We start from the raw sequence: 57671 nt of genomic DNA on the forward strand, positions 1-57671 counted from the left end.
TTGCCGCTGAAGCTAATTTATCAACGTTTAAGTTCACTGCCGTATAGGCAGCTTAGAAAGTAGATTCGGAATGCAAGATTTGGACAGTGACGTTCACTGCCGTATAGGCAGCTTAGAAAATTGATGGCTCATGCGGCTTGCCCCACTACCAGTTCACTGCCGTATAGGCAGCTTAGAAAAACAGGGGGCGGTAAATAATGGCCAAAGTTAAGTTCACTGCCATATAGGCAGCTTAGAAAGCGCTATCGATTTTATGTATAAAGATAATCAGGTTTATGACCACAAAGATGGTATTAAAAGAGCATTAGTGAGTGTTTTTTACTGGTCATTCTGTGAAACCCTTCGCAAATTTGGCTTTGGTTGAAAACAAGGACTTGTTTCGTGGGATAAAGCTTATTCTAATAGATTGATTCAAAAATCTTATTATTTAAGGACAGAATCCAACTATTATGGACGATTTTTCACCAAGTGAATTAAAAACTATTTTACATTCGAAACGTGCCAATATGTATTACTTGGAACATTGCCGAGTTATGCAAAAAGACGGCCGTGTTCTTTATTTCACTGAAGCTAAAAACGAAAACCTCTATTTTAATATTCCAATTGCAAATACCACGGTCTTACTTCTGGGCACTGGAACCTCTATTACTCAAGCAGCAATGAGAATGTTATCCCAAGCAGGGGTATTAGTTGGCTTTTGTGGCGGCGGCGGTACACCGCTGTATATGTCTACCGAAGTAGAATGGTTAACGCCACAAGGGGAGTATCGACCAACGGAATACCTGCAAGGGTGGTTATCCTTTTGGTTTGATGATGAAAAACGTTTAGCGACCGCTAAAAAATTACAACAGTCACGCATCAAATACTTACAACAAGTATGGCAAAGTTCCCGTGAGTTACAAAATGAAGGGTTTATTTATAACGACGGTACTATTCAATCGGCGTTAAACACTTTTCACCAGCGCACAGATGCTGCCAAAAACACGCAAGAGCTACTGCTTACGGAAGCTCAACTGACTAAAACCTTATATAAGTATGCTGCGAATAATACAGGGCAAAAAAATTTTACTCGTCAGCACCAATCGACTGACAAAGCGAATGACTTTTTAAATCATGGCAATTATTTGGCCTATGGATTAGCTGCAAGCTGTCTGTGGGTATTAGGGATCCCTCATGGCTTTGCCGTGATGCATGGTAAGACCCGCCGTGGTGCTTTAGTGTTTGATATTGCTGACTTAATTAAAGATGCTATCGTTTTACCATGGGCATTTATTTGTGGTAAAGAAGGTGCCAGTGAGCAAGAATTCCGCCAGCAAATATTACAGTCCTTTGTTGACCATCAGTCCCTTGATTTTATGTTCGATATCGTAAAATCATTGGCATTACCGCCAGTGGAAAACCCGCAACAGGTAACACCGCTATGATGGTTACTTTTGTTTCCCAATGTGAAAAACACGCGTTAAAACGAACTCGACGAGTATTAGATGCTTTTGCTAACCGAATTGGTGATAACACATGGCAAACCTTGATAACTCAAGAAGGTTTGCAAATGGTTCAGAAGTTGTTGCGTCGTAGTGCCAGCCGTAATACTGCGGTAAGTTGCCACTGGATACGCTCTCGTTCGCGTACTCAGCTACTTTGGGTTGTTGGGAACAAAAATAAATTTAATTCACAGGGGCACGTCCCAGTTAATCGCACAGAAAAATCGTTATTGGGTAGTGAGCGTGAAAATAATTGGAAATATCTGCCGTTAATCAATGCATTAACGCGTTTAGCTGCATTACTCCATGACTGGGGAAAAGCCTCACAACTGTTTCAAGCTAAATTAAACCCACATGTTAAAACCCCTTTTAAAGGGGATCCGCTGCGCCACGAATGGGTTTCATCATTATTATTTAGTGCGCTGGTAAAAAGCCAAGTAGAGCCGCAACGGGATGAAAGCTGGCTTGATGCGTTAGTCACACAGCAATGGGATGAAGTGCAGTTACAACAGTGGGCTAAACAAAATCAACAAGCGACATTGCCATTATCAGGGTTACCTGATGCGGCCTCGCTATTGGTTTGGTTGATTGTTTCTCATCATAGATTACCGTTTTTAGCGAATGATAAAGAACGTTTATTCTATGCAGATAAAGCCTGTGATTCGTTAACAAAACTGTTAGAGACAGTGGATAAACAGTGGGGCTACCAAAATTACTATAATGAAGATGAATATTCACAACGCATTCATCAATGCTTTGAATTCCCATATGGCTTATTGAGCGAATCAAAAGTATGGCGACAAACATTAAGTCAGGCGGCAGAGCACCTTAAACACCAGCTCCCTTTGTTAAATGAAGCGTTAGAGAATGGCTGTTGGCGGTTAGTCGTGGAACAGGCACGCTTATGTTTGATGTTAGGGGATCACAATTATTCCTCAAAAGAAGCTGATTCAACATGGGAGTCAGGTATTCCATTATATGCCAATACGCAGCGTTTACATGGGCAAACCGAATACAAGCAACGGCTCGATGAACACTTGGTGAATGTGGCTAGTGTTGCGGCAAATGTCACAGAATATTTACCATTTTTCGCAACAGAACCGCCTGTGGCAAGTGATATTAACAAACTTAAGCACAATAAAAATGCTGCCGGTAAATTTAGCTGGCAGGAAGATGCAGTTAGCACCATTTACCAATATCGAGAAGAACAGCAAGATAAAGTTCAAGGGTATTTTGTTGTTAATATGGCGAGTACTGGCTGCGGTAAAACAGTCGCCAATGCTAAAATTATGCAGGCGCTAGCGGAAGATAAACAAAGTTTACGATTTATTCTAGCGTTAGGGCTTCGTACATTGACGTTACAAACAGGGGATGAATATCGTGACCGGTTAGGCGTCAAAGATGACAACCTTGCCGTATTGATTGGCTCCAAAGCGGTATTAGAGTTGCATCAAGAGTCTCTCGAAGAGCAAAAATCAATCAAAGAAGAACATCAATTAGCGGGGTCGGGCTCTGAGTCCCAAGAGAGCCTTTTTGATGATGAAGGACTAGAATTAAACTGGCAAGGCAGTTTACCGGAGGAAGAACTTTCAACGGTATTGACGAGGCCAAAAGATAGAGCTTTGCTCTATGCTCCGATCCTAGCTTGCACCATTGACCACATGATGGGAGCCACAGAGACTATCCGTGGTGGGCGCTATATTCTCCCTTATTTACGGTTAATGTCATCTGACTTAATCATTGATGAGATTGATGACTTCACGGGGGATGATCCCAAAGCGATTGGGCGTTTAGTCTATTTAGCGGGGGCTTTGGGGCGAAAGGTCATGATTTCTTCTGCAACTATTCCGCCAACGTTGGCACTTTTCTATTTCAAGGCTTACCAATTAGGTTGGCGAATTTATGCACTAAGTCAGCAAAAGTCACTGAAAGTGGGCTGCATTTGGGTGGATGAGGGGCGATATGACGAGAAAAAAGATAAATGTGTTCATTCATGCCAAATTGCCACCATCACAGCGAGAGATGACGCAGCAACGCTTGAACATTACCGTCAATATCATCATGCATTTATTGAAAAACGTATTAAAGTTTTACAATCATTGGTCGCACGTCGAAAAGCATTTATTTTGCCGATGCAAAAAGGGCAGGGAAGTGACCGACAAACGCAATATTTTTCATCTATTCAGCAAGGAATTCTCGGGTTGCACCAAGCCCATTCTTGCACTGAGATGCAAACCCAATTGCAAGTCTCTTTTGGGGTAGTACGTGTTGCCAATATTTCAGTTTGTGTTGCACTAGCCCATTACTTATTAGCAAATGAATGGCCTGAAGAAATAGAAATTCGTGCTATGGCTTACCATAGTCAGCAAGTGCTGCTGCTACGCCATGAACAAGAAAAACACCTTGATGCGGTATTGAAACGTAAAGAAAAAGCAGGGGAACAACCTGAAGCTTTCCAAAACCCCATAATTCGAAAGCATATCGATCAGGTTCACCTGCAAGATAAAGCTAAACACCTTATTTTTATTTTAGTGGCAACGCCTGTGGAGGAAGTGGGGCGAGACCACGATTTTGATTGGGCGGTGATCGAACCGTCATCCTATCGCTCTATAATTCAAATGGCAGGGCGAGTACGTCGGCACCGAGAGGGCGAAATTATCCATCCCAATATTGCGTTATTGCAATATAACTGGAAGGGCTTTATCGAAGAAAAACCTCAGGATGTTTTTTGTAAGCCTGGTTATGAAAATGGCAATTTAAACTTACGCCTATCTACTCATAATTTATGTGACTTGGTGGATGAAGAACAACTGCTGAAATCCGTTGATGCGATCCCTAGAATTCAACCTATTCCTGACTGGAAAAAGCAGCAAACCACCAATTTAGTTTGTCTAGAACATGCATCAATCGAACGATTGATGGGCGATATTACCGATCTTAAACCAAAAACGGCCACTCGTTCACGTCTGTTCTCTCAAATAGTAGAGACTCCGTTAAATAGGCCGACCACGCTTTGGGGATATACCTGCGGTGCTTGGGGGTTAACTGCGCTTTCTCAGCAGTTTTTTTCATTTAGAAAAAGCGAGCCAACAATACGTTTGTCGCTGATCTTATCAGCAAAAAATGAACCTTATTTCTGTGAATATGATAATGACAATGGTTGGGTAAATAAAAATTATGAATATGGGTTAGGTTTTCAGCCACTTGCAGAACAATTAAAAGAGAGGTTATGGTTAGTACGTGATTATCAGCAATCGTTAGAAGGCCGTGAAAATGAATACCAGTCAGTTGAACAACTTTCTCGGCGTTATGGCGAAATTAGTTTTTCACCACGCGAAAAAAGTGGAATTCATTTTTATTATAACGACCAAATGGGACTCAGCACATTTAATGTTTCCGAGTAAAAATTTCAGTCACAAGGACCATTTACTATGTTAGATCCAGCAATAGAGGCCTTTTTTGCTGAGCGCAAAGAGGGATGGCTTAAAGATAAGCTGAAAGCAGGAATGAGAGAAGATGAAATTCAGAAAATACATCAAGAATGTGATAATAAATTTTCTCTTAAGCAATGGTTGCCTGAAGCAGCCGCGAAAGCTGTTAGTAGAGCTTTTACTACGCACCCAAGTAAATTTACTCATCCAGATACAGGTGTGGGAAAGACTAATTTAAAAAATCAAACTTATGTGACACCAGTAGTGTTCAAGGGAAAGAAAAATAATGATGGCTTCTTTCGTTCGGGAAACATTGAAATTACCGAAATAGATTCAGTCGGCGATGCGAGTGGACTAAATGTTGATAAATTTTTACGAGTGAAACTATTTGATGGTCGCTCCGTGTTGGAGCATATTGAGAGTAAAACAGAACAGGTTGAATTATTATTTAACGGGCTTGATGATATTCAATTGAGAAAGCAATTTTTATCAATAAATCTAAAACTAGATGAATTCATTACAAACACAAAAATCAAACAAGTTTATTTCCCTGTTTGGTTAGAGGATTGCGAATATCACTTATTATCCCCACTAACCCCTTCTGGTTTGGTTTTTGAACTTCGTGAACGCATTGATACGATTCGATTTTCTGAACAGACTAAAGCACTGCGAGATTTAAAACGTAAAGGGGAATTTAGCGACATTGGCTATCAAGAAATTTATGGTCTTACTACCATTGGTTACGGGGGAACTAAGCCACAAAATATTTCCGTACTCAATAATCAAAATGCAGGTAAAGCCCATTTATTATCCTCACTTCCTCCAAAAATTACTCAACGAAAACTGCGTTTACCTACTCATGATTTCTTCTCAAATACGCTAAACCCTTGGCAGGTAAAAGAAACGTTAGAGGCATTTCATAGTTTAATTTCATTACCGAAAGAACAGCGTGGTAGTCGTTTTATTGAATATCGTGATAGGCGCATTCAAGAATATCTCGATTACGTTATGTTAACCATGTGGGAAGTGCGGCGTGCATTTGAACAAGATGGCATGCAATTACCAGCGCAACTCGGCAAAGAGCAACAAACATGGTTGTTTCCAGACCAACAGGGGCGTAATAACTCAGATGAATGGTTAGAGGGGGTGATCCTCCTTATTGCCCAGCAATTTATGCGGCATTACAAAAAGGTGCTGGGGAAAAAAGCGATTAGTCTAGGTGATGATGAGTTGGCGGCTATTGCGGACGTTATTGCCATCAATAAGGAGCTATTACGATGAGTTCCACTTATATGCTTAAATTGCCTCATTTAAACATTCACAATGCGAATGCACTCTCTAGCCCTTATACCATTGGTTTTCCAGCTATGACGGCCTGGTTAGGTTTTATGCATGCTCTAGAGCGGAAACTCCGAGTTGCGAGTGAACTAGATATTGTTCTCGACTCTATCGCAGTGGTCAGTCATGACTGTGATTTACAAACCTATCGTGGAGCCAATGATTATGTTAGTTCCATTGTGGGAACAGGCAATCCATTAAATAGTGATGGCTCGCGCTCCGCATTTATCGAAGAAGCCCGTTGCCACTTAGATGTTTCTCTGTTGATTAAATATGGCATTAAAAACAATGAGGTGATTGAAGGGCTACCTGAACATTCCCCCTTACTAGATGTTATCCATGATTTGGTGATGACAATGAAATTGGCTGGTGGCGATATTCTGTCATTAGGGAAACCAGCAGTACATATTCTGCCATCGGAAGATGCGGATGGGAAATATAGACAAAAGTTACTCAATAGCGTCATGCCTGGCTATGGATTGATTGAACGTCGCGACCTGATGATTGAAGCCATGGAAGAAGGGCAAGATGCCATAGATGCCCTGCTGGGTTATCTGGTCGTAGAAAATAACTGTGTTGAAGTGGGAAAGGAAAATGGGAACAAGGCGTCATTTGAATGGCAAGCGCAACGTAAAACGGCAGGCTGGATTGTTCCAATAGCAACTGGATATCAAGGTATTTCCCCGTTAGGGCAAGCAAAAAACCAGCGAGACTCAGAAGTGCCACATCGGTTTGCCGAAAGCGTGGTCACGTTAGGGGAGTTTGTATTAGCAAATCGCGTGAATAACATTCATGAAATTTTATGGGAATTTAATTTTGTTGAGTCCCAAAACCTGTATTTATGCCAACAAGTGGCAGCTAACTTTATTTCGAGTGGAGAGTAACTAATGGCGAAGAATAATGATGTTGCATCGGTTTTAGCATTTGAAAAAAAACTGGTTCCATCGGACGGTTATTTCTATGGCACTTGCTGGGATAATAAATCGCAATTTGCGCCATTATCGTTACAAGAAAAATCGGTAAGAGGCACTATCTCAAATCGCTTAAAAGGCGCTGTAAAAAATGACCCGTTAAAATTAAACTCCGAGGTGGAAAAAGCTAATTTACAAACAGTAGATGCTTGTGCGTTAGGGACTGAACAAGACACCTTAGTGCATCAATTTACCTTGAAAATTCTTGGCGGTGTGGAAACGCCATCGGCTTGTAATAATGCATTATTCAAGCAAAGTTATACCCAAGCGGCAAAAGAATATATCGAACAACAAGGTTTTCAGGAGTTAGCTCGCCGTTACGCCCAAAATATCGCGAATGGGCGTTTTTTATGGCGCAACCGTGTGGGGGCTGAACAAATCGAGGTAGTTGTCAAAGTACTCAACAAAGGGCAGCCACTGGAATGGGTGTTTGATGCCACACAATATAACATTCATCAATTTGATGCTAAAGATGAAAAAATCAACCAATTGGCTGAAAAAATTGCAGCGGCCTTAGCGCAGCCTCAAGGCGCATTATTACTGGAAATCACCACATATTCACAACTAGGTAAAGCCCAAGAGGTGTATCCAAGTGAAGAGTTGGTGATGGATAAAGGCAAGGGAGATAAAAGCAAAATTTTGTACCATGTGAATGGGCACGCTGCGATGCATTCGCAAAAAATTGGTAATGCTTTGCGTTCTATTGATACATGGTACCCCGCGTATGGTACTGAAGGCGGTGCAGGCGCTATCGCGATTGAGCCTTATGGTGCGGTCACTAACCTCGGAACAGCCTATCGTACACCAAAAGATAAACAAGATTTTTATACCCATTTTGATAAATGGGCGCGAGGTGAAAAGCTATCGTGTATTGAAGATGAACACTATGTGATGGCGGTTTTAGTTCGCGGTGGTGTATTTGGCGAAAGTGACAAATAAGGTGGGCTATGAATTATTATCAGGAGGTCACTTTATTGCCGGACTCAACCGTCCCATTGGATTTTCTCTGGCAAAAGGTTTACCAGCAAATTCATATAGCGCTGGCGGATAATAAAACGTCTCAGGGGCATAGTGCGATTGCGGTTGCCTTTCCTGAATACGGCAGCGTTGGCTTTCGCTTAGGTAGAAAAATTCGTTTGCATGCGACAACACAAGGTGAACTTGAGCAGTTAAATTTGCAAAAGTGGTTAGCGCGGTTAATGGATTACGCTCATATTAAATCGATTCAGGCAGTACCAGAGCAGCATGTTCAAGTCAGTTATATTCGAAAGCATGTGAAAGGGCAGAGCCGAATTGACGCTGCTATGCAGCAAAAAGCACGATTGTGGTCTGAAAAATCAGGGCAACCATTGGAACAGTGTTTGAAAACATTGTCTGCGAGTAAGCCAAAAGCGAACAATCGTTTGCCATTTATTTGGGTTGAAAGTTTACATGCCAGAGATAAGCAAGTCGAAAGCCGGCCTTTTCCTTTGTTTATTGAAAGGATAGAAGCTACACAAAAGCAAATTGGGGTGTTTAGTTGCTATGGTCTTAGTCAAGCAACTAGTGGCTCAGTTTGTTTAGCAACGGTTCCCCATTTTTGACCTTTGTTTTTTGCTCTTTTAAAATTAGTCAATAAATCAGTAGGTTATAATCATCAGTAAATAAAAGGGTATTTTCCAATAAATACCCTTAACTGATTGTTATCACTTATTTTTTATTTTAAAGTGCATCGTTCACCGCCACACAGGCGGCTTAGAAAATCTGACCAAAGTGTTTATTCCCGTTTAAACGGTTCACCGCCACACAGGCGGCTTAGAAATGATTCGCAATGACGGTGTGATAAACAGTTTAGTTCACCGCCACACAGGCGGCTTAGAAATGATCCGCAATGACGGTGTGATAAACAGTTTAGTTCACCGCCACACAGGCGGCTTAGAAAGTCAGAATCAAGCAAAAATAATCGTTTTGACCGTTCACCGCCACATAGGCGGCTTAGAAATGTTAAACTGTTAGCCCCTAGCGCATCTGTTGGTTCACTGCCGTACAGGCAGTACAGAGAAACTGATCTATTTACTGCAGTCGGTATGTAGTACAGACGATACAATGGAATGTGATTTGCACTAAAAAGCAATTTGCATTACAGTGCAAATTATGATGAGGGTATATGTATACTGTAAAATATCATTCTGAGGCTGAAAAAGAAGCAAATGCACTGCCTTTAAAAATCAAGGTGAAATATGACCGCCTCATTAAAAAATTAGAGTTATCAGCTAATTATTTAAGAGAACCAGATACTAAATCATTGGGCGATGGATTGTTTGAGATAAGAACTATGGGAAGTGAAATAGCTAGGGGGTTATGGGTTTACCACAAAGATAAAACAATTTTTATGCTCAGGATCTTTATCAAAAAGTCACAAAGAACCCCAAAGTCTGAGTTTTATTTAGCGAGAAAACGTTTATTGGAGCTATTAAACGATGAAAACACATAAAGAGCTACATGATGAATGGATGAAAGATCCAGAATACCAAGCTGCTTATGAAGAAGAAATAAGAACTGAAAAATTGCAGGCTATGCTTAAGGAGTGGAGAGAGTCTGCTGGGTTAACGAAAGTTCAAATAGCTGAAATTATAGGAGTTAATCCATCAACTATCACAAGGTTGGAGAGTAATGTGAATAATGCGAGCATTAAAAGCATTGTAAAGTATGCTGCTGCATGTGGAATTAAAAACCCAATAATTGCCCTTTAAGATTATTTATTTTTGTCGTAATTACTGCACTGCCAGCTTAGAAATTTGGTTAAATAACATAAATAGCAGTGAAGGGGCTCTACTACACGGGGCGTTTTTACATGATTAAATTGAAAAAATATGACCTCAAGGTCGTTTTTACGTGATTTTACCATCTTTTACCTAAGTTAAATTTAGTGTTAGATGTATTCGTAACTATCACTTGTTTTGATAGCTTAGAAATGAAATAAATAATGGGTATCGTTACCGCCATATAGGCGGCTCCCTTTCTTTAAATTAACACCTGAAAGAAATAATGGGTTATATGTTTAAAATTAGGAGTAAACAATGAATTTTGAATTAGAAATAAGCTTTTATAGATTTACCTTAATAATTAGAGTTACCAAATGGTTTTACTAACTAATTAATTGATTAAGTATCGATACTCAAACAAACAAATTAAACATCAACGATAACTGCTCGAAAGCTTGGTGGATCAAACGCTCGGTATAGCGCGGGAGGATAGAAATAATCAGCCCTAACATACTAATTCCAATGGTAAGTGTTAAAGGAAAACCGACCACAAATACCGATAGCTGCGGGGTCATGCGGTTTAGAATACCCAAAGCAAGGTTTAGAATTAAAAATAAGGTGATAAACGGTAAAGCCAACATTAACCCATTAATAAATATGGTGTTAGCGAATTGGACAAATACCCAAAAACCATCGCGATTTAATGGCGCAGTTTGAATTGGGAGCAGTTCAAATGAATTGACTACAATATAAATAAGCCACAAGTGCCCATCGAAAGCGAGAAACAATAAAATCGTAATCACGTTAAATATGCGACCTAAAATTGGCATATTAGGCCCGCCAGTTGGGTCAAAAAAGGTGGCGAAAGATAACCCCATTTGCAAACCAATCACTTCCCCCGCATGACGCACGGCAGCAAATGCCATTTGCATTGTTAACCCCATTGCAATACCAATCACCATTTGCTGCACGATAACCCATAACCCCATGGCAGAAAATAGGGGAATATTCACGACAGGAAGTTGTGGGGAAACAATCAACACAACAAAAAAGGCCAGAGCGACACGAACTTTGGTAATTGCCTGTTTTTCATTAAAAAAGGGCGCTGTACCAAGCAGCGCCAAAAGGCGTATGAAAGGGTAGAAACCTTGGCTTAGCCACAGTGTGAGTGTTTCACTGGTAATGGTTAGCATTGTTAGCCAATAATAAACGGTAAGTTGCTAAGCAATGACCGCATATAGTCGGTAAGCAGATTCAGCATCCAAGGCCCTGCAATAATAATCACAGAAATAACCGACAAAATTTTAGGGATAAAAGATAGCGTCATTTCATTCACTTGCGTGGCGGCTTGCAGTAAGCTGATAATTAAACCCGCCGCCAAAGCGGCTAATAACAAAGGGGCAGCTAGCATCAGCGCAATTTTCATCGCTTCAGTTCCCATCGCCATTACTGATTCAGGTGTCATAACTACTCCGAGTAAAATAATCCTAATTAAAAAAGCTTTGCGATAATGAGCCAAGCAATAGTTGCCAACCATCAACTAATACAAACAACATTAATTTAAATGGCAAGGAAACTGTTGCAGGTGGAACCATCATCATCCCTAATGCCATTAAGACACTGGCAACCACTAAGTCAATGATTAAAAACGGAATAAAAATAGTAAAGCCAATTTGAAATGCGGTTTTTAGTTCGCTGGTAATAAAGGCTGGGACTAAAATACGTAATGGAACATCTTTCGCTTCTTGAATTTCACCCACTTTGGCTATTCTTGCGAATAGGGCTAAGTCGGATTCGCGTGTTTGCCCTAACATAAAGGTTCTTAACGGTGCTGTTCCTTTCTCTAAAGCGGTTTCGAGGCTAATTTTGTCTTCGCTAAAAGGCTGGTAGGCTTCGCGGTAAACTTGGTCTGCAACGGGTGACATCACGAAAAAGGTCAAAAACAGTGCTAAACCTAATAAGACTTGATTCGGGGGAGCGGAGGGCGTTCCGAGCGCGTTACGCAATAAACCTAAAACAATAATGATGCGAGTAAAACTGGTCATCATTAATAATAAGGCGGGAATAAAGCCCAATAAGGTCAAAAATAAAAGCGTTTGAACGGGTAAAGACCAAGTTTGTCCGCCATCAGCCATTGAATGGCTAATCACGGCAGGTAGTGCCGCAGAAGCGGAGTTTGGCAATAAAAACAAGAGGGCAGTAATCGTGAGTAAAGATTTTAGAGGTAACATGAGCGCTTCCGATTACTTATGCATAAGTGTAACTGAAGCCGCACATTTTGCAGCCTCTTGTTTTTTCTTTAATAAAGACTGAAAGGTGAGCGGTTCAGTCGGCAATGCCTCAGCGGCTTCAGGTGCAGCCGGGTATTGGTGTAAGAGGCTGATATTTTGTGTCGTAACACCTAATACCAAACACTCATTATTCACCTCAATAACCACAACGCGTTCTTTATTACCTAATGAGCAACGGCTTTTGACTTTTACGATTTGCTCTTTGCCCATTTTTTGGGGAGCAAATCCTAATTTTTTCACCAACCAAGCACCTGCTAATATCAATAAAATGATCCCCCCTAAAGCCCCCGATATCTGCGTTAAGCTATCATTGTGGTCAATAGCAGGAGTATTAGGTTCACCAGAGGAAACGGTTGTTGATAAAAAAGGCACAGATATCGGTGCCTGCTCAGTTTGATTGGGTATTGCCATTATCAGCGACTCACGAAGTTAATTAACGACTTAAACGGCGCATACGTTCGGAAGGCGTAATGATGTCAGTAATACGAATACCGTAATTATCTGAAACCACGACCACTTCTCCCTGCGCAATTAAATAGCCATTGATTAAAATATCCAGTGGCTCACCCGCTAAGCCATCCAGTGAAACCACAGAGCCTTGGGATAAGCTCAGTAGTTTTTTAATGGTCATTTTAGTGCGCCCCAATTCAACTGAAAGACGGACAGGAATGTCCATGATCATATCGATATCAGACAGTTGATTTAGCGGGTTTTGTCCATCAAAGTTGTCGAAAGCCTGTGCACCAGCTGAGGCGGATTCCGCTTTTTTTTGCTGTTCCAGCGCTTCAGCCCACAGGTCTTCACTGTCGTGATTGGTTGATGCATCAGGAGAGTTCTTCGCCTCACTCATTGGTACTTTCCTCATCTAGAGTGTTTAATACAGGGTTAATCAAATGTTCTACACGCAATGCATACTGGCCATTTTGAGTACCGTATTGACTGGTTAATACGGGAACGCCATCAACATTAACGATGAGGCGGTCAGGTTTCTCAATTGGGATCACATCCCCTTTTTGCAGTTGCAGTAAGCGAGAAATTCGCATTGGAATGTCAACAAAGTTGGCAACCAACTCAAGTTCAGAACGTTTCACTTGGGTGACAAGGTTGGTGACCCAAGTTTCATTTTCTTGGTGGCCTTGTTCCATTGGTGGGTTTATTAAACGTTCACGTAATGGCTCAATCATGGCGATCGGAATACAAATACTGAATTCACCAACGGTATTGCCTATCTCCACTAAAAACGGTGTGGTAACGACAATGTCATTAGGGGAGGTGGTGATATTAGTGAATTTGACTTGGATTTCAGAACGTACATATTCCACTTCAATATCAGCGATTGGCTTCCAAGCATCGCGATAAGCCCCTAAGGCTAACTTGAGCATGCGATTGATAATGCGTTGTTCAGTATTGGTAAACTCTTTACCTTCTTGCCGTACAGGAAAGCGGCCGTCTCCACCAAACAGATTATCGACAGCGATGTAAACTAATGCGGGCTCAAAGGTAAACAGTGCCGTACCCCGTAAAGGCGGCATATGGATTAAGTTTAAGTTAGTTGGTACGGGTAAATTACGCGCAAACTCATGGTAAGGTTCAATTTTAATACCGCCCACCGTAATATCTGGGCTGCGACGTAACATATTGAACAAACCCATACGGAACTGGCGAGCAAAACGTTCATTAATGATTTCGAGAGACTGCATTCGCTCCCTAATAACTCGACGTTGAGTATTCGGGTCGTAAGGGCGAACATTATCTTTCCCTTGAGTCTCTGGCACAGGCGTATTGCTTGATGGTGCATCATCATTAAGCAGCGCATCAATTTCGGCCTGAGATAAAATATTATCGCTCATGAATATTACCGCAGAATAAAAGTAGTAAATAACACATCAGAAATATCCTGATCGGTATCACCTGGGATCAGGGTAGGGGTGAGCGTTTGCTTGATATCTTTCATTAACTGCAACTTACCTTCATGCGTCCCAATATTTTTTGCTTTTTGCTCTGAAAGTAGCAGTAACAAACGGCTACGCACTTCAGGGAGGTATTCATGAAGTTGTTTGCGCGATTTTTCGTTCGCAAGTCGCAAAGTCACATGGATATAAAGCACACGATCAGGTACATTAGCTGCACCTGCCAAATTGACGGTAAATGGCTCTAACTCCATAAAAATGGGTTGTGGCATGTTTGGGCGCTTTTCTTCCTCACTCGCCGTTTGCGTGCCTTGTTGTGTCGTCCACCAGGTATAACCCCCAAACCCTGCGCCAGCAAGGGCAAGAAGGGCAAATAGAATAAGCAACCCTTTGTTGGAACTTTTTGATTTTTTGCTCGACGACATTTAGCTGAATTCCTGTTTCTTGGATGCTAAACCCAAATGGGTTTTTACGTTATGATCTCTAGCATTATGGCTTGGTTGCCAAGAGTTAAAGGAGTGAAAAACGAAACAAAAAGGCGGTAACTCGGCGCTTTAGCTAGGAAATTACCGCGATTCGTTTGTTTTTTATGCAAAAGTGTTAATGCCACCTTGTCTTGATGCTACATTTTTAGGTGAAACAGTGGCATTTGCTTCGCTGATACCAACAGCACCAACGGATGGATGTGTCGTTTGAATTTGGCCATCGTTTTGGTGCGCATTTTGCTGCGAGCTATCGGATTGCTGGTTCAAGTTATCTTGGCCAACAGAGCCTTGAGCAAGATGAATACCACTTTCTTGTAGCGCACTGCGTAGCACTGGCATCATGGATTCCATGGCAGCACGTACATGACTATGTGGAGAGACAAAATGCATTACTGCTTGGTTATCTTCGATGCGTAAATGCACATTTAGTGAACCTAACTCTTCAGGGTGCAAACGAATTTGTGCTTGAGACACCCCTTGGCGAGAGAAAAATAACATATGTTGGCTTAATTGCTGCTGCCACGCTTCGCTACCTAATTGGCTGGCTAAATGCATGGTTGGAGCTGCTGTTGGCGCATTTATGGTTGCCGCTTGGGCTGTTGATGTCGTTGGCATCATGCTAACTGGCGCGGTCGTTGTATGCTGTGAGGATGTGGTGGTAAAAGCACCAGTCTCAGTTTGTAGTGTAAATGCGCCTTTCGCGGTTTGGTTCAGGGCTTCACTTGAAACATTTTGTAGGTTTAATACTGGGTCTTTATCACTCACTTTTTTATTCAATGGAATGAAATCAGCAGTTAAATTTTTACTGCGTATATCTCGTGGGTTATCAAAGGGAAAAAGAGGTTGGTCACGACGTTCTTCTTTTTCATTCTTAATAAATACCCCAAGTTCTGGGCCATCTTCTTCGCCTGCGATTTGTTGCTGTGAACCTTCCAGATGTTTGCCATCATCTTCATTAATGATGCCATCTGCATTATCCGTTAGGTGCTGCATTTTTTGGGTAAATGCGCCTAAAACCGGGTGTGCTTCTGTTTTAATAGTTGTATTTGCCGTTGCTTGTACTTGGCCAGTTAATGACTGTTTTAGGCTATTTAACCACGCTTGCTCGTTGGCATCTTTGTCTGTTAGTAGCTCAGTGTTAAGTGCAGTTTGCACGCTATCAGCACGCAAGTTACGGCTAAAGTTCAGTTGCTCAATGGCATTTTCAGCCGTTTTTTGCCCAACCTTCGTTTGTTCAATCGTTTCTTTACTCGCTATTGCCAGTTTGTTATCAACAATGTCTTTGTTAAGCGCTTCTTCATTGATCGGTTGATTAGTGACATTTTGTTTTTCAATCGGTTGCTGGTTATCAAGCATGGCTTGAAAGGGGAGTGCAGGGGCTTGATTTTCATCAGCGCGCGATTCATTTTGTTGTATATTGCCATTTTTAGTCGATGATGCGGTTGGCACATTCAGGGCGTTGATGTCCATTTATTGAGGTCTCCGTAAAGTCGCTCGTTGAGCAAATTCATCCATTTGCTTTTGTTCTAAGCGGTTTTGACGTTGGTATTCAGTATGTTCAGCACGTTGAATTAACGTATCGAACGCGTTGACACGCTGTTGTTTTTCTTGCCAATGGCGGTTAGCTTCGTTAACGCGTTGCTCCCATAAATTCAGTTGTTGCTGCTGTTGCTCAATGGTCAGTTCCAATGTGACCAAAAATTGCTGATAATTCTGCCACTTATCCGATTCCATCCCCGTATGCAAGGTTTGGTTGAGTTTTTGACGATATTCGGATTGGTAGTTTTCCAACATATTTAGTTGCTGCGCCATTTGGGTGTGGGTTTGGCGTACTTGAGCTAACACTTTCGCTGCTTCTTCCGAGGCTTCAACAGCTAAGGTGAGTAATGTTGTTAAGGCATTATTTTTGGCCATTTATCCCCTCGTTATTCGTTGGGAACCACTTGTGTCAACTGTTCGCATGCGGTTTGATAATCACATCGCTCATCAATATCTTGCTGCAAAAACTTCGACATACGTGGGTAATATTGAATTGCCGTATCCAACATGGGGTCACTGCCCATGGCGTACGCACCGACGTTAATTAAATCTCGGTTGCGTTGGTAACTAGACGTTAACTGCTTGAAACGTTGAATTTTTCGGTAATGTTCTTTAGGAATGAGCTCGGTCATGGCACGGCTGATAGATGCCTCGATATCTATTGCAGGGTAGTGCCCTGACTCTGCCAGTGAACGTGAAAGTACAATATGGCCATCCAAAATGGCGCGAGCCGAGTCAGCAATTGGGTCTTGTTGGTCATCCCCTTCCGTTAAAACGGTATAGAAAGCGGTAATTGACCCACCATTTTTCCCATTCCCTGCACGCTCAACTAATGCTGGTAATTTGGCAAATACAGAAGGTGGATAGCCTTTCGTTGCTGGTGGTTCACCCACGGCTAACGCAATTTCCCGTTGTGCCATGCTGTAGCGAGTGAGTGAGTCCATAATCAACAGCACACTTAAACCTTTATCGCGAAAATACTCAGCGATACGAGTGGCATAAGAGGCGCCTTGCATGCGCAATAGAGGAGACACATCGGCTGGCGCTGCAACGACAACGGCACGTTTTAAGCCATCAGCCCCTAAGATATTTTCAATGAAATCTTTGACTTCACGACCACGTTCACCAATCAACCCGACTACGATAATATCGGCTTGTGTAAAGCGTGCCATCATGCCAAGTAATACGCTTTTACCCACACCAGAGCCAGCAAATAGCCCCATACGTTGGCCGCGACCGACGGTTAATAATGCATTGATTGCACGAACACCGACATCCAATACATTACTAATAGGCGTTCGTTCTAATGGGTTAATTGGTGGGGTAATTAATGGCGCGCGTGTTTTTACCTCTAAGGGGCCTTTTCCATCTAATGGATTACCTTGGGCATCAAGTACTCTGCCTAATAATTCATTACCAATAGGGAGTAAGCGGCTAGTTTGTCCGTCATCACCGGTTGATTGTGCATAAACACGGGCACCCGGGGCGATCCCCTCGAGGTCGGCTAATGGCATCAATAACATTCTTGGGCCGTTAAAACCGACGACTTCACACACCACTTCATCTGAGCCGCCATTAATTGAGCGTTCAATAAAGCAGGTTGCCCCCAAAGGCATTTTAATGCCTTCGGCTTCCATCACTAAGCCAGTGATTTTTGTGAGGCGGCCATAACGACGCACCATCGGGATCCCTTTCATCCGCGATTCTAAATCGTCCAACGAAGCAATCCAGCGTCCCAATCGTGCCGTCATGAAAAGCTCTCCGGTGCATATAAACGACACAATTCTTGCCAACGTGTCGCCACAGTCATATCAATTTCACCGTCTTCAGCGACGACTCGGCAGCCACCGATATGCAGTTTAGGATCAGCGACTAAGCGCCAGCCGTTCAAGTTGAGTAGGGAACCTAGGTGCTGTTCAATCAATTCAAAATGATTTGGGTTGACGTGTAGTTCAGGCTGCCCAGCAAAAATCGGTTTTTGTTGGAGTAACTGGCTGATTTCCTCCAACAATGCGGTGCCATCACAAACGGTGGATTGTCCTAAAACTTGCTTAGCCGCAGTCAACGCTATCTGCAACAGTTTAGTGGTCACCACCGTATCAAAGGTATCGAGAGAATAATTGAATTCAGACAGCAGTTTTTGCCATGTTTCAATCACAGGTTGTTGCAAAGCAAGTGCCTGCTCACGCCCTTGTTCTTCTCCAGCTCGTAAGCCTTGCTCAAAACCAGCTTGGTAACCTTCTTGCTGGCCTTTTTCATGCCCTTGTTGGTAACCCGTCCGCTGTGCATCTTCCTTGATGTTATCGAGCAAATTAATTTGCTCTAACACTTCTTTTGGTTCAAGGCACGGGACTTTTGGCGCGTCAGGCTCAGGAACATCACTTAATGCAGGAATGCCTGAGTTGAGATCCCATTGATTAAGCTCACGAAGCTGCCAAGGCTGCCATTGGTCATTTGGAATTGTTGACTTAGACATAGACGTCGTCTCCACCACCTATAGCGATTTCGCCTTTTTCGACTAAACGACGAACGATAAGCAAAATGGCTTTTTGTTCGTTTTCCACTTGAGACATACGCACAGGAGAACGTGATTCCAAATCGTCGCGCACAATTTCTGCAGCGCGAGCGGCCATATTGTTGAGGAAGTGGTCGCGTAGTGCTTGGTTGCTGCCTTTGAGGGCAATAACCAGCGAGTCTGTCGAAACATCCTGCAAAATACGTTGAATGCTGCGGTTGTCCACCTCGATAAGGTTTTCGAATAGGAACATTTCGTCAATAATACGTTGAGCAAGTTCACCATCGTAATCACGCATTGCATCGATAACGCTTTCTTCTTGCTGGCTTTTCATCAGGTTGATGATTTCTGCCGCAGTTCTCACGCCACCCATTTTGCTGCGTTTGAGGTTTTGGCCATCCAGTAAGTTGTTCAATACTTCGGTCAATTCCGCCAATGCAGCAGGTTGGACACCACCAAAGGTGGCGATACGTAGCATAATATCGTTGCGTTGGCGCTCTTCGAATAATTCGAGGACATCCGCTGCAAGATTGCGTTTTAAGTGAACCAAAATAGTCGCGATAATTTGCGGATGTTCATCACGGATAATATCGGCAACGGTTTGGGGTTCCATATAGTTGAGGCTTTCGATCCCTGACGTGGTTTCTTGTTTTTCAAAGATGTCCTCAAGTAAGCTTGCGGCGCGTTCTTCGCCAAGTGCTTTCACCAATACAGAACGCAGATAGTCATTCGTGTTGATATTGAGTGCCGCGAATTGAATCGCTGACTCTTCAAATTCAGTTAATACTTCTGCCAATTCATTATTTGAGATTTGGCGCATGTTTGACACGGCCATACTCAATTGCTGAACTTCTTTAGGATTCAGGTGCTTAAATACTTCCGCAGCCTGGTCTTCACCGAGCGTCATTAACATCACGGCACTTTTTTCTGTTCCACTTAAACTCATTGGGATTTTCCTAACCACTGACGGATAACCATTGCCACGATTTGTGGGTCTTTTTCTGCCATTTCACGGATACGTTGGCTTTGGATCTCAGCACTAACACGTTGACGAGTCAGGCGACGGCGTGTTTGCTCATCCATTTCTTCATCAATCGCTTCATCAACCACGAGCGGGGTTTTCAGTTGTGTGGCAACAAAAACTTCAGCTTCGGCTTGGGCTTGCTGTGTCTTACGGTATTTAACCCATTGTGGTTTGATACCGAAACGCCACATAAACCAAGCAATAATGGCAATAAGCAGTATTTTTCCGTAATCCAGTAACTGAGCAATAAATTGTGGGCTTTCAAGTAACGAAGGTGTTTCTTCAACCGGAGCCTCATTGGTAAACAATGAATTAGTAATGTTGAGAGAATCCCCACGTGCAGTAGAAAAGCCCATTGCTTCGCGTGTCAATGCTTCAATTTGTTGCAGCATCTCTGGTGGCAATGGCTTCATTTCAGGACCATTTTCACCATCTTGTGAATGGTAATTGACAATAACTGCGACCGAGAGCCTATCGACGACACCAATTTGCCGTTGAGTGTGACTAATTTTGCGATCTACTTCGTAATTTGTGGTTTCATCGCTTTGCGAGTTCGAGACACTATTACGGTTATTCGCCGTTTGAGCGCCATCTTTATTGTCTTTATTGGTTTCAATAGGTGCACTTGGTGCACTAACGGGTTGATTTGAAAGCGCACCTGGCACTCCACCGGTTCCGCCATTGTTATTTTGCATACTTTGGCTGTTTTGGCGAGAACGAATAGCCGCACTATCTGGCGTTTGGTTGGGCTTATATTCCTCTGAAGTTTGTTCGACTTTCGAGAAATCCATTTGCGCGGTGACTTGGGCATGAATATTGGCACGACCGACTAACGGCGACAGAATATCTTCTATGCGCTGTTTGAGATGGGACTCCATCTCTTTAGTCATTTTGATTTGTGCGCTGTTTGCCGATTGCTGGCTATTATCGTTATTGGTGAGTAAGCGACCCGTTTGGTCAACAATAATGACATTACTCGCGGTTAGGCCTGTTACGCTACTTGATACCATATGGACAATGGCGCTGATTTGCCCTTCATCAAGCATTCTTCCCGGTAGTAAACCGACCGTCACAGAAGCCGTTGGTAGCTTTTGCTCACGCACAAATAAGGTGGGTTTAGGAATTGCTAAATGCACCCGAGCACTTTGTACTGGGCTTAGGGACTCAATAGTACGAGAGAGTTCACCCTCTAATGCACGTTGGTAATTGATTTGCTCACTAAATTGGCTGATACCGAATTGTTCTTTATCTAATAATTCAAAACCAGTATTGCCACCTTTAGGTAAACCTGATTGAGCGAGCTTTAAACGTAATTCATGCACTTTATCTGCAGGAACTAAAATAGCGCTACCATTATCAGCAATTTGATATGGCACATTCATCTGAGTTAGCTGGCCAACAATATCGCCACCATCTTTAGCACTTAAATTGCTAAGAAGTACACGGTAGTCAGGGCTGCGTAGCCAGAGGAGAAGGGCGACAATAATTGAAACAGCCGCAGCCGCCGCAATCATTAACGGTATTTTAGGATCAGCTTTAATCCTTTCAACTATAGAGGCAAAACCCTTTTTGGCCTCCCCCGTGTCTTTAGATGCGGCACTCATAAATATTCCCTGCTTGGCAGACTACTAGACGGATGAAAATACTTTTGGTGAAACAATGTTATTTCCCTCTTCGTAACGTCACTTTTTCACTTTGCTATTATTTCTTGTTTTAAGGGGTTCTAATGACGGAATCAGCCTATAAAATTGGTGTTATTTATCGGCTTCAAGTTAAAAAGGGTGTGATAGGGTAAGCTAGCCAATATAGGTTAGTGAAAAATTCACATTAATTTAATAAGAAGAGAATCGAATGACAGTTCAAGCGATTGAAGGGGTTATTTCACAATTAAATGTCGTGGCAACCCAAGCCACTAACCCAATTAAACCCGTAATAGAGCCTGTTGGATTTGCTGATCACCTAGTTGCTTCCGTAAATCAAATTAATAAATCACGTAATGATTCAGCTAAGCAAGTTGAAAACTTCACGTTAGGAAAGCAAGATATTTCCTTAAATGACGTGATGGTTGATATGCAAAAAGCAAGTTTAAGTTTACAAATGGGAATTCAAGTACGTAATAAGCTAGTGGCGGCGTATCAAGAAATTATGTCTATGCCAGTGTGATTTTACTATTTATTTGAATGTAATAAATTAATTGATCTTTTAGTACTCTGTTGGGAAAGTAATGGGGTAATTTTTTATTGCCAATAATAATCGGTTCGCATATTTTAATTCGATGATCAAGCATAGGAATAACAGTATGAAACGATTTATTGATAAGTGTTTTGTTATGGTTTCGTTCGTTATTGTTGGGTTATCATTTGTCTTTGCTGGTGGGCTTCCGTTTGACCCAACTGAAAAAAGTAGTCAATCATAACTGTAATGCATTACAAGATTTAAAAGCTGCGTGATGCGGCTTTTTTGTTATCTTAAATCCTACTTTATATATTGTTATTGTGAATTATCAATGGTCATTTTACCAAAGTAGTATCCAAATAATGATTTAGATAAATGATAAATATTGGTATCATGATTAAGTGTTTTTACCTAATCGCTGTATTGGAAAAATAAAAGCCATTATGAAAGTAATATCTTCGCTATTTTGTCTATTTTTAATTACGGGTTGTACATTTACGCCTTCTTTCGAGCCTGATAAACCAACATGGCCAAAGCCGCATAAAGACGCCCGTTCATCCGAACAAAAAAGAGCCGATAGAGAAGCGGTACATGAGCAACAGCGAGCGGTGATGAGGGGCGAAAGGCCTGATTATGGTGTTTTTGATAGGTATTAAACCTGAAGATGTTTTCTTTTAGGTTCGGATAAATAGCAAACTATTTGTTTCTTGAATTGATGTGAAAATAAAATTTGCCATTTGGTTATAAGTGTGGCTTAATATGCTCACTGGTTTGGAAGTACAGGCCTATTTATGTTAGTCAGTTTTAAGATGTTCACCATTAAGCGTTATCTCAGATACCACTTCATTGCGAATTCCTTCTAATTAATTCCCATAAGTACCACAAGAACAAACCGCAACATGCCTTATGGCAATTTTAAAAAATTAAAGGAAATTCTATGTCTAATACAATGACTGGTACAGTAAAATGGTTTAACGATGATAAAGGTTTTGGTTTTATCACTCCTGCAGACGGCAGCAAAGATGTATTTGTTCACTTTTCTGCAATTCAAAGTGATAACTTCAAATCATTAGCAGAAGGCCAACAAGTTTCATTCACCATTGAAAATGGTGCTAAAGGCCCAGCAGCAGCTAACGTTATCGCTAAATAACGATAAACGAATCGCTAAGCATTCAAAAACCTCGCTAAATGCGAGGTTTTTTCGTTTTATCGTCTGTTATCTTCAATAAATATAGAGTTAATATTATAAAAGTTGTTTGATAAAATAATTCGCACCATCACGAATTGCTTCATCTGATATTTGCATCATGCGAGAGTAATGTAAGAAAGCATGCAAAGTTCCTGGGTACATTTTATATTCACAAGATATATTGTTAGCGTCGAGTGTTCGGAATAAAGCCAAGCTATCATCTAATAGCGGGTCAAATTCTGCACTAGCAATAAAGCAAGGTGGAATATCATTGGTTAAGTCATTATTGAATAAGCAGTAATAAGGGGCTTCTCTATCACCATTTTCCCCGAGATAGGCATTATCATAATTTTCTAAGTCTTCTTTTTGTAACCCATCCCATTCCCCACCATATAGCCGCCGACTGATTGAATCCTGTAAGCCATAAAGCCCATACCACAATAAAACGGATTTAATATTGGCACTTTCTATAGTGTTATCACGCAACCAAAGTATAGAAGCAAGAGATAACATTGCGCCAGCTGAGTCACCTGCAAAGCCAGCTTGTTGCATATTGATATTATGCTCTGCGGCATTTTGTTGATAATACTGGTAAACGGTGGATATTTCTTCAATGGCTTGGGGGTAACGAGCTTCAGGGGATAACGAATAATCTATTCCAATAACGGTACAGCCTGAATAACAGGCTAGTAACCGCATTATGCGGTCATGAGTTTGTAAATTACCTAAAATAAACCCGCCTCCGTGAATATAAAATAAAGTTGCTGGTGGTGACTTCAGGGGTTGAAATAGACGAGTCAAAATATTGCCATATTGAGTTGGTACTTGAATATCGTAAATATTGTGCATCATTGGGGCTTCTGCATTCCAATATTTTCTATCTTCAATATACGCTTGTCGCATTCCGTAATAGCTGGTGTCAATAGGGGAAGGGGATGGGTTTTCTGCATAAAATTGCATTACAGATTGCATTTCAGGTGAAATGTGGTCTAACACATTAATTTTATTTTTCGGGTTCATTATGCTCTCCTAGCTGGATGGCTTCCATTGTAAAAGAGAGGCATAATTAAATTGTGATCCTGTTAGCCAATATTAAAATGTTCTGTATTTCAATAGAGTAAGGTTTAGGAATTTATAGGCTCTTTAATTTATATACCAAACGGCGAAACTGTCACCGTTTGGTATATATGTCAGTTCTAGTCGAGGTAGCTAATATTTAAGGATGATGGTTGTTAGCCATCATTTAGCTGCTCTTTGTATGGCTTCGCCACCTGCTTCTATATCTTCACCAACACCTTTGGTGGTGTTGCATGCGCTTAAAGAGAATACGACAGCTAATGAACAGGCTAAAAAGCAAATTTTTTTAATCATATCTTCTTCCTTTCGTTACATTCAGTTATAGGTCTTAAGATATTCTTATTCAAGTATAGCAGAGGAATGAAAGTGTGTTTTTCAAACGATTCTGATTTTACGTTCTAGCCATGTAAATTTAATTGGTTTATTACGCTTTTATTTCACTTTTGATTGGTTTAATAGTCTAAGTTATCAATTAATAAAAGAAAAACATATTGGTACTTAGAAAAGGTTTTACTTTTTTATTGATAATATAAGGATGCAGAAAAATCTGAATTTCACTATATGATTATATTAAAAAGAATTAATTCGACTGATGTTTGACCAGTTGTATAAGCTTTATTAATCTAAATTGGAATTTCAAGTCCGAATTTTATCATTTTATTAACAAACTTATCATTATTATATTTGTGGGTATAAGTAAGGGTACTTAGTTTAATGTTTGATTAATTACTAGTTAAATCAAAATGTTATGTATTGCTGTTAGACAATTTTAATGTAATATCGAATCTGTTTGAAATTCCCTTGGTTTCATTGATTTATTTAAACCGCCATATTGGCGGTTTTTTTTAGTTTTTATCCGATAAGTACTTTTTAAATAACCAAAGCCCACTTTTTTTCATTGCAAAGCCAAATAGCACACCGATTAATAGTGATTGAATCGTTACCAACCAAGCACTTTCAGCCGCAAAAATAGTACAGGTACCCACAAACGTGCCTGGTATATAAGAAAGCCACTGTTTTTTAGCTTGCATACACATCAAAAAGGCAACAATACCCGTAACAAAGTACCCAACAAAATGAGGTAAGTGTTGCAGGTAGTCACCGCTATGCAGGATCACCAACCCCCAAACTACACCGCTACTGACGGTTAGTGCAGTAATACCTAATCCTTTAAGCCCATCTTTGGGGTAAGCAAAATACGCAGTACAGCCTAAAAAGCCGGCCCAGCCGATTAACCCTAAGCTATCTGCAACCCAAGCCCATATACCGGAGAGAATGGCGGTTGTTAAAGAAAGAGAGAATAATAATTTCACAATTTGTACTTTACGTTATGGTTATTTGTTAACAATGAGATTGGTGAATGTTTGTTAGTCCACCAGTTAGTTACAGAATCCACTCGTTACAAAAGCAATTAATTATAAAGCTAAGTTGTAACGATTCAGCTATCTTGTTATTCAAGAACCATCTAGAGAGTTTCAAGTATTGCTAGAGGGGTAACTGACTAATAATATGATAGTTATCTGTATTGCAGTGGTACTGGGATCCTGTAAAGCGGAGCATTGTATAGACCCAAAGTAAATCTGGCAATCTGTATACGATGATTTATCTGTATTAACTTTATCTTTTTGATAATAATTAATTGTATGTAAATTCAGTGTTAAATAAATAACTTAAAATATAAATATTAATGTTGATTGAGTTAATAGCTGATGACTTTTTTACTTCAATTTAGCCTCCTCACCCTGTAGCATGAGATAAATTGACTAGTGAGGTGAGAGTATGAAATGGATGGTAGGTGGGGTTGCTGCGTTGTTATTAGTAGGGTGTGATACCACATCGACTGCACCATTTGGCCTAAACTGGGGGCAAAGTATGGATAGCATCAGTTTTATTAAGGCGGGGAAATGCCAAACAAATGGCAGTAAAACAGTTTGTACTTTTGGGCAGCAAAAACCTTTTAATGATTGGAGCTATGAAAACCAACTAACTTTTGATGATGGCGCACTCATTCAAGTTGCCACTACACTTGTTGGGGTTGAAGATTATACCTCGCCAAAACCAGATTTTGCGGACTTCCAACAAAAGTTAGAAAATGAAATGAGTTATTTGACAAAGCAAGGGCTTAGCCAGCAAGTCGCCAGTGAATTTCTCTCGAAATGCCAATCTGAAACCAGTTGTAATAAAGTAAGTGAGTCATCGCTAACTCATGTCGGTATGTCTAATCTTTGGGTTACCATTAACCCAACACCAATTGCGATTGTGACTTATCACCAAGATTAATTACAACGCAGAGCTAGTTAATTTAGATATTGGCCGATTAGGGCGATTAAAAATAGTACCAATGTATCATTGGTACTATGGTTAATGTTTATAAATAATTTATAAAGGTTATATGAAAAATAGGGGTTAGATAATTACCAACCGAAGGCGACACCCGCTCCGATAACGGCAGAATCAGAGTTATTCCAAGAAACAGAACTGCGTAAGTTGATATTTTCTTTTAGTTGATATTGAGCCCCAGCAGCGATCGCAGAACCATTTTTGTAATTACCTACGCCAACCCCGGCACTAAAACGGGTATTTGTTGCATAAGGGATATTGCTCATTGCAGCAACGGAGGCAATACCCGCATTGGCTTCTTGGGCACGTTTATCTATTTTGCTATCAAGCTGGCTGACCCCATGGTCAAATTTATTTTCTAATTTTGTGAATTTAACTTCGTTCGCTTTTTGTGTTTTGGCCGCATCACTTTTTAGAGTCTTTATTGACGAGGTATTTCCAATGACTTTTTTATCTAGATTCTGAATATTGGTATTCAATTGTTCGGTGACTTGGTCGGCTGCATTTACACCAATTAATGCACCTTGTACATATAATTCAACTTCTTTTAATTTTGAGTCAAACGCATGGTGTTCTGTTTCATTATCTTTGTTTATTGATGTGATTTGGTCATTAATTAAATCAGTGTTGTTTTGTATTTTTTCGGCGTTTATGTTGTAAGAAGTGAGTATAGAGCTGTCTACGGTACTTTGTAACTCCACTAACTCATTTCGTATACCCCTAGTTTCTAATTTAAGATTAAGATGCCTTATATTTAATTTATCAATATCACTACTGAAATTTGAGTTCATCTGGTTAATTTCGCTATCTATCTCATCGATTTTTTTATTGATATGAATGATTCTTATAGTGTTATTATGAACACCTTTAGTATTATTATTAATCCCTTGTGCATTGATATCACTTAATATTGGTGCGGGCTTTGAATGTGTAGTGTTGGCTACTGCAGTGAAAGACAAACCGCTGAGTAATATAACAGCTAAATAACGAGCTAATGCTTTCTTTTCCATGTGTTAATTTCCGTATTATTTAAAATATTATCTAAAGAAGAATGAAGAGGGGATTTGTTTTTCTCAACTTATTTATAATAGGGTCATTTTTCTGGCGGGTAAAATCGATTTTTTAAATTATAATTATTCGGGATATTCGTGTTTGATTGGAATAAAGACGGTGAAATTTTTATTATAAATATATCTGAATTTTTAAATTAATTAAATTATAAGATACTCTGCTTATTATTTGTTGTATATTAATTTGAAAATAATTTGAATGTGGCCCAACTGTATTTTTATGATGAAAAAACATAAAATTAAATATCCATAGGCAAATAACTGCGACTAGCCGATAAAAATAAAAACAGTTGGAAACCTACAAAGGAGCACCATTTTTCTATTTTAGATGTTTTTTTCCAAATAACGTGTTATTTTTCTGTGAAATTTTATGTACCTTGTGTGGCATAAGGGTTTAAACTAAACAGCTTAGTGATAATTTATTGATGTTTAAAGTGAAAATTTCTTTCTGATTAACAATGCCATTTTTTGCATGTTGTTGATGAAATAGAAAGACGATAATATTTTATCTGTTCGTCATACTTCACTGGCAGAGTTGTGATGGCAGTTAGCGGCTATCGAATATCGCTACTGCCGCTTAAAATATTTTGAATTATTGATATTTGAATAAAAGTAATCGAATTTATAGGGTTTAAATTATGGCAGTAAGAGAAATTATTGAAATTCCAGATGAACGACTGCGCATTAAATGCAGCCCAGTGACAGATTTCGCTGCAGTACAAACCTTAATCGACGATTTGTTAGATACCATGTACAGCACCGATAACGGCATTGGCCTCGCTGCTACGCAAATTGCTGAAACTAAATCCATTATGGTGATTGATATTTCAGAAAACCGTGATGAGCCCATGGTTTTTGTTAACCCTGAGATTGTCGAAAGTGAAGGGGAAACTAGCTACCAAGAAGGGTGCTTGTCAGTGCCGGAGATCTACGCGGATGTAGAGCGTTTCCTGCGCGTTAAAGTGAAAGCGTTCGATAGGCACGGTAAAGCGTTTGAAGTGGATAGCGAAGAGTTCTTAGCGATTGTCATGCAACATGAAATCGACCACCTACACGGTAAAGTGTTTCTTGACCATTTGTCTCCGTTAAAACGCAATATGCTGTTGAAAAAACTGAAAAAGCAGCAACGTTTAAAGCAGCAACAGTAGGCTGTAATCTGAAAGGAAGAGGGTGTCAGGCTTGTTGGCCTGACACTTAAATTCATTCCATGGGGCGAACGACTAACGGGGTGTCAGGCTCATCAAATTGGCCATAGCTATTATTGAGTACCCGTTTTTGGTCTAATTGCTTAATTTCTTTGCTTAAAAAGTTTAAATGCTGTTGTAAATATTCTTTAGTAACACGTTCATTTTCGATAATTTTATGCAGTAACTGAATAAACTCTTCAGAGATGGGCTGCTGTTGTTCGAACGCTTGCGTTAACTTGGTGAGGTTTTCCACCGCAAGGACATATTCTGTCTCTCGGGAGACCAACGTCTCCCATTCCCCGGATTGCGCTAAGGCAACTAAATTTTCACTTAATACTAAGACATTACGGTATATTTCTTGTAAATCGATAGGATTTTTATTGTCCACCTGATTATCTTTCATCCACATTTGCACCGATTTGTTGCCACGCAGAGGCGATATCGGAGAGTAATTGGTAAACTTCTTGGACATAAGCCACGTTGTTTTCGAGGTTGGCGCGAAGTAACTGCATTGTCATGTACTCATACAAACTCGCTAAATTTTCTGCAAGTTCGCCGCCAGCTTCATAATTTAACGACTGCTTTAACCCTGTGTCAATGATGTCGATAGCTTTTGAGATTTCTTTACCTTTTTCAGCCACCTTACCCTGCTGCATAAAAATTTCCCCACGTTTTAGGGCACTTAGAGCCCCTTTAAACAGGATTTGGATCAGTTGGTATGGGGTCGCATTGGTGATTTCACTTTCCAAATCGACCTGCTGATAGGCTTGCTGTGCGTGTCGTTGATACATATTTTTAACCTAAAAGTATTAGCCTAATAATCGGCCTAAAGAATTACTGGTGCTATTCAGTGACGTCATCATTTTATCGAGGTTTTGGAATTGACGACGGTACATGTCCATGGTGTTTTCGATTTGCTTATTGGTTTGCTCAATACGTTTGTCTAGGCTTTTCTTTTTCTTTTGGATGCCATCGGTGGCATTGTGCAGCGTGCCTTCTTTGCTGTCTAAGGTGTCTTTTAAGTAGTTAAAGTTTTCAGTACCAAAACCGGTTTCTTTACCGTCACCGGCAAAAAATACTTTGGCACTCGATGGGTTTTCTTTGAGGACTTTATCCAGCACTTTATTATCAATTTCTAAGGTGCCATCCAGTTTTTGCTTAATCCCCATTTTGCTCAGAGTATCAATTTCTCCACTGGCTTGTGGCATACGAACTTGCGTGCGTAAGGTGCTTTGGATCATGCGTAAAGTGGAATCACCAATCAGTGGGCCATTAGTTTTATCCGGCGCAGTGCCTTTTTCCGTTGGGGTATATTTGGTGAGTTCTTTGGCTAAGGTTTGGAATTCATTATAGGCATCGACCCACGCTTTAATTTTACCTTTGGCGGGTTCGATATCTTCAGAAACAATTAGGTGGTCAGCTTTACCGTCTTCGCTTTCTTTTTTCAGCGTTAAGGTTAAACCGGGAAACAGGTCTTTGGCTTCATTGGTTTGCGACTCTAATTTAAAACCATCAATTTCTAGTAAGGCGGTTTGTGGAGCCACTTTTTGCACCATACCACTGGTGTCGGCATTTTTTAAGGTAACCTTACCATCTGCATCAATTTCAGACTCAACATTAAGAATAGCGGCAAGTTTGTCATCACCTTCCACATTGATGCTAATACGGTTTTCACTACCTTCTTTTTTAGAAGTGACAACAAGATGGTAAATATTGTCTTTGTCTTTAATGACCGATGCGGAAACGCCTTTATCGGTTTTATTGATGGCATCTGCAATTTCAATCAATGAAGTGTGTTCGTTATCCAGTTTGATAACGATTTTGTCTTTATCTTCTTTTTGTGACGGCTGTGTGATGGTAATGGTTCGTTCAGGTGCACCATTGCCCAGTAATTCTTTGTTGCTATTGTTAGGTGTGCCTTTGGTGGCGATAGTTTGTGCTTTTGCTAACTGAGTGACTATCACATCATGTACACCCGCTACCGCTTTGCCGTCAGTTTTCACGTCAAAGGCTTTGTATTCGCCATTCACTTTGGTGGTGCTGATATCGCCGTATTTTTTTAAGTCCTCGGCGGCTTTTTTTAGTTTTTCTAAGGACGACTGCATTTTGCCAAAGGCGCTAATTTGTGCATCATAGCTGGCTTTTTGTGTGGTCAGTGGCTCTAAGCGACGGCGCTCCATCGCTTCTAATTGGTCCATTTGTACGTTTAAATCTAAGTTTGACCCGATACCGAGTGTGGATATTCCTGCCATGTTTTCTCCTATTCTATGTCTGTGACATAAACTCTGAAATAAAATTTATTTAGAGTCTTATCGGCAAAACGGAGCAAAATTTTAGACTATTCTGAAAAAGAGTGATGGCGAGAGCTGATAAGAGAAAAGTAGGTAATTATCCCTATTGAAAATAAATAATAAGATAATTAATAAAAATAAATGGATGTGTTAAAAATGAAAGTGTTAAAAATAATGGCATTAAAAGCGGGCTGTAAAGCCATTTCCAACCTTACAGATAAAAATTTTCATCAAAAAGCCTAAAGGGGACTTTTTTGTAGCCGATAACCTAGTTGCTGACGAAATTCATCAAGTTAAGCATTTTGGCTTAACGCATTAATTTGAATAATAAGGATCACATCATGGCACAAGTTATCAACACTAACATTTTGTCTCTGACCACTCAGAACAACTTAAACCGTTCACAAGGCGTACTGGGTACTGCAATTGAGCGTTTATCATCTGGTTCACGTATCAATAGCGCAAAAGACGATGCGGCAGGCCAAGCAATTGCTAACCGTTTCACAGCTAACGTTAAAGGTTTAACTCAAGCTGCGCGTAATGCCAACGACGGTATCTCTATCGCACAAACTGCGGAAGGCGCGGTTAACGAAATTAACGATAACTTACAACGCGTTCGTGAACTGACTGTCCAAGCACAAAACGGCACTAACTCTAAGAGCGACATCGAGTCTATCAATAAAGAAGTTAAAGCACGTTTGGATGAAATCAATCGAATTTCTGAACAAACTCAGTTTAACGGTGTAAAAGTGCTGAGCCAAGATACTTCAATGAAGATTCAAGTTGGTACAAATGATAAAGAAGCTATCGCTATCGATCTGAAAAAAATTGATACTGAAGTTTTAGGTGTTAAAGATTTTGATGCTAGCTCAGGTAATTCTTTCGGCAAAGAAATGGATTACAGTGCTTTAAAATATAGTAAAGGTAAGCCAGTTGATTCAACAGCTGCACAGACAGAAGCCAACAAATTACAGGTTGGTGGTAAGCCTATTACTGATGCTAAAATCTATCAAAAATTAGATTCAGAAGGTAAAGCGAGCGAAACAGAAGTTTATGTTGTTGGTAAAAATGATAAAGGTGAAGAAGTTACCTTAACCGCGACACAAAAAATTACAGAGGGCGCAACCGCTGCTGATAATGCAACGGTTGCATTTACGATTGGCAAAGTTCTTGATGAAAAAGATCTTAATGCTATGAAACCACTGGATACTTTAGACAAAGCATTAGCAACTGTTGACAGCTTGCGTTCAGACTTAGGTGCTATCCAAAACCGTATGCAGTCTACTATCAATAACCTGAACAACTCTGTTAACAACCTGAGCGCAGCACGTAGCCGTATTCAAGATGCTGACTTCGCAACAGAAGTTTCTAACATGAGCCGTGGTCAAATTCTGCAACAAGCAGGTACTGCTGTGTTAGCACAAGCTAACCAGGTTCCACAAGGTGTTTTAAGTCTGTTACGTTAATTTAGACTTGTATTCCTGATTAAAGGCCAGCATTGCTGGCCTTTTCTTTGCCCGTCATACTTCGCGCCGCAGCGTTGTTGACTTCAGTCGCTCACCCGAATCACGTACCTATGTACGCTCATCGGGATAATCTCCTTCGTCGCCTAGCCGCACCACGAATTATTTAGGGCTCGCTTAAGCATTTTCAGACAAGTTCTGTATGGCTTTTAGCGCTGGTTTTGGCACAGCTGTAAATTAATATATTTGATAACAGAATAAATATAATAATAACCAAAGGATAATTAACCAGAAAACCAGACTCATAAACATAGGGTAGGGCAATTCCACCAAAGATATCCCCTGTCAAAAATGCGGTTTGTATTAAACCAAAAATATGTTCGGCATTCCCTTTGCGGGCGATCTCCATCTCAACCAAATTAATTAATAGTGAGCAAACGGTTCTAAACATATACATGGCAATAACCGAGATGGCGAAAACAATCGGGGAGCTAAATTTTATTGACCAAAACATGCCATAGAGCATCAGCATGCATAAAACAGAAAAAACAAGTAATGAGATAGGTTTATCTTTGTCAGAAAAAATAAACATAAAAAGGTTTTTGAGTACTAGCCCAGAAATAATGCCTAATGACATCACAAGGCCAACATTCGCATCTGAAAAATGCATGTTTTTTAAATACACTGGGATAATGGGTAAGATCAACGCCCAACTGGTGCCACTGATAATAAATGCAATAAATAAAACTAAATCTGCTTTATTGAGAAAATGAAAAAATGAAGTGCCTTTTTGGGAGCCTTTTTTTACTAATGGTTTCTCAGTTTTTGGTATTTTTAATGAAGGAATGGCTACAATGGCGATTAATACCATGACCCCGCTAATCAATAAGGCGGAACGATATGGAGTTTGATCGATAATTGATAAAATCGTCACTAGCCCTCCTGCAATAAAAGCCCCAAGGCTTTGTGCAATTGTGCTTAAATTATCGGTGTGTAGCAGGACTTTATTTTGTTCCTGTTTATCAATATTAAAAATCAGTGATTTAAGTGCAATAGCGATAATACTCGCACCCATCCCTGCCATCAAACCTGACGTGACAGCGATAGCCATGCCTGTGGGATAGGCTCTAAGAACAAGGCCGCCTCCATATAGAAAAAAGCCCACCATTAACCCATGCTTAGTGCCAATTTGGGACAGTCCTTTGGCATAAAGTAGTGAGCAGGCCCCCGCAATTGCCATCATTACGTACGAAATTGAAAATAACGTTAATTGCGCCTGCTGTTCCCAGTAGATAGGCTGCAATGTTTTGGATATCCACATTGGGAAAAGATAGAAAAAATAAAAGAAATATATTTTGTATATCATTTTTCTTCTTAATTATTTAAGTTTAAATTAAAAGATAATAACCTCAAAATATCTATATGTTATTTTACTTTTTAATTAAACTAATATGCTATTACATTAGTGAATGTAAAAATACATTATATAAGTTAAATCTGTCAAATAATAAGTTGTTTACCTTGTTAGTCCGAATTAACTTAATGTTTAATTAATATTAATTGTATTTAATAATGATATTATTTATATATAATCCATTAATCTGATTATTTTCTTTGTCATTATTTTCCATATCTAGTGCTATGTTTACTTTGGTTCTCATGCTTAGTGTTAAGCTAGCTTGCTGCTTACCGATAACTTTACTTGCTTTAAGAAGGCTAATTTAGTCAATAACAAAGTCTAAAGCCCAAATCTGCAATTTAATGACAAAATCACATCTCAACAAAACAACTACTCCCTCTTGTATTACCAGTAAAATTCCCTAAAAATTGTGTTAAAACAATCGTTAACATTGCAATCATTCAAATTTTACCTATTTAGGATAAGGCAAATAAAGCCACATTTAGTGCCTTACTCTACGGATTGAATTCAAAACCAACACAGATAATGAATAACTTTTATAGAGCTTGAAGGGTGATTCAGGTTGTGAGTGATTTGTATACTGCCGAAGGTGTGATTAATAAAAATAGCCTATGGGAGCGTTATTACCCTCTAATACGCCATGAAGCCCTGAAACTGCAAGTCAGACTACCCGCCAGTGTTGATATCGACGACTTAATTCAAGCGGGGGGCATCGGTTTACTACATGCATTGGAACGTTTCGATGTCACCCAAGGGGCGTCATTTGCCACTTATGCGGTGCAAAGAATTAGGGGTTCGATGCTAGATGAACTGCGTAGTCGTGACTGGGTGCCGCGCAGTGTGCGCCGCCAAGCGCGTGAAATGACCAAAGCCATTGGTGCGCTGGAACAATCGTTAGGGCGAAGTGCGACTGAGCCGGAAATCGCCAAAGCGCTGGATATTGACCTTGCGGAGTATCGCCAAGCGCTACTAGACACCAATAATAGCCAACTGTTTTCCTATGATGAGTGGCATGAAATTCACGGGGAAAGCTGTGAGCCACAAATGGATGAAGATGACGGCGGTAACCCGTTGAGCTTGTTGCTGGACTCCAGCTTGCGTGACCAAATTGCGGCGGCGATTGAGCAGCTGCCTGAGCGCGAGAAAATGGTGCTGACGCTGTATTACCAAGAAGAGCTGAATTTGAAGGAGATTGGCGCGGTGTTGGAGGTGGGGGAGTCAAGGGTGAGTCAGCTGCATAGTCAGGCTGTAAAACGCCTCCGCGGCAAATTGAAGTGATGCTCGTCATACTTCGCACCACAGCGTTGTTGGCTTCACTAGTTCACCCTAGTCACATACTGATGTATGCTCCTAGGGCTAAACTAGCTAGCCGCCTAGCTGTAGCACGAATTATTTAGAGCATCCGCATTAGGGGAGTTTTTAATAAAACCTAAATTGAAACCGTTTTTGAGATATTCCCCGTGTTTTCCATACTTGTGTATGCTCCTAGGGCTAAACTAGCTTGCCGCCTAGCTGTAGCACAAATTATTTAGAGCATCAGTATCGAGATATTTTAATGCTCATTTAAATTAAATTTGTTTTTATGTGTCTATGTCAGTCTTTTACTAACGGGATGAGTTGCTTATCACTCTATCATTTTCTACGTTTTTAGTAATTTTACTTTCTATTATTCATCCAGCTCTGCCGATCTAACCAAAAAATTCTCTGCCGTGGTGTGCCATGCTCTTGGGGATTGGGTGAACCCCAGTTTTAAGTATTCGGTGAGGTTGCTGTCGGTGGAGAAAAATAAAATCTGGCAGTCGGCGGGGAGTTCTTCAGCGACGAGGCGCATTAATTGGCGGTCGATACCGTGTTTTTGATAATGCATATCAACGGCCAGTTCGCAGATATAACAGCAAGAACTAAAATCCGTCACCGTGCGGACAAAACCGACCACCTGTTCCTCATCCCATGCACTAACCAATAAATCCGCGTTATTCAACATTGCATCTAATTGAGTGAGATTATCGGTTGGCACCATTTCTTTAAATGGTGACTGGCGAATTAATCGAATAAAATCCTCAATAGATATGGCAAAATTGACTTTATAGTTCAGGCGATTGGCAAGCGCATCCATAGAGTTCCCCTATTAATCAAACGGCACTCTTATAGGTTTAGCCTGAAATAGCGTAAATTTCCTGTTTTTTGTGGAATTTTATCATGGCCTAGCTATTCCAATTACTGCGTAAATGTCCTAAGTTAAATTCAAGGTCGTTGTGATGTTTAACCCAATTGGGTAAATACCATAAGAATTCTATTCAACAGATAAGTGAACGAGATATGACTATGGAACTAAAGGATTATTACAGCATCATGGGTGTTAAGCGCACCGATGATTTAAAAACCATTAAGACCGCGTATCGCCGTTTAGCGCGAAAATATCACCCCGATGTCAGTAAAGAGCCAAATGCAGAAGCGCGATTTAAAGAAATTGCAGAGGCGTGGGCGGTACTCAGCGACAAAGAAAAACGCGCGGAATACGATGAAATGTGGGAGCACAGAAATGATCCCTATTTTAACCAAGCCAACCAAGGTCAACAAAGCCACACATATTCTCAGCAAGGGTTTGATGCGGGTGGTTTTGATGACATTTTTTCATCAATGTTTTCCCAACGTGCACGTGGTGGCTCAAGGCAAGCACATAGTCACCGCGGGCAGGACTTAGAAGTTGAACTGGCTGTTTTCCTTGAAGAAACCCAAGAACCACATAAACGTACCATTAGCTATAACTTACCCGTCTATAACGCTTTTGGTTTTATCGAAAATGAAGTTCCCAAAACACTTAATGTGACTATCCCGGCAGGGGTGATTGATGGGCAACGTATTCGCTTAAAAGGGCAAGGCACAGCGGGTGAAAATGGCGGTGAAAATGGCGATCTATGGATAACCATCCGCATTGCACCACATCCATTATTTGATATCAAAGGCCACGATTTAGAAGTGGTCGTGCCGCTTGCGCCATGGGAGGCAGCCCTCGGAACTAAAGTCACCATTCCAACATTAAAAGACCCGATTGTGATCACCGTTCCTGCTAATAGCCAAGCTGGCCAAAAATTACGCCTTAAAGGTAAAGGGCTGAAACATAAAGGCACAGCTGGGGATCTGTATGCGATTATAAAAATCGTGATGCCAAATAGCAGTAATGCAGAGTCGGATGCGCTATGGCAGAAGTTGGCTGAGAGCCATACGCACTTTGACCCGCGTAAAAATTGGGGAGGAAAATAATGGAACAGTTAACCACATTAACCGTTATTGATTTTTGCGTTCATACCGGTATTGCTGAAGATGAATTACAGGAAATTGTCGGCCTTGGGATAATTCAACCTATTGAAACTACTAATGAATGGTTGTTTGACGACCAAGCGGTAGTCATTGTGAGAAGAGCCGTGCGTCTTTACCATGAATTAGAAATTGACTGGCCGGGCATCGCAATGGCTATGAGCCTAATGGATCAAAATGAAATACTCCGACGCGAAAATGAGATGTTGCGTTTACAGTTAAAACGTTTTATTGGTTAGTTAGCCAATAATTTAATTATTCACCACCACAAGCCTTAATAAGTAAATTAGGTTTGTGGTGGTTATAGTTGCTATTTGTTTTTTAAACTAATCATGTTTTTAATTTTTATAAGACATATAATAAATTTGATGCTTGCTTGATATATTTATCATCGTTATTTTTTATGCTAGGTCATATAGGGACATATACATGAAAAATACTATTATCATTTTTATGAAAATAATAAGCTTGATATTCACTTTTAATAAATATGCTTATTCTTTTTTGACGTCACTATCAATTTTCAGGGATATCCATGCTCAAGATAAAAATCCAAGATTGATATCAGAATTAAATCAAAGAAAAGAATTATAAAACCAGCCGTTAAAAAAGAAGGAAGAAATGAAAATAGTATTAAAAAAATGGAATTAAACTCATCATATGTTTTAGTTAATGAAGTTAGAACACAAAGAATTCTAGCACTCCCTTGTATTATCCATCGAAATTAAAGGTAAATAATTGGTCATTACATTGGAATATTCAAGTTAACTCATAATCTATGTAGGAGAAGTTTATGGTTGAACATAAAATACCACGTTTGAAGCGTTTTATTATCTACTATCTGATGTGTTTATTTATATTATTTCCGATTAATCCATCTTGGGGTAGTAATGTTTTAATTTCAGGGAATGACTCTTCAGTTTATCAAAAAAACAGCACCACTATTGTTAATATAGCTACTCCAAATGAAAATGGTATTTCGCATAATAAATACCAACAATTTAATATCCTTGAAAAAGGTATTATATTAAATAATTCAAAGAATACAGTAAAAACTCAACTCGCAGGGGACATAAATGGAAACAATAGGTTAAGAGAAATTAATGCAGAACTGATTATTAATGAAGTTGTAGGAAATAGTCAGTCCCAGTTACTTGGAAAATTGGAAGTGGCGGGAAAATCTGCGAATGTGATTATAGCAAACCCAAATGGAATAACGTGCAATGGATGTAGCTTTATCAATGTTCCCGCGCTCACCCTAACAACAGGAAAACCATTTCTTGGTAGCGACGGTCAATTATCTGCTATTGAAGTAAAAAAAGGGACGATCACCATTGGCAATAAAGGAATGAATGCCGAAACCCCAAATTATACGGATATTATTAGCCAAGCAATGGTTCTTAATGGACAAATTAAAGGGAAAAATGTCTCATTGATGCATGGGAATAATCGTATTGATTTCCAAAAAGGAACTGTAACATCAATTAATGGCGAAATACAAAGCCCTATTATTGCTATTGATACAAAAGCACTTGGAGGCATGTATGCTGGCCAAATAAAATTAACGAGTACAGCATCAGGTATAGGAGTCAATTTAAATAACATTTACACCACTCAAGGGAGCTTAATACTAACTGCTGATGGGAAAATTACAACAAATGGTAATATTCAATCAAAAAATGAAATTAATGTTAGTGGTAAAGAACTCTATATTAAGAAAAATGCAAAATTAAATGCGGAAAATGATATTACCCTTGCGACAAATTCTTTAATCAATGAAGGCGAGATTATAGCAGGTAAGGACATGCGTATTTTTTCTAATACAATTAAAAATACGGGTGAAAAAGCACTTGTTCAAGCGAAAGAAAATTTGTGGATACAGAAAAATGCAATTGGAGATTTAAGTCAATCTATCGTAAACAAGTCCGCAACGATTAAAACAGAAAAGGGAGACTTGGTTGTTAGAGCGAAAGAGGTTGCAAATAACCGAAGCTTAGAGGGACTATATTTTACCGCTCAAGGTAGTGATGATAAAAAATCTGTTTTTTCCAATGATGCAGTGGGTAAGGAATTTAAAAATCCCATTATTTTAAACCCGATAAAAGAAGGAATAACAGATGATGGAGTTCTTTATTTTCTGACACATAATTATGATGTGCCCGCCTATGATTTTAGAGACTGGCAAAATAGTTATTTTGTCAATTCTGGGATTAGTGACCCAAAAAGAAACTTGGAGTTTTTAAATAGATTGCTTGGTGGTACAGTTCCCATTTCTTCCCTACCTGTTATTAACCTAGGAAATTATAAATATGCCTATAAAACCATTGGTAAAACAGGTGATATCTTGGCTGGTAAGAACTTATATATATCCGCTAATGAATTATTAAACTATGGTAGTAATATAAAATCAAAAGAAAATATGATATTGACAGGGAGGAGCTTCATAAATAGTAGTTTATTAGTTCAAAACGAACATGAGCGTTATTATAGGTTTACACCAAATGCCATGCGGAATGAATTAACATTCACAGATAGCCCTGCCATTAGCAATCAATTTATAGATTATAGTATTACTGGGTATAGACTACCTGATGAGACTTTTGCATTACGCCAAATAGACTACCCTATTTATGCTCCTGCCAGTATTTTCGCAGGTAATAATTTTATGAGTGATTTCTTAGAGGATGTGGATTTTAGATATACATCCAATGATAGAATATCACTAGGTAATGGCTTTGTTAAAGGCATTATTAATAAACCTGATTATGGCAACTCAAAAGCAAGTAAGCTATATCCATCTAATCGCTATTCTCACCTTGATTATTATGATGATAAACCTTTCATCGTTCTACCAAAAGATAAAGAAATCATTCAGGATGTAACTAATATTGTTACTGCTAAAAATGTTTTTATCAAGGGGGGTAATGTTAAAATTAATCATGGGTTAAAATCCGAACAGGATGTATACATATTTTCTAATACAAATATTGATTTAGAAAATGCAGAAATAGATACAAAGCATGATTTTATTCTTTCAGCTGATAAAAATATAGAAGTAAGGAAAAATAGTCAAGTAAATGCAAATAATGCGTTTATAAAATCTTTACAAGGCAGTGTGTTGATTTCAAATGACACGCCTGAAAGATATTACAATAAAAATGGGAAAGCATATGAAGGAAATATTTCAGTTAAAAATGATATCTTAGTGCAAGCAAAAGGAAATGTAATTTTCCTCGATTCAGTGATAAAACCTCTAAATAATTTCTCTGTAAATGCAGGTGAAAATATATTGTTTTTGGAAAACGATATAAATACCCCTAAGATACGAGTTAAAGAGTTATGGGATAGTGAAAAATATAAAACTAATTTTAATAACTTTCTTAACAATAGAGGGAAAATACAAACAAATAAAGACTTATTGCTTCAAGCGGGTGGTAATTTATTTTCATCAGGTTATGGTTTTTATTCTAATAATAACATTAATTTTATAAATGGCTCTGAGCTTTCAATTAGACCTCGATTCTCGTCTGGTGAATATGATGCTGTTCTTACGGACACACTAGATGCATATTTTTTACCAGAAAAAGCGAATGAATTAACGCGAGTATTATCTCATTCACAAATACAGAAACTAATTGCTCCCATTTCCGCTAAAAAAGATCTCACTATGATGAGTGGTGAAGATATGGGGATTATTTCAGCTAACCTTTCGAGTGGGGGAAACATCACACTATCAGCGGGCAAACAACTTACTCTTGATTCTACATCATATTCCTTGACTGACTTTCCAACTAGGAATTTTTATGAAAGGAAAAATTTAGTCACTTCAATAGAGAGTGGTAAAGATATTGTTTTAAGTTCTGCTGGAGATTTTGTTAGTCGAGGCGCTAAGTTAGAAGCAGGTAAAAATATCACAATTACAAGTGATAACAATATCAAGTTTGAAGCATTAACAGAGGAAAGTCGAAAAAATAATACAGATAAAAGGGAACAACGTAGATCAGAAATTCATAGCGGGAAAAATATCACTTTATTGTCAAATGGTAGTACATTATTTCAAGCAACAAAACTTGCAGCGAAAGGCTTTATTGATATTGCAGCTAAGGGGGGGATCCTTTACGCACAATCTATGATTGAAACGACTAAGTGGGAGGAAGAGCGCAAATATTGCAATCGTTTTTTAGGTATAAAATCATGCTTCTGGGGTTCGACCCATGAAATAAAAAACTTTCAATCTGCTACGAATAAAGTCTCTGAATTTGTCGCAAATAAAGATATCAACTTATTTGCCAAAGACGATATCACATTAGAAGCTACAAAACTCAACACCAGACAAAATGCAAAGATAACGAGCCAGACTGGTAAGGTGAATTTTAAAGCAGTTAAAAATAGTAAGTTTGAGCAAGTCATTTCTAATTCAACTGGCTTTTATATTACTCACCGGGATAAGGGATATAAAGAGGACTCATGGGTATTACCCTCATTACATATTGGTGGTGCGTTGACTGTTGGTGCCGCGAATGGTGTGAGTGCAGATGTTAAAGCTAAAAATGCTCAAAATTTAGAAAGTGTCCTTAATGAATTAGGGAAAAGGGATGAAACTAAATGGCTAGCCAGTTTAAAAGATCGTAAAGATATCCAATGGGATATTGTTAAAGATGCTTATGAGCAATGGGATTATGAAAGTCAGCATTTAAACCCTGTAGTGTCAGCATTGATTATGATTTCAGTTGCAGCAATGACTCACGGAACGGCAACCGAGTTTGCAGCTTGGGCATCATCCGGATCTAGTGGTGTGACAGGAGGTGCAATATCCGGAGCGGCTTATAGTGGCGTGATGGCTTTATCAGCTCAAACAGCTAATGCATTGGTTGAAAATAAAGGAGATTTAACAAAAACATTTAATACATTAGGCCGGAGCGAAACGGTTAAATCGATTATTACCCAGATGGCTGTTTCCGGCGCACTCAGTGGTTTAGATGTTCATATGGAGTGGGGAGCAGGAACTGGGGCTGAAGCGAAGCTACCTTTATTGAGTGATGGTGATTGGAGTAATGTGGCACAACGTGTTGCGGCACAATCTGTTGTTAGTTCAAGCATTAATACATCAATTCAAGGTGGCAGTTTTACTCAAAATTTAAAAAATGCATTTTTAGGTAATGTCGCTAATCAACTGAATGCAGAGGGTGCTAGGCTAATTGGCGATAATGGGCAAATTTTAGGTCAATCAGGGAAAATGCTCAGTCACGCTGCTGTGAGCGGGCTTGCTGCTGAGCTTTCAGGTAAAAATACAAAAGGTGCTGTTGTTGGTGCTCTCGCTGCGGAATTTGCAGCGATTGCTCTAGATGATAATTTAATTCAGGCGCATGAATGGAAAAAGAAAGCAGAACAAAAAGCTCAAATGGCGAAAGCTTTTGGCGGATTTGCAGGTGCGATATTTACTGGCGAACCCGGAGGGGTTTATAGCGCAGCAAATAGTGCTGAGAATACTTTTCGTTATAACTATTTATCTCACAAGCAACGTGAGTTAATGGAAAAAGAGCTAGCTGCTGAGCCTAATCTTTTTAAGCGTGCTGGGATCCATATCAAATGGGGATTAGCCAGTAGTCATCAGGATGGTATTTTTGCTGCCGGTTTCGTTGCGGGAGTTCCTGCAGAGTTATGGGATACATTAAAAGATGTTGTAAATGGAACAATAAATTATGAAGAAACATGGGATGGGATACGTGCTTTATTAACAAGTGAAACAATGTTCAGTGATATAGCTGAGGGTGAAAAACAAGATATTCTAAATCGAATTAATAAAATTGAAATCGAATATCAGAAAGCTGGAGCTGATGGTGCGTTTAATGCGGGTTTAGAAACTGGTCAACTATTTACTAAGGTAGCAGGATATATTGTTACTGTTAAAAGTGCTGCTAGCATATCAGCGAATTCAGGCCGATATGTTGATGCGCTATTGAATGGTAAAAAATCTTGGCCTATTATAGATATCAAAGAAATATATAGAATTGAGCCGGACGGTAGAAAAACCTATATGGCTTTTGGAGAAGGCGTTTACAAGCAAGGCTATCCATTTGAAGATTATATTGGTAAATCTAGAAAACTAGCGGATAGTGAAAGGTTACCTGCGGGGACGGAAACATTTGACTATTTTACAAAAAATAAAGAAGCGATAAGTGTAAAAACATTAGATACGGGAGCTAAAACATATCAAAACCCAGTTAAGATCAGTTCAAAAATAAACGGATATATAAATGATGTGGTTAATTTCAAAGGAATAAACAGCATTAAATTTAAGCTTGAAAAGTCAAGTGTAAAAAATAAAACGATAGAGTTAGCTATACCGTAGTAAAACTACTCCAGCACAATGGATTGAAATTAATAAATCAATAATTTACGCTAATGATAAAAACATAAAACTTAATATAACGGTTGTTAAGTAAGGAACAATATATGCTTGATTATGATTCTGGGGATAATGTATCAATCCGAGTTAACGAACGATTTTATTTTATATTTGTTCTTTCGGGATATCATTTTTTTGTTAGAGATAATGAGACGCCCGTTTATTGTTTGGAAAAAGATACTGCTGAAGAAAAGTTAGGTGAAATGTTAAAGTTAGCATTAAGTCAGTGTCGAATTATAGATCCGTATGAAAATTCTGATTTTTTTGATAGGAAGAGGATTGATGAAGACTATAAAGAGTGGGTTGGTGATGTGTTAATTAAATGTAAGTTTAAAAGTATAAAATCACTTTTTTTAAATATGATGTCATGCAGTATTAAACGAATTAATGGTAACATTATATTGCAACCTAGTTTGCATAAAAAACTAAAAGATTGGACGAGAGATGGATATAGTGATGATGATGATATTATTTTACCGGATACAGTAACAAACGCAGAATTAGGTAAAGCCATAAAGGAAGTGCTTTCTCGTTGCCGAAGTGTGGTCAAGTAAAATGTCTAGGCTGTAGTGAAGGCGTTTACAAGCAAGGCTATCCATTTGAAGATTATATTGGTAAATCTAGAAAACTAGCGGATAGTGAAAGGTTACCTGCGGGGACGGAAACATTTGACTATTTCACAAAAAATAAAGAAGCGATAAGTGTAAAAACATTAGATACGGGAGCTAAAACATATCAAAACCCAGTTAAGATCAGTTCAAAAATAAACGGATATATAAATGATGTGGTTAATTTTAAAGGGATAGACCAATCAAGGCTCACACTATTAAATTCAGATATCAAACTAAGGACTATAGAAATAGCAATCCCAAGTAAAACAACTTCAGCTCAATGGGTGGAAATTAATAAATCCATAGCTTATTCTATAGAGAATAATATTAATATGAAAATTACAGTAGTAAAATAGGGGGGAGAGATGGAAAACAATGACTCTGGAAATAATATATCCATTCGAGTAAATGATTTTTTTTATTTTATTATGGTTTTGTCAGGGTATCATTTATTTGTAGTAGATGATACGGTTCCTATAGTATCAGTTAATAAAAAAGTCACAAATAGTGAGCTAGGTAAATTATCTAAAGTTGCTCTAAAAAAATGTAGAGTTATAGATCCTCATGTAGATAGCTTTTTTTTTAATAGAGATCGCCTTGCAGAGTGTGAAAAAAAATGGCTCAGTGAAAACTTATCTTCTCTTGGTTTCAAAAATAAAAAAAACTTTTATCAATCAATGATGTTATGCAATATTAAAGAGAAAAATGGTTTTTTAACATTAAGGCCAACACTCCATAAAAAATTAGAAACATGGACGGGGGATGGGTTTACTGAGGATGACTATATTGTTTTGCCGGATAGTGTTTCTGATGAAGAACTCGGTGAAGCCATAAAGGAAGTACTTTCTCGTTGCCGAAGTGTTATTTGAAATTTATATTATTAGATAGTTAATAAGATTTTTAATGGGGTATATAAGTAGTATTAATAAAATAAACTTTATTGGTTTTCTTCTGCGAAAATAAAATGTATGCAGTTTCATTCAACTCTTATTTATTTATAAATTATTTAAGTAAATCTATAATCTAAATTATTAGTAAATTGTATTATATTCTTTGACTAATTTGATAAAGCTAATAATTAAACAATATTTTAATGAACACGAACAACAAAAAAGCCCTTACCATCCAGTAAGGGCACAATAACGACAACGAGATTTTTATTGTTAATTAAATAGTTGCGGCTTCGGCAATGAGTTTGCCGAGCTCTTGCCAGTTTTCACTGTCAATTAATTCATTCGGTACCATCCATGAACCGCCGCACACTAATACAGACGGTAATGCGGTGTATTCTTTTATATTTTTCACACCAATACCGCCAGTTGGCATAAATTTAACCGGGTAAACGGCGCTGAGTGCTTTGAGCATGGCAACCCCGCCAGAGGCTTCGGCTGGGAAGAATTTCAACGTGGTGAGATTAAATTCAAGGGCTTGCTCCACTAAGCTTGGGTTATTCACCCCAGGAATAATAATCACGTTCTTTTGTTGGCAATAAGCCACAATTTTTGGGTTAAAACCCGGGCTGACGATAAAATCTACACCCGCTTCAATGGCTTGGTCAACTTGCTCTGTGGTTAATACCGTACCTGCGGCAATCAGTAATTCAGGGTAAGCAGCACGCATATTTTTAATCGCTTGTACCGCGGCAGGGGTGCGGAAGGTGACCTCTGCACATGGCAGGCCATTTTCCACTAAAGCTTTTGCTAATGGCGCACCATGCTCTGCATTATTAATGGTGATAACAGGAACAACATTGAGTTTCTTAATTCTTTCAAGTAATTGATTCATGGTTAAAGCCTCTTAACATGTTTCTAAAGCAGTGGTTGGCATGGCTTCGGATGGAATAATCGCTCCCCGGTGTTGGATGACGGTTCCAGCCAGTAAATGACCTGTTTTTGCCGCTTCGCATGGGTTGCCACCTAAAATACGGCAAGCAAGGTAGCCGGCACTGAAAGAATCCCCTGCTGCAGTGGTATCAACCACGTGGTTGATTTTATTCGCAGGGACTTCAATACGTTCGTTATCGATAATCACAAAGCAGGCATCAGCACCGCGCTTGATCACTATTTCGTTCACACCATATTGTTGGGTACGTGCAATTGCATCAGTTTCATCAATATCATCGTGAAGCAGTTGTTCGTCATCAAAGGTCAGAAAAGCGATATCGGTTAAGCTTAAAATTTGCTGATAAGCCTGTTGTGCCGCTTGTTTGGAAGACCAAAGTGCGGGGCGATAGTTATTATCAAACACAATTTGGGCACCATGCTGTTTAGCTTGCTGTAACATTTCAAATAACAACTGGCGTGAAGCGCTAGGTAAAATGGCTAGGCTGATGCCACTTAAATAGATAAATTGTTGCGAATTTAGGATTTGCTGTGTGTGGGCTTTGCTGTTGTGGTCAAGACAAACGGCATCAAGCCAAAATTTTGCCGCGGCATTATCGCGCCAATAGAAAAAGCGGCGTTCGCCATCAGCAGAAGTTTCGATTAAATACATCCCAGGCAAATGTTTGTCCGAAATAAAGACCTCTTCAGTATTGATGCCTTCTTGTTGCCAACTGCTTAGCATTTGCTGGCTGAATGGATCCTGACCTAAACCGGTGATGTAACGGGTTGTCACACCGTGATCTTTAGTTAAACGAGACAGGTATAGCGCGGTATTGAGTGTATCCCCACCAAATGTTTGTCTATAAAGTTCACCCGATTTTTGCAACTCAACCATGCATTCGCCAATAACGGCAACTTGCGGATGTGTATTCATTTTCACCACCTGCGCGATTACGACTTAGTAAACTATTGCTACTTAATGATGCTATTAAAACCCATTTTAAATAGAACTTCAATAAAAATGAAACGCCGTTTTAAAAATATCGAATCGCCGTTCTTGTTTTTATCATGATAGCCACTTATGCTATTAGTTAGGGTGTAATGTCGATATCAATTTATAGGATTATAGGATGATGGAAAAATAATGGATAAAACGACTCAAACGGATGCTGTTTCAGCAGTGGTTAAGGTATTTAGCATTCTTAGCGCCCTTGGTGAGCAAAAAGAGATTGGTGTGTCTGAGCTTTCACAGCGTTTATTGATGTCAAAAGCCACGACATTTCGTTTTCTGCAAACGATGAAACAGTTAGGATATGTGGATCAAGAAGGTGAAGCAGATAAGTATTCACTGACCTTAAAACTCTTCGAATTAGGGGCAAAATCCCTCGAGTATGTTGACCTGATAGAAATTGCAGATAAAGAAATGCGCCGTATTGGCCAATTAACCCATGAAGCGGTGCATTTGGGTGCATTAGATGAAGATGCCATTATTTATATCCATAAAATCGACTCGAGTTATAATTTACGCATGTATTCACGGGTTGGGCGTCGTAACCCATTGTATTGCACCGCAATCGGTAAGATTTTACTCGCTTGGCAAGATGAAGAATCCATTCGTTTGGCATTGAAAGATGAAACTTTTAGTCAAAAAACGGCAACAACAATTTTAACGATAGAAGACCTGCTGGCGGAATTAGCCACAGTTCGTGAATGCCATTATGCACAAGACAGAGAAGAGCAAGAGTTAGGCCTGCGCTGTATTGCTGTACCAGTGTATGACCGCTTAGGTCATGTGGTTGCAGGGCTATCGATTTCGTTCCCAACGATTCGTTTTGATGAGCAGCGTATTGATGACTATGTCCAATTACTGAAAACGGCGGGGCGTAATATTTCAGAGAAAATGGGCTATCACCAATATCCATCATAGGGTTGATATAATAAGACTAAGCCAATTTCAATGATGTATCAATCAATTGATTTAATAACCTATGTAAATTATTTATTTGAATATTAAGGATTTTATAAATTTCACTTATTATTATTCAACACCATGCGTTTCTGCTGACATATAATATTTACTTATGGATACAGCAGGAAATTGATATGTCTAAAAAGGTTATTATTGCTATTTTTCTTTGTTTTACTTCTTATGGCTTTGCCAGCGACTTTACATTTAAAGAAAAGTCACCCGCTGATCGCGAGTTTAATCAAGACTACCAAGGAATTAAAAAATTACAAACACAACAAAAGTTTGTCTTTGATCCCAAAAAGAAACTTCCACAAGAAGAACAAAGTTATCAAGCTTTGTTAGAGCAGCGAAATGCAGATGAAAATGCGTTTTCAAAACATTTTAATGTGTGTGATGTTAACCCGACGGGAGCAGGGTGCCCTAATTCAATGGCTTGGATGAATGATCGCCAGCAAATGAAAAAAATGCTAGAGCAAGCGGGCCGCCCTTATTGATAAGTTGTTCATTTGTTGACTCTAAGGGAGCATCGCCCCCTTAGAGGTCAAATTATACAGATTCAGGGAATGTTAAGGTTGCACCGGGAGCTTCACGGCTTAAATGAATGAAATTCATATGTTTTTCATATTGGTCTAGAATATCGCTAATCACTTGTTCTTTGGTGTAATCCATTAAATCATTCCCTTGTGAGCCTTCCCATAAGAAGGTTTCTAAGCGGTAATAATGGGATTTCCCTGAACGTGCGCGATAGGTAAAACCGGGAACGGAATAGCGCTGTGGCCACACTTGGTAAATAAAGCTTTGTTCTTCACCAAGGTCAACAGTTAACTCTAAATGGTCTAAGCGCTCATCAGCAATGGGTGGCAAGGTGTTAAATTCCACTTTCGCTCCCCTTAAACTGAGCTCTTTTGCCACTTCTTGCATAGCAGGAATGCACACCAAATCAAGCATCCGCTGGGTATAAGTCGTTCCCGGGAAATTCATCACTCGTCCCAAACGCTGTTTCCAATTGAGTGTTCCATTGCCATACAGCGGTGCAGGCGCATTGGTATTTAGCGAACTAACGCGTCTAAAGTCCTCAACTTTTAATGATTTATATAGCCCAGCCATAATAAAGAAGATCACAAAACTAAATGGTAAGCCCATGATCACCGTTGTATTTTGTAAAGCAGCGACGCCATCTGTCATTAACATCCCTAAGGTGAGTAAACCAATTGCGACAGACCAAAAAATTCGCAACCAATTAGGAGCATCGTTGTTAATATCACTGAGTTTTGAGGTGAAATTACCTAATACTAATGAGCCGGAATCAGCAGAGGTGACATAGAACAACAGCCCAGTAATGGTTGCAACAGAAGCGGTTAGGCCAAAGCCAGGGTAAAGCTCAAGTAGTGAATAGAAGCCTTTTTCGGGGGCGTCGAGGACGGTTTTGGCAAGTTCGCTATTGCCGTGAATGATTTCATACAATGCACTATTACCAAAAATAGATAACCACAATAGTGTGAAAACAAACGGAATAATTAAAGTACCGATCACAAACTGTCTAATGGTCCGACCACGAGAAATACGAGCGAGGAATAACCCAACAAATGGCGACCATGCTACCCACCACGCCCAGAAAAACAGCGTCCAGCTATTCATCCAATCCGTTGGGCGGTCAAAGGCAAAGCTATTGAGGGTCATACCCATAAAGCGGTTGATATAATCCCCCACATTCAGTACTAAGGCATTGAGTAAGAACTCGGTATCGCCGACAAATAAGATAAATAAAATCAAGCCAAATGCCAAAAGCACATTGAGCTCGGATAACACCCGAATACCTTTATTTACCCCAGATGTGGCAGAAATCACGGCCATAATCACTGATAGCAGAATTAACCCACTTTGCACGGGGAGCCCTTGAGGTAAGTCGAATAATACTTTGAGGCCATAATTCAGCTGAACAACCCCGATCCCAAGAGTTGTTGCAATACCGAAAATCGTCCCTAGTACTGCCGCAATATCTACTGTATGGCCAATTGGGCCGTCAATCCGTTTACCAAAAATAGGATAGAGTGCGGAGCGAATGGTTAGCGGTAAGTTATAACGATAACTGAAGTAACCCAGTGCAATCCCCATTAAGGCATACATAGACCAGCCCGTTAGGCCATAGTGGAACAGTGTCCACACCATCGCCTGACGAGCTGCTTCTAAGGTTTCGCCTTCGCCCGTTGGCGGCAGCATATATTGGGTGACCGGCTCAGCGACGGAGAAAAACATTAAATCGATACCAATTCCTGCCGCGAATAGCATCGCAGACCAGCTGAGCACGCTAAATTCAGGTTTAGATTGTTCAGGGCCGAGTTTGATATTACCAAAGCGTGAGGTAGCAACGAAAATGACAAAAACAATATAAAGCGTTGCTGCTAGCAGGTAATACCAACCAAAGGTTTTAGATACCCACCCAAGCGCGGCAACGATCCACTGATTTGCTGTTTCAGTCATCAAGATGGTGAAAAAAGAAAACGCCAGAATAAGACCGGCGGAAGTAAAAAAAACCACAGAATTCAATTTATCCTTCTGCTTATTTTTTGGGCTATTTTGAGTTGTCATTGGACATTCCACATTTTTATTTATTTAACAGGTTAAAATTACTTTCTAAGCTAATCTATTGATTTATCAGCCAAGATTTGGTTTTTGTTATCTTCTCTCTTATGTTAATTGTGAATGAATTGTTGTAAACAATAGTTAATATTGATTGAACATTCAATCAAAAAAACGTTTAATAAAAGGGATCAATGTATTTTTTAGGTTCAAATACCATGCCGAAGATAGGAATGCAGTCGATACGTAAACAACAGTTAATTCAAGCCACATTGGATGTGATTAATGAAGTTGGAATGCAGGAAGCCAGTTTTGTGTTAATTGCCCGTAAAGCCGGGGTTTCTACAGGGATCATCAGCCATTATTTTCGTGATAAAAATGGCTTGCTTGAAGCCACTATGCGCCATATTCAATACCAGTTGGGTTTTGCGGTGGCAATGCGTTTACGCATGTTAACAGGGGCGGAGGCAAAACTACGAATTCAGGCGATTGTTGAAGGCAACTTCGATCCAACGCAAACCAGTGAGGCCGCGATGAAAACGTGGCTAGCCTTTTGGGCTAGCAGTATGCATCAACCGAATTTAAACCGCTTACAACAGGTTAATGACCGGCGTTTGTATTCAAACTTAAGCTATGAGTTTGGGCGGGTATTAAACAAGGCAGATGCGCGGATGGCAGCAAAGGGGCTGGCTGCTTTAATTGATGGCCTATGGCTACGTAGTGCTTTGAGTAATGAACAATTTCCTGTTAAGGATGCACTCAAAATCACTAACGAATACATCGATATGCAACTACAACGTGCTGAGGTTTTAGGAACCTAATAACCAATTCAGAGGAGATAATATGCAACATCCACCGATACATAAGCTTTATATTCATGGTGGTTATGTCGACAGTTCACAACCTGAATGCGGGCGATTTCCTGCAATCAACCCTGCCAATGGGGAAACTATCGCGGATCTGCAATCTGCGACCCTTGAAGATATCCAATGGGCGGTAGAAAGCGCTAAACAAGGCCAGAAAGTCTGGGCGGCAATGACTGCGATGGAACGCTCACGTATTTTACGCCGTGCGGTGGATATTTTACGAGAACGTAACGACGAATTGGCTTACCTCGAAACCCTTGATACGGGCAAACCGCTTTCTGAAACTCGTTATGTGGATATCGTTACAGGGGCGGATGTTCTTGAATACTATGCAGGTTTAATTCCGATGCTGGAGGGGCAGCAAATCCCTTTGCGTGATAGCTCGTTTGCTTATACTCGTCGTGAACCTCTGGGAGTCGTGGCAGGCATTGGGGCATGGAATTATCCTATCCAAATTGCGTTATGGAAATCAGCTCCTGCACTAGCAGCAGGTAATGCCATGGTGTTCAAACCCAGTGAAGTCACTTCGTTAACAGCGTTAAAGTTGGCTGAAATATACACTGAAGCGGGCGTGCCAGCAGGGGTATTTAACGTAGTGACAGGCCAAGGCGGTGAAGTGGGGCAATGGTTAACGGAGCACCCTGATATTGCCAAAGTTTCATTCACAGGGGGGATCGCAACCGGTAAAAAAGTGATGGCGAATGCATCAGCTTCTTCTTTAAAAGAGGTGACGATGGAACTAGGCGGTAAATCGCCTCTAATTATTTTTGATGATGCAGACTTAGATAAAGCTGCGGATATTGCCATGATGGCGAATTTTTATAGTTCAGGCCAAGTGTGTACCAATGGAACACGGGTTTTTGTGCCTGAATCGCTTAAATCACAGTTTGAGGACAAGATCACTGAACGTGTGGCTCGCATTAAAATAGGTTCACCGGTTGACGAAAACACCAACTTTGGGCCATTAGTCAGTTTTGCTCATATGGAAAACGTGTTGCGTTATATTGCGTTAGGCAAACAACAAGGCGCGAGATTATTGTGCGGTGGTGAACGCTTAATGGATGGCGATTTTGCACAGGGAGCTTATGTTGCACCAACCGTATTCACCGATTGCCACGATGAAATGCAAATCACACAGGAAGAAATTTTTGGCCCTGTTATGAGTATTTTGAGTTATCAATCGGAAGACGAAGTGATTGCTCGTGCGAACAATAGTGTGTACGGGTTAGCAGCAGGATTGGTGACACAAGATTTAACACGTGCACACCGTGTTATTCATCAATTAGAGGCTGGGATTTGTTGGATTAATACATGGGGGGAATCACCCGCACAAATGCCCGTGGGTGGATATAAGCATTCCGGCGTTGGCCGCGAAAATGGCGTTATGACACTGCAAAATTATACACAAGTAAAATCTATTCAAGTGGAACTGGGGGAATTTGCATCCGTTTTTTAATCACATCATTTTAATTTGACTGAAACAGAGGAGATAACAATGGTCTATGACTATATTATTATCGGTGCTGGTTCAGCCGGTAACGTTCTTGCTACCCGCCTGACAGAAGATCCTGATGTTACTGTGCTGCTCCTTGAAGCAGGAGGACCGGATTACCGGTTCGACTTTCGCACACAAATGCCAGCGGCATTAGCGTACCCATTACAAGGGCGACGTTATAATTGGGCTTATGAAACTGACCCTGAACCGCATATGAACCACCGCCGTATGGAGTGTGGTCGTGGAAAGGGGCTTGGTGGCTCATCATTAATTAATGGGATGTGTTACATCCGAGGGAATGCTCTAGACTTTGATGGTTGGGCGGAAGCGCCTGGGTTAGAAGACTGGCGTTACCTTGATTGTTTACCTTATTTTAGAAAAGCGGAAACACGTGATATTGGCCCAAATGATTATCACGGCGGAGATGGCCCCGTCAGTGTGACAACACCGAAAAATGGCAATAATGTGCTATTTCATGCGATGGTGGAAGCAGGCGTACAAGCAGGGTACCCGCAAACAGATGATTTAAATGGGGTTCAACAAGAGGGTTTTGGCCCAATGGACCGTACAGTTACACCGCAAGGGCGACGAGCAAGTACAGCAAGAGGGTATTTAGACCAAGCGAAAAAGCGTAATAACCTGACTATTCTTACCCATGCCACGACAGATACCATTGAGTTTGAAGGGAAAAAAGCGGTTGGTGTTAAATATTATCAAGGTAATAGCACTACACCTACGGTAGTGAAGGCGAGTAAAGAGGTTCTTTTATGTGCAGGTGCGATCGCCTCACCGCAAATTTTGCAGCGTTCTGGAGTTGGGCCTGAGGATGTTTTGGCTGAGTTCAATATTCCAGCTGTGCACGTTTTACCTGGTGTTGGGCAAAACTTGCAAGATCACCTTGAAATGTATTTGCAATATGAATGCAAACAACCAGTTTCATTATATCCAGCCTTAAAATGGATAAACCAACCTAAAATAGGCGCTGAGTGGCTATTTAAAGGGACTGGAGTTGGCGCAAGTAATCAATTTGAAGCAGGTGGGTTTATCCGCACTAGCGAAAAATTCGCATGGCCAAATATTCAATTCCACTTTTTGCCTGTGGCGATTAACTATAATGGTAGTAATGCAGTCAATCAGCATGGTTTTCAAGCCCATGTAGGCTCAATGCGATCGCCTAGTCGAGGGCGTGTTCGCTTGAAATCCCTAGACCCAAAGCAACATCCAAGTATTTTGTTTAATTACATGTCATCGGAGCAAGATTGGGAAGAGTTTCGTGCCGCCATTCGTATTACTCGTGAAATTATGGCTCAGCCAGCACTTGACCCATATCGTGGGGATGAAATAAGCCCTGGCAAACAGATTAGCACTGATGAAGAGCTAGATGCATTTGTGCGCGAGAGAGCAGAAACCGCTTTTCATCCGTGTGGAACCTGTAAAATGGGTTACGATGATATGGCAGTCGTGGATGGTGCAGGGCGAGTTCACGGTATTGAAAATCTACGGGTTATCGATGCATCGATTATGCCGTTGATCATTACAGGGAATTTAAATGCAACGACCATCATGATTGCAGAGAAAATTGCCGATAAAATTCGAAACCGTCCTTCGTTACCCACAAGCAATGCAGATTATTATGTAGCAGGTGATAGGCAAGTGAGAAACCCGCCATTACGAGACTAGCTTATTCAGGCTATTTTTTATACACAAAGCGATTGATATTAATATCAGTCGCTTTTTTCTTTAAGGAGAATGCCGATAATAATAATAGCTGTCTAACCATGTAATGCCAAAGGGGCGAATAAATCGGACTTTTAGCAGGTTGAAGGAATATACGCTAGTCAATTTTAGACAAAAAAAACCTCCAAATATTAAGGAGGGAAAATAAATATAAAGCGAGCTTATTTATATAGCACTAATTTACGGTAAACCATAGCCGACCAGTTGAATTAATTTATACAAAAATGATATTAGCTCACAATTTATAACGCTATAGTTATTAAATTCAGATTAATACCTATTATTTGACAGAGTTAATCAGCCATTGCAGATAATTGTCTTCAACTTGGCTTGGGTCTAAGCGAATGAGTTCTGGGGTTTCATATGGGTGTATTTCTTTTATTGCATTAAATAGATTAAGTTGGTTTCCTTGGGTCGTTTTGATCAAGAGTAAAACCTCCTTATCTTGCGTGATATTACCATGCCATAGATAAACAGATGTTATTTCAGGCAGTAGGGAAACACATGCTGCTAAGCGATTAGCGAGTAAGTGTTGGGTAATTTTAATTGCACTTTCATGGCTATTGGTTGTACATAATACAATACATGGTTGTTGAGAGTTTGTGATGTAAATGTTATCAGTGGGCATTTCGTTTCCTTATTAGTCATATTTTGATAAGTTTGATTACTCACATTTAGATTAGAGATAAAAATGGTATTGAGAACAGAGCATAATCACTATAAGTGTTTTTTTAAATTATCAGATAAGATAATAACTAATGTTAATTAAGCAGAGGTATTAATTTAATAGTAATATGCGTGTTTTTTAATCAATGTTGTCATTGTTATAATTTTTTATATATTCAATATAATTTTGAATATTTCTTGGTTTTATTTTATTAATTCGATTCAGCAATCATAAATTGAGGATGAACTATAAAAAAAATTGAAATTTTAGTATATTACTAACCAAATTTGATTATGTGACAAATGTGATTGTGTGCTGTTAACCTAGTAACAGAGCAAATAATAATCCCAGTTTTATTCTTACTCTTATTAATGTAAGTGTAGGCTTATCTTTTTGTGCAAGAAATATGGAACGATTGATATCTGAAATAATATATTACACATCGTTACAAACTGGCTTAAAATTTATCATAAAAGAATTCACGTACTGATAAATATCAAGGTTTTTGAGCTATATATTGTTAATCTAAAGATAAAATTAGAATATATAACTGAAATTACTCTGTATTTCCATCTTTATACGTGTATGGATAACCTTATGAATAAACTAACACCTTTAAAACCTGTACCAACTCTAATCGCAGTTGCAATAACATTAATTATTTGGTTCTTAATTCCTGTTCCCGAAGGTGTTAATCCAAATGCGTGGCATCTTTTAGCATTATTTGTAGGTACAATCGCTGCTATTATTGGTAAAGCTTTACCAATAGGAGGTGTATCTATTGTCGCTATTTCATTAGTTGCAGTAACCGGGGTCACTAACCCTGAATCAACTAAAGGGGCAATTGCGGATGCTTTAAGTGGCTTTTCTAATGATCTAATTTGGCTAATTGGTATTTCTATCATGGTTTCCATGAGCTTGAATAAAACAGGCCTGGGGGCAAGGATAGGTTATTATGTCATTTCTTTATTCGGTAAAAAAACATTGGGTATTGCTTATTCATTGGCAATAGCAGAAACAATATTGGCACCTGTGACACCAAGTAACACGGCTCGAGGTGGGGGAATTATTCACCCAATTATGCGTTCGATCTCGGATAGTTTTGGGTCAAAGGCTGATGATGGAACCGCAGGTAAGATAGGGCGTTATTTATCGCTCGTTAACTACAATATTAACCCAATCACTTCTGCAATGTTTATTACGGCGACAGCGCCAAACCCATTAATTGTCAGTTTGATTATTAGTGAAACAAGCCAAGAAAATGAATTAACTTGGGGTATGTGGGCGATTGCGGCGTTTGTTCCTGCCATCGTGTCATTAATATTAATGCCTTTGGTGATCTATTTGATGTATAAGCCGGAAATTACTTCAACACCGGATGCGCCAAATTTTGCCAAAGAACGTTTACAACAATTAGGCCCAGTTTCATTACCTGAAAAAATAACTCTCGGTGTTTTTGGGTTGTTACTTTTGTTGTGGGCTGGTGTTCCTGCCATGATTTTTGGGCCTGCATATAGTGTTAATGCAACCACCGCGGCGTTTATTGGGTTGAGTGTTCTATTAGCGACAGGGGTTATTAATTGGGATGATGTTCTGAAAAACAAAGGGGCATGGGATACTGTCGTTTGGTTCTCTGCCTTAGTCATGATGGCGAGTTTTTTAGGTAAGCTCGGTCTCATAAAGTGGATGTCATTAACCGTCGGTGCAACTATTGATGGATTAGGCATTAGCTGGGTATGGGGAATGCTAATTCTTGTTTTAATTTATGTGTATTCTCACTATTTCTTTGCGAGTACAACCGCGCATATTACGGCGATGTATGCAGCATTTTTCTCGGCAGGTTTAGCCCTTGGCGCTCCACCAATGTTATTAGCTTTAACATTAGCATTCTCATCGTCACTAATGATGTCATTGACACACTATGGTACGGGTACTGCACCTATTATTTTTGGTTCGGGTTATGCAACCCTTGCGGAATGGTGGAAAACAGGTTTCGTGATGAGCGTAGTTAACTTAGCCATTTGGTTCTTTATTGGTAGCGTTTGGTGGAAATTCTTAGGTTACTGGTAATTAGTTGAATTAGCTATTTTAGCTATATCAAAGAAAGTTAATAGAAATCGGGCGATAGGCTCGATTTCTTCTTTTTTTTAAAAGCTCATCCTACAAATAAGTGGCTATTGTGATAACAAGACCACTAATGATAGAAATTAGCATCACTTTTCCCCAACTGAAGACTGACGATGATTTTAAAGCGT

Annotated in this window: 54 protein-coding genes and 1 CRISPR repeat array (1 of these 55 running past the window's edge); of the genes, 27 read left to right on the forward strand and 27 right to left on the reverse strand. The window is 39.7% G+C overall.

The window, feature by feature from the left end; genetic code table 11:
- Positions 1-449 precede the first annotated feature (449 nt).
- The 8 genes from cas1f (at position 450) to PSF31_RS05680 (ending at position 9953) form a co-directional block, all read left to right on the forward strand.
- Positions 450-1424 carry a type I-F CRISPR-associated endonuclease Cas1f gene (gene cas1f / locus PSF31_RS05645; RefSeq protein ID WP_096864716.1) on the forward strand — a complete coding sequence of 325 codons (975 nt, stop codon included), beginning with the start codon at positions 450-452 and terminating at the stop codon, positions 1422-1424.
- The gene (cas3f, locus tag PSF31_RS05650) at positions 1421-4885 is read left to right on the forward strand and encodes a type I-F CRISPR-associated helicase Cas3f (RefSeq protein ID WP_096864717.1); all 3465 of its coding nucleotides are present in this window, start codon (positions 1421-1423) and stop codon (positions 4883-4885) included. Before cas1f ends, cas3f begins: the two co-directional genes overlap by 4 nt.
- A gap of 27 nt (positions 4886-4912) precedes the next feature.
- Entirely contained in the window at positions 4913-6193 is a 1281-nt protein-coding gene (locus PSF31_RS05655) for a type I-F CRISPR-associated protein Csy1 (protein ID WP_096864718.1), read from the forward strand.
- Positions 6190-7134 carry a type I-F CRISPR-associated protein Csy2 gene (gene csy2, locus PSF31_RS05660; RefSeq protein WP_096864719.1) on the forward strand — a complete coding sequence of 315 codons (945 nt, stop codon included), beginning with the start codon at positions 6190-6192 and terminating at the stop codon, positions 7132-7134. Before PSF31_RS05655 ends, csy2 begins: the two co-directional genes overlap by 4 nt.
- Positions 7135-7137: 3 nt before the next feature.
- On the forward strand, positions 7138-8160 hold the full coding sequence (csy3, locus tag PSF31_RS05665; protein ID WP_096864720.1) for a type I-F CRISPR-associated protein Csy3: 1023 nt from the start codon (positions 7138-7140) through the stop codon (positions 8158-8160).
- An 8-nt stretch (positions 8161-8168) separates the two neighbouring features.
- A complete protein-coding gene (cas6f, locus tag PSF31_RS05670; RefSeq protein WP_096864721.1) occupies positions 8169-8804 on the forward strand; it encodes a type I-F CRISPR-associated endoribonuclease Cas6/Csy4 in 636 nt (211 codons plus the stop codon).
- Positions 8805-8934: 130 nt separating this feature from the next.
- Positions 8935-9202: a CRISPR direct-repeat array (repeat unit 28 nt; unit sequence GTTCACCGCCACACAGGCGGCTTAGAAA).
- Between the two features lie 165 nt (positions 9203-9367).
- Positions 9368-9694, forward strand: coding sequence for a type II toxin-antitoxin system RelE/ParE family toxin (locus PSF31_RS05675; protein ID WP_096864722.1), 327 nt, complete (start codon positions 9368-9370; stop codon positions 9692-9694).
- Entirely contained in the window at positions 9681-9953 is a 273-nt protein-coding gene (locus PSF31_RS05680) for a helix-turn-helix domain-containing protein (RefSeq protein ID WP_096864723.1), read from the forward strand. Before PSF31_RS05675 ends, PSF31_RS05680 begins: the two co-directional genes overlap by 14 nt.
- A gap of 425 nt (positions 9954-10378) precedes the next feature.
- On the opposite strand, the gene fliR is transcribed toward PSF31_RS05680, so the two are convergent.
- From fliR to fliF, 13 genes are all read right to left on the reverse strand, one after another.
- Positions 10379-11158: a flagellar biosynthetic protein FliR gene (gene fliR / locus PSF31_RS05685; RefSeq protein ID WP_096864724.1), complete on the reverse strand. Its 780-nt coding sequence runs from the start codon at positions 11156-11158 to the stop codon at positions 10379-10381.
- Between the two features lie 2 nt (positions 11159-11160).
- Entirely contained in the window at positions 11161-11430 is a 270-nt protein-coding gene (gene fliQ / locus PSF31_RS05690; protein WP_004255630.1) for a flagellar biosynthesis protein FliQ, read from the reverse strand.
- 22 nt (positions 11431-11452) lie between these two features.
- Positions 11453-12196 (reverse strand): flagellar type III secretion system pore protein FliP, encoded by a 744-nt coding sequence (gene fliP, locus PSF31_RS05695; RefSeq protein WP_096864725.1) that lies wholly within the window; start codon positions 12194-12196, stop codon positions 11453-11455.
- A gap of 12 nt (positions 12197-12208) precedes the next feature.
- A complete protein-coding gene (gene fliO / locus PSF31_RS05700; protein WP_176489319.1) occupies positions 12209-12667 on the reverse strand; it encodes a flagellar biosynthetic protein FliO in 459 nt (152 codons plus the stop codon).
- Between the two features lie 22 nt (positions 12668-12689).
- Positions 12690-13106 (reverse strand): flagellar motor switch protein FliN, encoded by a 417-nt coding sequence (gene fliN / locus PSF31_RS05705; RefSeq protein ID WP_004255621.1) that lies wholly within the window; start codon positions 13104-13106, stop codon positions 12690-12692.
- Entirely contained in the window at positions 13099-14106 is a 1008-nt protein-coding gene (fliM, locus tag PSF31_RS05710; RefSeq protein WP_004255619.1) for a flagellar motor switch protein FliM, read from the reverse strand. The genes fliN and fliM overlap by 8 nt, the downstream gene beginning before the upstream one ends.
- Positions 14107-14111: 5 nt before the next feature.
- Positions 14112-14591 (reverse strand): flagellar basal body-associated protein FliL, encoded by a 480-nt coding sequence (gene fliL, locus PSF31_RS05715; RefSeq protein ID WP_096864726.1) that lies wholly within the window; start codon positions 14589-14591, stop codon positions 14112-14114.
- A 162-nt stretch (positions 14592-14753) separates the two neighbouring features.
- Complete coding sequence (locus tag PSF31_RS05720; RefSeq protein WP_096864727.1) at positions 14754-16121, reverse strand: flagellar hook-length control protein FliK; 1368 nt, start codon at positions 16119-16121, stop codon at positions 14754-14756.
- Complete coding sequence (gene fliJ / locus PSF31_RS05725) at positions 16122-16565, reverse strand: flagellar export protein FliJ (protein WP_094961182.1); 444 nt, start codon at positions 16563-16565, stop codon at positions 16122-16124.
- A gap of 11 nt (positions 16566-16576) precedes the next feature.
- Positions 16577-17941, reverse strand: a complete 1365-nt coding sequence (gene fliI / locus PSF31_RS05730) for a flagellar protein export ATPase FliI (protein ID WP_094961183.1) — start codon at positions 17939-17941, stop codon at positions 16577-16579.
- A complete protein-coding gene (gene fliH / locus PSF31_RS05735; RefSeq protein ID WP_004255603.1) occupies positions 17938-18666 on the reverse strand; it encodes a flagellar assembly protein FliH in 729 nt (242 codons plus the stop codon). Before fliH ends, fliI begins: the two co-directional genes overlap by 4 nt.
- Positions 18659-19651 (reverse strand): flagellar motor switch protein FliG, encoded by a 993-nt coding sequence (fliG, locus tag PSF31_RS05740; RefSeq protein ID WP_004255600.1) that lies wholly within the window; start codon positions 19649-19651, stop codon positions 18659-18661. Before fliG ends, fliH begins: the two co-directional genes overlap by 8 nt.
- Complete coding sequence (gene fliF, locus PSF31_RS05745; protein WP_096864728.1) at positions 19648-21333, reverse strand: flagellar basal-body MS-ring/collar protein FliF; 1686 nt, start codon at positions 21331-21333, stop codon at positions 19648-19650. Before fliF ends, fliG begins: the two co-directional genes overlap by 4 nt.
- 247 nt (positions 21334-21580) lie before the next feature.
- Here fliF and fliE point away from each other — a divergent pair, with 247 nt between their 5' ends.
- The 3 genes from fliE (at position 21581) to cspE (ending at position 23054) form a co-directional block, all read left to right on the forward strand.
- Positions 21581-21892, forward strand: a complete 312-nt coding sequence (fliE, locus tag PSF31_RS05750) for a flagellar hook-basal body complex protein FliE (protein WP_096864729.1) — start codon at positions 21581-21583, stop codon at positions 21890-21892.
- Between the two features lie 455 nt (positions 21893-22347).
- Positions 22348-22560 (forward strand): AAA family ATPase, encoded by a 213-nt coding sequence (locus tag PSF31_RS05755; protein ID WP_071585855.1) that lies wholly within the window; start codon positions 22348-22350, stop codon positions 22558-22560.
- Between the two features lie 281 nt (positions 22561-22841).
- Positions 22842-23054 carry a transcription antiterminator/RNA stability regulator CspE gene (gene cspE / locus PSF31_RS05760; protein ID WP_036957846.1) on the forward strand — a complete coding sequence of 71 codons (213 nt, stop codon included), beginning with the start codon at positions 22842-22844 and terminating at the stop codon, positions 23052-23054.
- Positions 23055-23147: 93 nt separating this feature from the next.
- On the opposite strand, the gene aes is transcribed toward cspE, so the two are convergent.
- The 3 genes from aes to PSF31_RS05775 all read right to left on the reverse strand — a co-directional run bounded on the left by aes (position 23148) and on the right by PSF31_RS05775 (position 25483).
- Entirely contained in the window at positions 23148-24113 is a 966-nt protein-coding gene (aes, locus tag PSF31_RS05765) for an acetyl esterase (protein WP_096864731.1), read from the reverse strand.
- Positions 24114-24332: 219 nt separating this feature from the next.
- Positions 24333-24464 (reverse strand): entericidin A/B family lipoprotein, encoded by a 132-nt coding sequence (locus tag PSF31_RS05770; RefSeq protein WP_004255580.1) that lies wholly within the window; start codon positions 24462-24464, stop codon positions 24333-24335.
- A 551-nt stretch (positions 24465-25015) separates the two neighbouring features.
- Positions 25016-25483: a DUF1097 domain-containing protein gene (locus PSF31_RS05775; RefSeq protein WP_004255576.1), complete on the reverse strand. Its 468-nt coding sequence runs from the start codon at positions 25481-25483 to the stop codon at positions 25016-25018.
- A 466-nt stretch (positions 25484-25949) separates the two neighbouring features.
- Here PSF31_RS05775 and PSF31_RS05780 point away from each other — a divergent pair, with 466 nt between their 5' ends.
- Positions 25950-26450: a hypothetical protein gene (locus PSF31_RS05780; protein WP_096864732.1), complete on the forward strand. Its 501-nt coding sequence runs from the start codon at positions 25950-25952 to the stop codon at positions 26448-26450.
- A gap of 134 nt (positions 26451-26584) precedes the next feature.
- Here the strand turns inward: PSF31_RS05780 and PSF31_RS05785 are convergent, their stop codons facing one another.
- Positions 26585-27520 carry a YadA C-terminal domain-containing protein gene (locus PSF31_RS05785; protein WP_232062952.1) on the reverse strand — a complete coding sequence of 312 codons (936 nt, stop codon included), beginning with the start codon at positions 27518-27520 and terminating at the stop codon, positions 26585-26587.
- 698 nt (positions 27521-28218) lie between these two features.
- Here PSF31_RS05785 and def point away from each other — a divergent pair.
- A complete protein-coding gene (def, locus tag PSF31_RS05790; protein WP_096864733.1) occupies positions 28219-28728 on the forward strand; it encodes a peptide deformylase in 510 nt (169 codons plus the stop codon).
- Between the two features lie 52 nt (positions 28729-28780).
- On the opposite strand, the gene fliT is transcribed toward def, so the two are convergent.
- Genes fliT through fliD form a run of 3 tightly spaced genes read right to left on the reverse strand, consistent with a single transcriptional unit; the run spans position 28781 to position 31019 of the window.
- Positions 28781-29170: a flagellar protein FliT gene (gene fliT, locus PSF31_RS05795; RefSeq protein ID WP_096864734.1), complete on the reverse strand. Its 390-nt coding sequence runs from the start codon at positions 29168-29170 to the stop codon at positions 28781-28783.
- Positions 29160-29558 carry a flagellar export chaperone FliS gene (gene fliS / locus PSF31_RS05800; protein WP_004909969.1) on the reverse strand — a complete coding sequence of 133 codons (399 nt, stop codon included), beginning with the start codon at positions 29556-29558 and terminating at the stop codon, positions 29160-29162. Before fliS ends, fliT begins: the two co-directional genes overlap by 11 nt.
- A gap of 18 nt (positions 29559-29576) precedes the next feature.
- Complete coding sequence (fliD, locus tag PSF31_RS05805) at positions 29577-31019, reverse strand: flagellar filament capping protein FliD (RefSeq protein ID WP_096864735.1); 1443 nt, start codon at positions 31017-31019, stop codon at positions 29577-29579.
- Between the two features lie 380 nt (positions 31020-31399).
- Between fliD and PSF31_RS05810 the strand changes: the two genes are divergently transcribed.
- Positions 31400-32524, forward strand: coding sequence for a FliC/FljB family flagellin (locus tag PSF31_RS05810; protein WP_096864736.1), 1125 nt, complete (start codon positions 31400-31402; stop codon positions 32522-32524).
- A 184-nt stretch (positions 32525-32708) separates the two neighbouring features.
- Here the strand turns inward: PSF31_RS05810 and PSF31_RS05815 are convergent, their stop codons facing one another.
- Positions 32709-33887 carry an MFS transporter gene (locus PSF31_RS05815; RefSeq protein WP_096864737.1) on the reverse strand — a complete coding sequence of 393 codons (1179 nt, stop codon included), beginning with the start codon at positions 33885-33887 and terminating at the stop codon, positions 32709-32711.
- A gap of 618 nt (positions 33888-34505) precedes the next feature.
- Here PSF31_RS05815 and PSF31_RS05820 point away from each other — a divergent pair.
- Positions 34506-35219 carry an RNA polymerase sigma factor FliA gene (locus PSF31_RS05820; RefSeq protein WP_096864743.1) on the forward strand — a complete coding sequence of 238 codons (714 nt, stop codon included), beginning with the start codon at positions 34506-34508 and terminating at the stop codon, positions 35217-35219.
- A 388-nt stretch (positions 35220-35607) separates the two neighbouring features.
- Here PSF31_RS05820 and PSF31_RS05825 read toward each other — a convergent pair whose 3' ends face one another.
- Complete coding sequence (locus tag PSF31_RS05825) at positions 35608-36057, reverse strand: GNAT family N-acetyltransferase (RefSeq protein ID WP_004255552.1); 450 nt, start codon at positions 36055-36057, stop codon at positions 35608-35610.
- Between the two features lie 209 nt (positions 36058-36266).
- On the opposite strand from PSF31_RS05825, the gene cbpA reads away from it, so the two are divergent.
- The 6 genes from cbpA to PSF31_RS05855 all read left to right on the forward strand — a co-directional run bounded on the left by cbpA (position 36267) and on the right by PSF31_RS05855 (position 45148).
- A complete protein-coding gene (gene cbpA, locus PSF31_RS05830) occupies positions 36267-37205 on the forward strand; it encodes a curved DNA-binding protein (RefSeq protein WP_096864744.1) in 939 nt (312 codons plus the stop codon).
- The gene (locus tag PSF31_RS05835) at positions 37205-37498 is read left to right on the forward strand and encodes a chaperone modulator CbpM (protein ID WP_004255543.1); all 294 of its coding nucleotides are present in this window, start codon (positions 37205-37207) and stop codon (positions 37496-37498) included. Before cbpA ends, PSF31_RS05835 begins: the two co-directional genes overlap by 1 nt.
- Positions 37499-38052: 554 nt before the next feature.
- Complete coding sequence (locus PSF31_RS05840; RefSeq protein ID WP_272683180.1) at positions 38053-43611, forward strand: two-partner secretion domain-containing protein; 5559 nt, start codon at positions 38053-38055, stop codon at positions 43609-43611.
- 104 nt (positions 43612-43715) lie between these two features.
- Positions 43716-44222 carry a contact-dependent growth inhibition system immunity protein gene (locus PSF31_RS05845; protein WP_096865237.1) on the forward strand — a complete coding sequence of 169 codons (507 nt, stop codon included), beginning with the start codon at positions 43716-43718 and terminating at the stop codon, positions 44220-44222.
- Positions 44201-44635, forward strand: coding sequence for a hypothetical protein (locus tag PSF31_RS05850; RefSeq protein ID WP_164560976.1), 435 nt, complete (start codon positions 44201-44203; stop codon positions 44633-44635). Before PSF31_RS05845 ends, PSF31_RS05850 begins: the two co-directional genes overlap by 22 nt.
- A gap of 9 nt (positions 44636-44644) precedes the next feature.
- Positions 44645-45148, forward strand: a complete 504-nt coding sequence (locus tag PSF31_RS05855; RefSeq protein ID WP_164560977.1) for a contact-dependent growth inhibition system immunity protein — start codon at positions 44645-44647, stop codon at positions 45146-45148.
- A 298-nt stretch (positions 45149-45446) separates the two neighbouring features.
- Here PSF31_RS05855 and PSF31_RS05860 read toward each other — a convergent pair whose 3' ends face one another.
- Entirely contained in the window at positions 45447-46064 is a 618-nt protein-coding gene (locus PSF31_RS05860; RefSeq protein WP_096865095.1) for a bifunctional 4-hydroxy-2-oxoglutarate aldolase/2-dehydro-3-deoxy-phosphogluconate aldolase, read from the reverse strand.
- Between the two features lie 12 nt (positions 46065-46076).
- Complete coding sequence (locus tag PSF31_RS05865; protein WP_096865096.1) at positions 46077-47036, reverse strand: sugar kinase; 960 nt, start codon at positions 47034-47036, stop codon at positions 46077-46079.
- A 210-nt stretch (positions 47037-47246) separates the two neighbouring features.
- Between PSF31_RS05865 and kdgR the strand changes: the two genes are divergently transcribed.
- Positions 47247-48029, forward strand: coding sequence for a DNA-binding transcriptional regulator KdgR (gene kdgR, locus PSF31_RS05870; protein ID WP_004255519.1), 783 nt, complete (start codon positions 47247-47249; stop codon positions 48027-48029).
- A 176-nt stretch (positions 48030-48205) separates the two neighbouring features.
- Positions 48206-48565 carry a hypothetical protein gene (locus PSF31_RS05875; protein ID WP_096865097.1) on the forward strand — a complete coding sequence of 120 codons (360 nt, stop codon included), beginning with the start codon at positions 48206-48208 and terminating at the stop codon, positions 48563-48565.
- 52 nt (positions 48566-48617) lie between these two features.
- On the opposite strand, the gene PSF31_RS05880 is transcribed toward PSF31_RS05875, so the two are convergent.
- A complete protein-coding gene (locus PSF31_RS05880) occupies positions 48618-50660 on the reverse strand; it encodes a choline transporter (RefSeq protein WP_004255510.1) in 2043 nt (680 codons plus the stop codon).
- Positions 50661-50869: 209 nt separating this feature from the next.
- On the opposite strand from PSF31_RS05880, the gene betI reads away from it, so the two are divergent.
- From betI to betA, 3 genes are read left to right on the forward strand one after another with little or no spacing between them, the layout of a single operon-like run.
- Entirely contained in the window at positions 50870-51472 is a 603-nt protein-coding gene (gene betI, locus PSF31_RS05885; RefSeq protein WP_164560978.1) for a transcriptional regulator BetI, read from the forward strand.
- Between the two features lie 22 nt (positions 51473-51494).
- Complete coding sequence (gene betB, locus PSF31_RS05890) at positions 51495-52973, forward strand: betaine-aldehyde dehydrogenase (protein ID WP_096865098.1); 1479 nt, start codon at positions 51495-51497, stop codon at positions 52971-52973.
- 39 nt (positions 52974-53012) lie between these two features.
- Complete coding sequence (gene betA / locus PSF31_RS05895) at positions 53013-54692, forward strand: choline dehydrogenase (protein ID WP_096865099.1); 1680 nt, start codon at positions 53013-53015, stop codon at positions 54690-54692.
- Positions 54693-55029: 337 nt separating this feature from the next.
- Here the strand turns inward: betA and cutA are convergent, their stop codons facing one another.
- On the reverse strand, positions 55030-55377 hold the full coding sequence (gene cutA / locus PSF31_RS05900) for a divalent-cation tolerance protein CutA (RefSeq protein WP_094961204.1): 348 nt from the start codon (positions 55375-55377) through the stop codon (positions 55030-55032).
- 636 nt (positions 55378-56013) lie between these two features.
- Here cutA and PSF31_RS05905 point away from each other — a divergent pair.
- Entirely contained in the window at positions 56014-57486 is a 1473-nt protein-coding gene (locus PSF31_RS05905; RefSeq protein WP_096865100.1) for an anion permease, read from the forward strand.
- 90 nt (positions 57487-57576) lie between these two features.
- Here the strand turns inward: PSF31_RS05905 and PSF31_RS05910 are convergent, their stop codons facing one another.
- Positions 57577-57671, reverse strand: the 3' portion of a protein-coding gene (locus PSF31_RS05910; RefSeq protein WP_226617192.1) for a 3-oxoacyl-ACP synthase. The gene runs 112 nt beyond the window's last position; only the last 95 of its 207 coding nucleotides appear in the window; the start codon falls outside the window, past its right edge — the gene reads right to left on this strand; its stop codon occupies positions 57577-57579.

The sequence above is a fragment of the Providencia sp. PROV156 genome (genome assembly GCF_028480905.1).
Classification (GTDB): domain Bacteria; phylum Pseudomonadota; class Gammaproteobacteria; order Enterobacterales; family Enterobacteriaceae; genus Providencia; species Providencia hangzhouensis.

Coding starts and splice junctions, on each gene's coding strand:
- cas1f (WP_096864716.1), top strand. CDS start 450: ATGGACGATTTTTCACCAAGTGAATTAAAAACTATTTTACATTCGAAA.
- cas3f (WP_096864717.1), top strand. CDS start 1,421: ATGATGGTTACTTTTGTTTCCCAATGTGAAAAACACGCGTTAAAACGA.
- PSF31_RS05655 (WP_096864718.1), top strand. CDS start 4,913: ATGTTAGATCCAGCAATAGAGGCCTTTTTTGCTGAGCGCAAAGAGGGA.
- csy2 (WP_096864719.1), top strand. CDS start 6,190: ATGAGTTCCACTTATATGCTTAAATTGCCTCATTTAAACATTCACAAT.
- csy3 (WP_096864720.1), top strand. CDS start 7,138: ATGGCGAAGAATAATGATGTTGCATCGGTTTTAGCATTTGAAAAAAAA.
- cas6f (WP_096864721.1), top strand. CDS start 8,169: ATGAATTATTATCAGGAGGTCACTTTATTGCCGGACTCAACCGTCCCA.
- PSF31_RS05675 (WP_096864722.1), top strand. CDS start 9,368: ATGTATACTGTAAAATATCATTCTGAGGCTGAAAAAGAAGCAAATGCA.
- PSF31_RS05680 (WP_096864723.1), top strand. CDS start 9,681: ATGAAAACACATAAAGAGCTACATGATGAATGGATGAAAGATCCAGAA.
- fliR (WP_096864724.1), bottom strand. CDS start 11,158: ATGCTAACCATTACCAGTGAAACACTCACACTGTGGCTAAGCCAAGGT.
- fliQ (WP_004255630.1), bottom strand. CDS start 11,430: ATGACACCTGAATCAGTAATGGCGATGGGAACTGAAGCGATGAAAATT.
- fliP (WP_096864725.1), bottom strand. CDS start 12,196: ATGTTACCTCTAAAATCTTTACTCACGATTACTGCCCTCTTGTTTTTA.
- fliO (WP_176489319.1), bottom strand. CDS start 12,667: ATGGCAATACCCAATCAAACTGAGCAGGCACCGATATCTGTGCCTTTT.
- fliN (WP_004255621.1), bottom strand. CDS start 13,106: ATGAGTGAGGCGAAGAACTCTCCTGATGCATCAACCAATCACGACAGT.
- fliM (WP_004255619.1), bottom strand. CDS start 14,106: ATGAGCGATAATATTTTATCTCAGGCCGAAATTGATGCGCTGCTTAAT.
- fliL (WP_096864726.1), bottom strand. CDS start 14,591: ATGTCGTCGAGCAAAAAATCAAAAAGTTCCAACAAAGGGTTGCTTATT.
- PSF31_RS05720 (WP_096864727.1), bottom strand. CDS start 16,121: ATGGACATCAACGCCCTGAATGTGCCAACCGCATCATCGACTAAAAAT.
- fliJ (WP_094961182.1), bottom strand. CDS start 16,565: ATGGCCAAAAATAATGCCTTAACAACATTACTCACCTTAGCTGTTGAA.
- fliI (WP_094961183.1), bottom strand. CDS start 17,941: ATGACGGCACGATTGGGACGCTGGATTGCTTCGTTGGACGATTTAGAA.
- fliH (WP_004255603.1), bottom strand. CDS start 18,666: ATGTCTAAGTCAACAATTCCAAATGACCAATGGCAGCCTTGGCAGCTT.
- fliG (WP_004255600.1), bottom strand. CDS start 19,651: ATGAGTTTAAGTGGAACAGAAAAAAGTGCCGTGATGTTAATGACGCTC.
- fliF (WP_096864728.1), bottom strand. CDS start 21,333: ATGAGTGCCGCATCTAAAGACACGGGGGAGGCCAAAAAGGGTTTTGCC.
- fliE (WP_096864729.1), top strand. CDS start 21,581: ATGACAGTTCAAGCGATTGAAGGGGTTATTTCACAATTAAATGTCGTG.
- PSF31_RS05755 (WP_071585855.1), top strand. CDS start 22,348: ATGAAAGTAATATCTTCGCTATTTTGTCTATTTTTAATTACGGGTTGT.
- cspE (WP_036957846.1), top strand. CDS start 22,842: ATGTCTAATACAATGACTGGTACAGTAAAATGGTTTAACGATGATAAA.
- aes (WP_096864731.1), bottom strand. CDS start 24,113: ATGAACCCGAAAAATAAAATTAATGTGTTAGACCACATTTCACCTGAA.
- PSF31_RS05770 (WP_004255580.1), bottom strand. CDS start 24,464: ATGATTAAAAAAATTTGCTTTTTAGCCTGTTCATTAGCTGTCGTATTC.
- PSF31_RS05780 (WP_096864732.1), top strand. CDS start 25,950: ATGAAATGGATGGTAGGTGGGGTTGCTGCGTTGTTATTAGTAGGGTGT.
- PSF31_RS05785 (WP_232062952.1), bottom strand. CDS start 27,520: ATGGAAAAGAAAGCATTAGCTCGTTATTTAGCTGTTATATTACTCAGC.
- def (WP_096864733.1), top strand. CDS start 28,219: ATGGCAGTAAGAGAAATTATTGAAATTCCAGATGAACGACTGCGCATT.
- fliT (WP_096864734.1), bottom strand. CDS start 29,170: ATGAAAGATAATCAGGTGGACAATAAAAATCCTATCGATTTACAAGAA.
- fliS (WP_004909969.1), bottom strand. CDS start 29,558: ATGTATCAACGACACGCACAGCAAGCCTATCAGCAGGTCGATTTGGAA.
- fliD (WP_096864735.1), bottom strand. CDS start 31,019: ATGGCAGGAATATCCACACTCGGTATCGGGTCAAACTTAGATTTAAAC.
- PSF31_RS05810 (WP_096864736.1), top strand. CDS start 31,400: ATGGCACAAGTTATCAACACTAACATTTTGTCTCTGACCACTCAGAAC.
- PSF31_RS05815 (WP_096864737.1), bottom strand. CDS start 33,887: ATGATATACAAAATATATTTCTTTTATTTTTTCTATCTTTTCCCAATG.
- PSF31_RS05825 (WP_004255552.1), bottom strand. CDS start 36,057: ATGGATGCGCTTGCCAATCGCCTGAACTATAAAGTCAATTTTGCCATA.
- cbpA (WP_096864744.1), top strand. CDS start 36,267: ATGGAACTAAAGGATTATTACAGCATCATGGGTGTTAAGCGCACCGAT.
- PSF31_RS05835 (WP_004255543.1), top strand. CDS start 37,205: ATGGAACAGTTAACCACATTAACCGTTATTGATTTTTGCGTTCATACC.
- PSF31_RS05840 (WP_272683180.1), top strand. CDS start 38,053: ATGGTTGAACATAAAATACCACGTTTGAAGCGTTTTATTATCTACTAT.
- PSF31_RS05845 (WP_096865237.1), top strand. CDS start 43,716: ATGCTTGATTATGATTCTGGGGATAATGTATCAATCCGAGTTAACGAA.
- PSF31_RS05855 (WP_164560977.1), top strand. CDS start 44,645: ATGGAAAACAATGACTCTGGAAATAATATATCCATTCGAGTAAATGAT.
- PSF31_RS05860 (WP_096865095.1), bottom strand. CDS start 46,064: ATGAATCAATTACTTGAAAGAATTAAGAAACTCAATGTTGTTCCTGTT.
- PSF31_RS05865 (WP_096865096.1), bottom strand. CDS start 47,036: ATGAATACACATCCGCAAGTTGCCGTTATTGGCGAATGCATGGTTGAG.
- kdgR (WP_004255519.1), top strand. CDS start 47,247: ATGGATAAAACGACTCAAACGGATGCTGTTTCAGCAGTGGTTAAGGTA.
- PSF31_RS05875 (WP_096865097.1), top strand. CDS start 48,206: ATGTCTAAAAAGGTTATTATTGCTATTTTTCTTTGTTTTACTTCTTAT.
- PSF31_RS05880 (WP_004255510.1), bottom strand. CDS start 50,660: ATGACAACTCAAAATAGCCCAAAAAATAAGCAGAAGGATAAATTGAAT.
- betI (WP_164560978.1), top strand. CDS start 50,870: ATGCCGAAGATAGGAATGCAGTCGATACGTAAACAACAGTTAATTCAA.
- betB (WP_096865098.1), top strand. CDS start 51,495: ATGCAACATCCACCGATACATAAGCTTTATATTCATGGTGGTTATGTC.
- betA (WP_096865099.1), top strand. CDS start 53,013: ATGGTCTATGACTATATTATTATCGGTGCTGGTTCAGCCGGTAACGTT.
- cutA (WP_094961204.1), bottom strand. CDS start 55,377: ATGCCCACTGATAACATTTACATCACAAACTCTCAACAACCATGTATT.
- PSF31_RS05905 (WP_096865100.1), top strand. CDS start 56,014: ATGAATAAACTAACACCTTTAAAACCTGTACCAACTCTAATCGCAGTT.